At 47.6% G+C, this 57671-nt stretch carries 44 protein-coding genes and 1 tRNA gene (2 of these 45 only partly in view); 31 read left to right on the top strand and 14 right to left on the bottom strand.

The features are described 5' to 3' along the window. The 13 genes from D0C16_RS12305 to D0C16_RS12245 form a co-directional block, all read left to right on the top strand. Positions 1–2885, top strand: the 3' portion of a protein-coding gene (locus D0C16_RS12305) for a class I SAM-dependent DNA methyltransferase (RefSeq protein ID WP_151032649.1). It extends 2275 nt beyond the left edge of the window; 2885 of the gene's 5160 nt are visible here — the last part of the coding sequence; its start codon lies beyond the left edge, outside the window; its stop codon occupies positions 2883–2885. 7 nt (positions 2886–2892) lie between these two features. Next, entirely contained in the window at positions 2893–4113 is a 1221-nt protein-coding gene (locus D0C16_RS12300) for a hypothetical protein (RefSeq protein WP_151032648.1), read from the top strand. After that, positions 4113–4655: a hypothetical protein gene (locus D0C16_RS12295; protein ID WP_151032647.1), complete on the top strand. Its 543-nt coding sequence runs from the start codon at positions 4113–4115 to the stop codon at positions 4653–4655. Before D0C16_RS12300 ends, D0C16_RS12295 begins: the two co-directional genes overlap by 1 nt. A 13-nt stretch (positions 4656–4668) precedes the next feature. After that, complete coding sequence (locus tag D0C16_RS12290) at positions 4669–5109, top strand: hypothetical protein (protein WP_151032646.1); 441 nt, start codon at positions 4669–4671, stop codon at positions 5107–5109. Positions 5110–5151: 42 nt separating this feature from the next. Next, the gene (locus D0C16_RS12285; protein WP_151032645.1) at positions 5152–8592 is read left to right on the top strand and encodes an AAA domain-containing protein; all 3441 of its coding nucleotides are present in this window, start codon (positions 5152–5154) and stop codon (positions 8590–8592) included. 185 nt (positions 8593–8777) lie between these two features. Continuing rightward, the gene (locus tag D0C16_RS12280) at positions 8778–9236 is read left to right on the top strand and encodes a hypothetical protein (protein ID WP_151032644.1); all 459 of its coding nucleotides are present in this window, start codon (positions 8778–8780) and stop codon (positions 9234–9236) included. Positions 9237–9378: 142 nt separating this feature from the next. Continuing rightward, complete coding sequence (locus D0C16_RS12275; protein WP_151032643.1) at positions 9379–10647, top strand: ATP/GTP-binding protein; 1269 nt, start codon at positions 9379–9381, stop codon at positions 10645–10647. Continuing rightward, positions 10647–11321, top strand: coding sequence for an RloB family protein (locus tag D0C16_RS12270; RefSeq protein ID WP_151032642.1), 675 nt, complete (start codon positions 10647–10649; stop codon positions 11319–11321). Before D0C16_RS12275 ends, D0C16_RS12270 begins: the two co-directional genes overlap by 1 nt. A gap of 9 nt (positions 11322–11330) precedes the next feature. Continuing rightward, a complete protein-coding gene (locus tag D0C16_RS12265) occupies positions 11331–17681 on the top strand; it encodes a DEAD/DEAH box helicase (protein ID WP_151032641.1) in 6351 nt (2116 codons plus the stop codon). Between the two features lie 9 nt (positions 17682–17690). Beyond that, complete coding sequence (locus D0C16_RS12260) at positions 17691–19742, top strand: UvrD-helicase domain-containing protein (RefSeq protein ID WP_151032640.1); 2052 nt, start codon at positions 17691–17693, stop codon at positions 19740–19742. 54 nt (positions 19743–19796) lie between these two features. Beyond that, positions 19797–20942, top strand: a complete 1146-nt coding sequence (locus tag D0C16_RS12255) for an adenylate cyclase (RefSeq protein ID WP_151032639.1) — start codon at positions 19797–19799, stop codon at positions 20940–20942. After that, the gene (locus D0C16_RS12250; protein WP_151032638.1) at positions 20926–21390 is read left to right on the top strand and encodes a three component ABC system middle component; all 465 of its coding nucleotides are present in this window, start codon (positions 20926–20928) and stop codon (positions 21388–21390) included. The genes D0C16_RS12255 and D0C16_RS12250 overlap by 17 nt, the downstream gene beginning before the upstream one ends. After that, positions 21387–23417, top strand: a complete 2031-nt coding sequence (locus D0C16_RS12245; protein ID WP_151032637.1) for a DUF3732 domain-containing protein — start codon at positions 21387–21389, stop codon at positions 23415–23417. The genes D0C16_RS12250 and D0C16_RS12245 overlap by 4 nt, the downstream gene beginning before the upstream one ends. 149 nt (positions 23418–23566) lie before the next feature. Here the strand turns inward: D0C16_RS12245 and D0C16_RS12240 are convergent, their stop codons facing one another. The 13 genes from D0C16_RS12240 to D0C16_RS12180 form a co-directional block, all read right to left on the bottom strand. Next, positions 23567–24328 carry a hypothetical protein gene (locus D0C16_RS12240; protein ID WP_151032636.1) on the bottom strand — a complete coding sequence of 254 codons (762 nt, stop codon included), beginning with the start codon at positions 24326–24328 and terminating at the stop codon, positions 23567–23569. After that, positions 24325–25503, bottom strand: a complete 1179-nt coding sequence (locus tag D0C16_RS12235) for a tyrosine-type recombinase/integrase (RefSeq protein WP_151032635.1) — start codon at positions 25501–25503, stop codon at positions 24325–24327. Before D0C16_RS12235 ends, D0C16_RS12240 begins: the two co-directional genes overlap by 4 nt. A gap of 214 nt (positions 25504–25717) precedes the next feature. After that, positions 25718–26809 (bottom strand): redox-regulated ATPase YchF, encoded by a 1092-nt coding sequence (gene ychF / locus D0C16_RS12230; protein ID WP_151032634.1) that lies wholly within the window; start codon positions 26807–26809, stop codon positions 25718–25720. Between the two features lie 129 nt (positions 26810–26938). Further along, entirely contained in the window at positions 26939–28987 is a 2049-nt protein-coding gene (locus tag D0C16_RS12225; protein WP_191968704.1) for an NPCBM/NEW2 domain-containing protein, read from the bottom strand. Next, a complete protein-coding gene (locus D0C16_RS12220; RefSeq protein WP_151032632.1) occupies positions 28980–30254 on the bottom strand; it encodes an acyltransferase in 1275 nt (424 codons plus the stop codon). The genes D0C16_RS12225 and D0C16_RS12220 overlap by 8 nt, the downstream gene beginning before the upstream one ends. Before the next feature lie 175 nt (positions 30255–30429). After that, entirely contained in the window at positions 30430–31020 is a 591-nt protein-coding gene (gene pth / locus D0C16_RS12215; protein ID WP_151032631.1) for an aminoacyl-tRNA hydrolase, read from the bottom strand. A 126-nt stretch (positions 31021–31146) separates the two neighbouring features. Continuing rightward, complete coding sequence (locus D0C16_RS12210) at positions 31147–31755, bottom strand: 50S ribosomal protein L25/general stress protein Ctc (RefSeq protein ID WP_151032630.1); 609 nt, start codon at positions 31753–31755, stop codon at positions 31147–31149. A 129-nt stretch (positions 31756–31884) separates the two neighbouring features. Continuing rightward, complete coding sequence (locus tag D0C16_RS12205; protein WP_151034916.1) at positions 31885–32814, bottom strand: ribose-phosphate pyrophosphokinase; 930 nt, start codon at positions 32812–32814, stop codon at positions 31885–31887. A 163-nt stretch (positions 32815–32977) separates the two neighbouring features. Continuing rightward, positions 32978–33052 (bottom strand) — tRNA-Gln (locus D0C16_RS12200). 13 nt (positions 33053–33065) lie between these two features. Beyond that, entirely contained in the window at positions 33066–33911 is an 846-nt protein-coding gene (ispE, locus tag D0C16_RS12195) for a 4-(cytidine 5'-diphospho)-2-C-methyl-D-erythritol kinase (RefSeq protein ID WP_151032629.1), read from the bottom strand. Positions 33912–33930: 19 nt separating this feature from the next. Further along, complete coding sequence (lolB, locus tag D0C16_RS12190) at positions 33931–34542, bottom strand: lipoprotein insertase outer membrane protein LolB (RefSeq protein WP_151032628.1); 612 nt, start codon at positions 34540–34542, stop codon at positions 33931–33933. Further along, positions 34539–36281, bottom strand: coding sequence for a tetratricopeptide repeat protein (locus D0C16_RS12185; protein ID WP_151032627.1), 1743 nt, complete (start codon positions 36279–36281; stop codon positions 34539–34541). Before D0C16_RS12185 ends, lolB begins: the two co-directional genes overlap by 4 nt. Before the next feature lie 56 nt (positions 36282–36337). Then, complete coding sequence (locus D0C16_RS12180; RefSeq protein WP_151032626.1) at positions 36338–36871, bottom strand: hypothetical protein; 534 nt, start codon at positions 36869–36871, stop codon at positions 36338–36340. 183 nt (positions 36872–37054) lie between these two features. On the opposite strand from D0C16_RS12180, the gene hemA reads away from it, so the two are divergent. The 7 genes from hemA to D0C16_RS12145 all read left to right on the top strand — a co-directional run bounded on the left by hemA (position 37055) and on the right by D0C16_RS12145 (position 44621). After that, the gene (gene hemA, locus D0C16_RS12175; protein ID WP_151032625.1) at positions 37055–38371 is read left to right on the top strand and encodes a glutamyl-tRNA reductase; all 1317 of its coding nucleotides are present in this window, start codon (positions 37055–37057) and stop codon (positions 38369–38371) included. Next, the gene (gene prfA / locus D0C16_RS12170) at positions 38368–39450 is read left to right on the top strand and encodes a peptide chain release factor 1 (protein WP_151032624.1); all 1083 of its coding nucleotides are present in this window, start codon (positions 38368–38370) and stop codon (positions 39448–39450) included. Before hemA ends, prfA begins: the two co-directional genes overlap by 4 nt. A gap of 102 nt (positions 39451–39552) precedes the next feature. Next, positions 39553–40416, top strand: coding sequence for a peptide chain release factor N(5)-glutamine methyltransferase (gene prmC, locus D0C16_RS12165; RefSeq protein WP_151032623.1), 864 nt, complete (start codon positions 39553–39555; stop codon positions 40414–40416). Then, positions 40413–41156, top strand: a complete 744-nt coding sequence (locus D0C16_RS12160; RefSeq protein WP_151032622.1) for a molybdopterin-synthase adenylyltransferase MoeB — start codon at positions 40413–40415, stop codon at positions 41154–41156. Before prmC ends, D0C16_RS12160 begins: the two co-directional genes overlap by 4 nt. Before the next feature lie 90 nt (positions 41157–41246). Beyond that, entirely contained in the window at positions 41247–41810 is a 564-nt protein-coding gene (locus D0C16_RS12155) for a TIGR00645 family protein (RefSeq protein WP_151032621.1), read from the top strand. Positions 41811–41869: 59 nt separating this feature from the next. Then, positions 41870–43384: a winged helix-turn-helix domain-containing protein gene (locus D0C16_RS12150; protein WP_191968702.1), complete on the top strand. Its 1515-nt coding sequence runs from the start codon at positions 41870–41872 to the stop codon at positions 43382–43384. A 109-nt stretch (positions 43385–43493) separates the two neighbouring features. Further along, complete coding sequence (locus D0C16_RS12145) at positions 43494–44621, top strand: hypothetical protein (protein ID WP_151032619.1); 1128 nt, start codon at positions 43494–43496, stop codon at positions 44619–44621. A 56-nt stretch (positions 44622–44677) separates the two neighbouring features. On the opposite strand, the gene D0C16_RS12140 is transcribed toward D0C16_RS12145, so the two are convergent. Continuing rightward, a complete protein-coding gene (locus tag D0C16_RS12140; RefSeq protein ID WP_151032618.1) occupies positions 44678–45676 on the bottom strand; it encodes an adenosine kinase in 999 nt (332 codons plus the stop codon). Between the two features lie 314 nt (positions 45677–45990). Here D0C16_RS12140 and mrcB point away from each other — a divergent pair, with 314 nt between their 5' ends. The 11 genes from mrcB to D0C16_RS12085 all read left to right on the top strand — a co-directional run. Then, the gene (gene mrcB, locus D0C16_RS12135; protein WP_151032617.1) at positions 45991–48336 is read left to right on the top strand and encodes a penicillin-binding protein 1B; all 2346 of its coding nucleotides are present in this window, start codon (positions 45991–45993) and stop codon (positions 48334–48336) included. A 181-nt stretch (positions 48337–48517) separates the two neighbouring features. After that, positions 48518–49372 carry a DUF6249 domain-containing protein gene (locus tag D0C16_RS12130; RefSeq protein ID WP_151032616.1) on the top strand — a complete coding sequence of 285 codons (855 nt, stop codon included), beginning with the start codon at positions 48518–48520 and terminating at the stop codon, positions 49370–49372. A gap of 5 nt (positions 49373–49377) precedes the next feature. Then, positions 49378–49926, top strand: coding sequence for an RNA polymerase sigma factor (locus tag D0C16_RS12125; protein ID WP_151032615.1), 549 nt, complete (start codon positions 49378–49380; stop codon positions 49924–49926). Between the two features lie 37 nt (positions 49927–49963). Then, a complete protein-coding gene (locus tag D0C16_RS12120) occupies positions 49964–50299 on the top strand; it encodes a hypothetical protein (protein ID WP_151032614.1) in 336 nt (111 codons plus the stop codon). Positions 50300–50574: 275 nt separating this feature from the next. After that, the gene (locus tag D0C16_RS12115; RefSeq protein ID WP_151032613.1) at positions 50575–52185 is read left to right on the top strand and encodes a methyl-accepting chemotaxis protein; all 1611 of its coding nucleotides are present in this window, start codon (positions 50575–50577) and stop codon (positions 52183–52185) included. Positions 52186–52280: 95 nt separating this feature from the next. Then, positions 52281–53474 (top strand): porin, encoded by a 1194-nt coding sequence (locus D0C16_RS12110; protein WP_151032612.1) that lies wholly within the window; start codon positions 52281–52283, stop codon positions 53472–53474. Between the two features lie 14 nt (positions 53475–53488). Next, a complete protein-coding gene (locus D0C16_RS12105) occupies positions 53489–53914 on the top strand; it encodes a phosphate ABC transporter substrate-binding protein (RefSeq protein ID WP_225319006.1) in 426 nt (141 codons plus the stop codon). A gap of 319 nt (positions 53915–54233) precedes the next feature. Further along, entirely contained in the window at positions 54234–55181 is a 948-nt protein-coding gene (locus D0C16_RS12100) for a tetratricopeptide repeat protein (protein ID WP_151032611.1), read from the top strand. A 205-nt stretch (positions 55182–55386) separates the two neighbouring features. After that, complete coding sequence (locus tag D0C16_RS12095; protein WP_151032610.1) at positions 55387–56547, top strand: porin; 1161 nt, start codon at positions 55387–55389, stop codon at positions 56545–56547. A 13-nt stretch (positions 56548–56560) separates the two neighbouring features. Further along, positions 56561–56986 (top strand): phosphate ABC transporter substrate-binding protein, encoded by a 426-nt coding sequence (locus tag D0C16_RS12090; protein ID WP_151032609.1) that lies wholly within the window; start codon positions 56561–56563, stop codon positions 56984–56986. A gap of 156 nt (positions 56987–57142) precedes the next feature. Continuing rightward, a protein-coding gene (locus D0C16_RS12085; protein WP_151032608.1) for an ABC-F family ATPase crosses the window boundary here: on the top strand, positions 57143–57671 show its 5' portion. It continues 1061 nt past the right edge of the window; 529 of the gene's 1590 nt are visible here — the first part of the coding sequence; it begins with the start codon at positions 57143–57145; its stop codon lies off the right edge, out of view.

Here is a 57671-nt window from a genome sequence, read left to right as displayed (position 1 = left end):
TCCTACTGCCAGACCCCGGCCAAGCCAACTACACCGACAAAGTCGCCAAAAGCCTCTACCCAGAGGACTTTGCTCGCCTAAAAGACTGGCGCAAAGAATGGACAAAACCGCTGGAGCGCCACGAAATTGCGCGCCTGCAACAGCTGAGCAGCAAAATCGACGAGCTATGGCAGCTGCATGTACAAACGCTACAGCAGGGCAGAGGCGCAACCGAAGACCCACTCAGCGTATGGCCTAATACCAATACCGCCCAACGCAGCACCAGCCGCAGCGACAAAGAACTAACCCGCCAACAAGGTTTGTTAAATGAAGACGGCCAAATCGCTACAGCCTACCGCCGTCTAAAATTGGTCATGGACTACTGGTGTGCCCTCTGGTTTTGGCCTATTCAACAAAGCGCGGACTTACCTAGCCGTGAATTCTGGTGGATGGAAATCGGCGCGATTTTAGAAGGCAACGTGGTAGACATAACCCCGCAGCTCCCCGAAACCGGCGATTTATTTGGCGCTCTCTCTACCTCGACCCCCTCAGTGGCGCAGGGAGCGGGTGCCACCGGGTTTGAAGACATTCAGGGCGATATTTTCGGCGGTGCTCAGCCATCCCTTGCGCCAGTTGCAGAGCAACCCAACCTACACGACAAATACGGCCAACTGCGCATTAGCAAATTGCGCGAAAATTTTCCGCGTATTAAGCAAGTAGAAGCCATCGCCAGCCGCCGCCGTTTTATGCATTGGGAGCTAACCTTTGCTGACCAGTTTGCGCGCAAAGGCGGGTTTGATTTGGTATTGGGTAACCCGCCTTGGTTAAAAGTGGAATGGAACGAAGCGGGCATTTTGGGTGAAGCCAAACCACTTTTTGCCATTCGTAAATTCAGTGCGACGGAATTAACCAAAGAGCGTGAAGCGGCATTCAAAGAGTTTCCGCGTTTGCAGGTGGAATGGACGGAGGAGTTGGAAGAAGCAGAAGCCACTCAAAGTTTTTTAAATGCTTACCAAAATTACCCACTGTTAAAAGGCCAGCAAACCAATTTGTATAAATGTTTTATGCCGGTAGGGTGGATGTTGGCAGGCAGCGAAGGTGTGATTGGCTATTTGCACCCCGAAAGCCCCTACGATGATCCTAAAGGCGGTTTACTGCGTGAAGTTATGTACAGCCGCTTGCGTGCCCATTTTCAATTTCAAAATCAAATGATGTTGTTCCCAATTGGACATCGTGTGAAATACAGCATCAATATTTCTGGTGCAGCACAAAACGAAGTGGCTTTTGACCAAATTGCGAATTTATTTTCCCCATCAACCATAGATGCAAGTTACCTGCATGATGGGATTGGTTTGGCGGGTGGAATTAAAAACGAACAAAACGAGTGGGATATTTCTGGGCACAAAGACCGCATCGTAAAAGTTGCCGATAAACAACTTGGCGTTTATGCCACTCTCTATGACGAACCGGGTACACCCGCAAAACGTGCGCGATTACCTGCATTACATGCAGGTGCGCTAAGCAACGTATTAGAAAAATTGGCAAAGTACCCGCGTCGTTTAGCTCATTTAGGGCAAGACTATTGTTCAACTGAAATGTGGCATGAAACTATGCAGCAGCAGGATGAAACAATTACGCGGCGCGCAGTCACCGACGGCCAATTTATTACCACAGCCGACAACTGGGTGCTCTCCGGCCCGCATTTTTATTTGGCAAATCCATTCAACAAAACGCCGCGCGCTGTTTGCACGGAAAAAGGCCATTACGATCAAATCGATCTTGAATCCATTCCAGATGACTATTTGCCTCGCACCAACTACTACCCCATGGCCGACCGCGCAGAATACCTGCGCCGCACTCCACGGGTAAGCTGGAAAGAAACTGTCGAACTGGAATTGGATTGGGAACAACTCACAGAAACTGAACAAGCCGAAAACGCAGGCGGCAAAAAAGGCGAAACCTATTTTGTACAACGCCAAGTGCAAAGGCCGGTTACGGATTATTTTAGACATGTGCATAGAAAGATGATCAGTACATCTATGGAAAGAACTGCTATCTGTTCAATCATGCCGGTTAATTCGGCTCACATATTCGGTGCATTTTCTATCGCATTCAAAGATATTAAAAATCTCATTGGGTTTTCTGCTTGTGTATCGTCTATCCCTATGGATTTTTTTATTAAAACGACTGGAAAATCAAATTTCATATCCGATCTTGCAAATCTACTTCCTCTTATCGCTCCCGAAGTAAGTCTTTTAGCTCGATACGCATCGTTAAACTGTTTAACAAATCACTACGCGCCTTTATGGGAGCATGCCTTTGATCCAGCCTTCAATCAAGAAAGCTGGAGCCAACCCAACAACCCACGCTTACCCCAAGATTTTTTCACCAATCTAACCCCTGAATGGCAACGCAATTGTGCCCTGCGCACCGACTACGCCCGCCGTATGGCCTTGGTAGAAATCGATGTGCTTGTTGCACAAGCTTTAGGTTTAACGCTGGAAGAATTAATTCTTATCTACCGCGTGCAATTCCCCGTGATGCAAGGCTACGAGCGCGACACTTGGTACGACATCCACGGCCGCATCGTCTTCACCAACAGCAAAGGCCTAGTCGGCGTCGGCCTACCGCGCAAAGCCGGTAAAAAAGAACCCGAGTGCAAAACCACCTTCCCCGACGGCACCACCAAAGAAGGCCGCTTCGGCTGGGAAGACCTCTACAAAGACGGCGAACAACTAGTCCCCGACGGCACCCAAATCCAACAATGGGTAGAAGACGACACCCTCCCCACCGGCAAATACCTGAAAGAACGTAAATGGGTGGCGCCGTTTGCCCGGGCGAATAGGGAAGAGGATTACCGGATTGCTTGGGAGTTTTTTGAAATGAACAAAGTAGATAAGGAATGACGCGAACATGTTTGATCATATTCTTAGTGCTTTTATGAAGTCGCATCCCCTTTATGGTGCAATGCTCAATAAAGCGGAGTTGCGTCAAAACGATGAGGAATTATCTAAAACTCATTCTGAGGATCAGGAAACTGAAGATAATTGTTCAAAAAGTGAGATTACTGGTGCTGTGCTTTTGCATGATCTATCGGTAGCGATACCCTTCCAATGCTATTCAATAACCTTGAAGCACCGATTAATTGACTCATTAGGTGGTGTCTCTCGGTTCGTGTTGGCTGCGCTTACGCAAGAAAATGTCACATTAGAAACAATAAAAAAAATAACTGCGCTTACTGATGAACATTTGGAGCCATTCACTACCCGATTTATTAGATTGGGTTGGCTGACGGAAGATCGCACCACGCTTACTCAAAAAGGACGTGCAATTGCCCAGGCCACATTGTTGGTTGATCAGTCGGCCAGAGTCTGGATCGATTCAATAAATACGGTTGTTGAAAACCCTTTTATTTTATTAACTGACAATAAGCTTAAAGCATCTAGAGCCGATGGAACTGTTTCTCTAGAGCCGAAGAAGCAAGGCAAAGCTAGAAATGCCAAGCATCAAAAAGAACGTATTGAAAAGCTTTTTGCGAAACTTGATAAAGCTCGTATGGCTTTGGCAGAAGAAAAAAGGCAAAGAATAGACACCTCCAGCTTTACAAAATTTTTAATATCGATTTTCGAACAAAAAAGTCAAGTTATTATCGATAACGCTGCTGATTGGTATTTTGACGTAGCTGTAAAAGATGATGAAATATTGTATTTAATGACTGCCCTGCCGAATGGAACACCATTTGATTCGGATTGTAATGAAAGCGATGCGGCGATACAGCTGTCACTGCCATGCCTCACATGTGACATAAGGTTTGATCAGCAGAGCGGAAAACATTTTGATGTGCCTAATGACAGAAATTTATGCCTAAGCCTTTATTCCGGTGCTCTTATTGAAAAGAAAAATGTAATGCTGAAGGAGCCGTCTGAAAATTTCTTGAGCGTTTGTGTTGATGATGAGCATTGTAAAGCTCAACTTGAGAAGGCTTTTCCTTCTTGCTCTCCTTTGGTGAGCCGAACTGTCAATATAGAAACAGGATTTTATACTGAGTCTATTTCTATAGAGTCAATATTAATGCAAGCAGAGAGTGAGTCGTTGCCTTGGGGGAGAGAAATTATAATAGCTGGGGGTGATTAGTGAAAGTCGTTGAACTTTTTGATTTTGGATTTGACAACATTGCATCGGATAGAGTGAAAAGATCAACTCGCCTTGGTAAGGCTGCATATGTTCTATTTAGGCAGGGTGCCAGCAAAGTTAATCCCGTTGCCATCTGGATGGACTCGGTTCTTGCAGTAATGGACGCTGCAAATAGCTATATGGCCTATAAGCAGGAAGAGGAGATAACCAAGCAGCTCAAATACGAATTAAGTTCGCTCAGGCAAGTATTGTCGAATTTGGAAAAGCAATTGAAGATCGAGAAGGAAATTCTCGAAAAGGAGAGTGAATATAGGATTTCCCAGTTTGACGCTCAGTTAAAGAAAATGAGTAGCAATAATGTGCAGTTACTCAGAGAAATCGGCGAAGCGCGAGTTTCTATTGACACTCTAATAAAGGTAGTTAGGAATCTGCGACAAAATCCTCTAAAAAATGCATTAGCTTTGAAAGATTTAGAAAACAGTTTGGATAATTTGTTATTGTCTCAATTGCAATGTTTGGTTCAGTCTCTCGACGAAAATTAATAGGAATATGATTATGAAGTCTACAGGTTCAAAGACACCCGCCAAAAAAGGTGATGGAAAAAATAGTGGCAATAAGGGCATGAGTTCAGGGGATATTACAAAACTTGGACTAGGCGCCGCACAAGGTGTTGTGGAGCTAGGTAGTAACCTTACTTCGCTTCTCAATGAAAAGGAAAAGACAAAGCAGGTTTACATTGAAGCAAATAAAACAGTAAAGATTTCTGAGCATGAGTTAGAGAAGTCAGGTAACGAACTGAAAAAAGCTATAAAAGTTGAAGATACAAAATTGCAAGAGCTGGCCAATGAAATGAAGGTCAATGAAAGTAGTCATGACCAGTGGACGATGGATTTTGAGGAAAGAGCAAAAACTATGGCGGAGATTAGGATAAAAGTTGCCAATGGTACAGTTACACCCGCAGAGCTTGAGTTGCTTAATAATCTGCACATGAAGTGAAAATACAATAATTTGAACTATGGATTGTGATGTGGGTGAAATATGTTGTTGATTGCTATAGGTGTTGGGCTTACTGCTACTGCTATAGGTTTCTTGCTTGATCGTGCAACTGATGAGCAGCGGCTGATAAATGATGGCTATAGGTCAGATATCGATGATCTACGCCAGAAGATAGATATCGAAAGGTCGTCGGCTGAGAAGTTCGCCATAGAACGCTTGCGACTAGACTTTAAAGCACTCCGCAGTAAATTTAAAAAGCAAGTCAAAGAACTCTACAAAAACTCTGAATCTATAAGGGCAGAATATTCAAAAGTTATTGATAATATCAATTATGAAATTAACGCAGATGGAATTTCCCTTTTTCGAAAGCGAGCACTTTTACAAGGGTTTTGTCAGATTCAGGATGGTCTTGGGAAGCTTGATGCATATTCAGACTATCTTGACTGGTACAGAGATTCCTTGGATGTCGATATACAGGAGTTGACCTCAGAACGGTTGCTCCAGCTTGTCGATGAAATGCAGCCTCCTTCACCATTTTTGCCGTTAGAGTGGCTTTACGTCGGAAAAGTTTTGCTCTTAGAGCCGGGAGAGCTAAATAAGAAACTTAAATTCGATAATGTTATTCGTTTGAGTAATTATCAAACGCCTCAAGGGTTTACGGATTCCGCACAGCAAGCGCTTTTCATGGCTTATCCTGATCAAACCGAAATACCTGTACAAATTGTAGGAAAGGACAAGCGTAAGGAAAAGTTACATTTTGCATGTGTCGCTCGCGGCATTTTATATTGGGACTGTATATTGGCAGGGGAGCCTTTTGAGGTTCAGGTAAAAAAATTTGTTGGCCAAGGCTATTTGGTTGAGGCTTTCGAAGGGGTAATCAAAGCATTCCTCCCTATTAGCCTGACAGATAATCCATTTGTTAAATTGATTGAGGGTGAGTGTGTTTCTGTATGGCCGGAGCTCCATAACTTACTGTTGGATGATATTCCTAGTGGGTCAAAGCACAAGCGATTTTCTGTAAGCATGAGACGTCCTATTGGGCTTGGTGAGGCGAGCAACGCCTATATAGCTTTAGTTATTCATAATGAGTCATATTCCACAGAGATTATTCAAGAATTGAGTTCTGGGGCTACATGGCGGTTGCAGAGGTTTTCAGCTGACGATAGCCGTTTGTTTCTCATGAAAGGTAACTACATTTTTGAGTGTCGGATTGATAATGGAAATTTCTGGTTGATTGTTGAGCATGTTTGTGTAAATGAATCAGTAGACTCGATAGTATCTGGTTACGAAATACCTTTTCATCTTCTTCCTGTGGATGATCGAGTGCTGTGCCCTGAGTTGGGTAACGAGGCCTCCTTGAGTGGTTTAATTGCATTTGCAATGCAACTGGAAAACTTTGAGTCAGACTCTAGGGCACGTTTTCAGCAGCTTGAAATGCTTTCTCAGTGGGGTGAAATAATTGATTTTCAAAACCGCCATCAAAATGAGTTAGAGTTTGAACTTAAAGCGGATTTGTTTAGTGTGACAGACGGTTGGGGTGAAATTACGTTATCTGCCAAATCGTTATATTTTGAAGAATATGAAAATGAATCCTTCGAAAAGTATGATTTTTTGGCGAAGAGGCTAAGCCAACAAAAAAATTCATATCCTCCTCGTATTAAAATCCGTTTTTGGGGAGAATTATTAAATCAAGAGATGGCATGGATTTCCCCAGTAGCTAAAAGAAAGGATAGAGAGATTTCGATTGAGCTCTTGAGAGATAGAGGAATTAAAATTCGATTTCCAATTGAAGAAAAATGCGAAATATTCGACGATGGAAATTACACCGATAAGCTGGTTAGACTGGAAATTAGTCTTGGCGATCAGTCTATTATGCGACAGCGTAAAGGTTTGAAGTTATTCAAGCGCGGTGACATTGCTAACATAAGAATCAAAGATATTTTGTTGTCTCCTGGAGCCTATTCAGGAGAGGCCTGCTCTGAATGGCTCGCGCGAATAAAGTATGGTTTGTCTTGGGGCAATCCTGTCCTTACTGAGAACCAAAAAAAGGTTGTCGAAGGTGTTTTGTCTGAAAAATTTGTTGCCTTGGTTCAAGGTCCACCAGGTACTGCGAAGACGACGTGTATAGTCGAAATATTGCATCAAATATTTAGTTTTAATCCGTTAACAAGAGTTCTGGTTGTGTCACAGCAAAATGCTGCTGTTGATAACGCAATGTCTAGGTTTGTGGAAAAGCATACAGAACTCGTTGACAGTGATTGTGTGAGAGTTCTCAGGCTCGGCAAAGAAGACAAAATAGATGCAGAGCTAATTAATTTTTCCCTTCTTTCAAAGCAAGATAAATTTTTATCGCAAAGTAAGGCGGCTGCGTTAGCTACATTGGCCAACGGCACTGAGCCAGGTTGCACATTGGCCTCGCAGTGGATAAGTGGATTTCTGGGCGGATTTTCGAATGATAGTGGATCAAGCAAGCTGGATGGCGAGATTACCTGGGCAATCCTAAAAAATCATAACTTGGTTGGCGCCACCTGTGTTGGTTTGGCTAGTCGTTTCCAGAACATGGATCAATTGGTATTTGATGTTGTAATTATTGATGAAGCTGGTCGATCTACTGTTCCAGAATTAATTTTGCCTATTCTTAAAGCCAAAAAAGTGATATTGATCGGAGATCACTTTCAGCTACCCCCAAGTATCGCCCCCATTCTACTTACTGATGATTCGAAAGAGCGTCTTCCATTCCTGGATAAAAATTTTCTTGAAGAGAGTTTCTTCGAGCGTTTGCATACCCAACTGCCAGCTGCATCAAAGTACTTTCTATCTGAACAATTTAGAATGCCTAAGGATATTGGAAATCTAGTAGGTGAAATGTTTTACACAAATGCTGAGGGTTTGACAAGGTTGACCAATGGTAAAATTAAGGATGAGTCGAATTTTCTGTTTCCCGAAACAATAGCTTGGATCGATGTTCCAGGAGCTCAGGAGCAAGAAGGCACCAGCAAAAGGAATAAGAGCGAAGTGTCTGCAATTATAAATTTTATTAAGACTATGAAAGTTAAAGGGTGCAATCGGAAAGATATCGAGGTAGCTATTATTACGCCCTACAGCGCACAAAAAAGCTCCATTCGAAGAGCTCTGGCAAAAATTTCTGATTCAACGGACGATGGTATTTATAAGGTTGGCAGCTTAAATATTAAAATTGATACTGTTGACAGTTTTCAGGGAAGCGAGGCTGATATTGTCTTGTATTCAGTGGTTCGGACTAAGGGAGACTTGAGTTTTATATTGGACTGGCGTCGCCTTAATGTCGCTTGTTCAAGAGCTAAAGAAAATCTTTTCTTCTTCGGTCATGTTCAGTTTCTGTTGAACAAAAGAATGCCAGATGGTGAACGAAATTTATTCTGTGAGATTTTAAGCCGTATTCCGGAGGAAAACTGCTGGAATTTAGGATATTCAAAAAATAGCTCAATCTCTGCTGCCAATTGAACTTTAACAGGATACACAATTTATGGCCTCTCTGTTTCTAAGCCGTTTAAAAGTGGATGACCGAAAAATCCTTCTAGGAACGCTGCATTAAGCGCAGTCCAGCAATTGTTTTATTTGTGAACAGCCAATTGATTTGGTTTTACATGCCGACACCATCGATATTGATCATGTGATTGACTAAAGCAATGAATGGCAAAGATGATGAAAATAACATTGCTACTACACATTCAGGTTGTAACCGTTCAGAACAAGCCGCCTACCTTGAGGTGGCTAAAATTCTTAATCGTTTTGCTCGGCCAAAAGTGCAATTGCAGGGCGACCGTATGAGTAAAGAGAGTGTCATATACAGTTGGCTGCAATATGTTGCCCAGATAGCGCGTCAACATTTCATTATGCTGGGCAAGCCAGACCCCGGCGCAAGGTTGTTTCAGCATCCCTTTCCTGATCAGGTTTGGGTAAACATAGAGACTTTCCTAAAGAACCTTGCGGATTTGCCTCTGTGGGTGAGTACTGAACTTTCTGATACGGCTTTCGGTGGAAAGCAGAACAGCAGCTTCTGGAAGACAATCTTTGAAACTGGTCGTACTCCACAGGGGATGCAGGTCTTAGCTAAGCCATTGAATTTAATAGACATGATTAAATAATGGCCTCCATAGTGTTGACGAACACAAGGAAAACCAAGCGAATATAGAAGGCAGATATTTGTTTATGTTGTGTCAAATAAATTGAATATTTGCTTTTTGTGTGCAATATTTGCTTTTATTTCAATAATGATAGGCAAATAAAATGCTGGTTGAGTTTCGTGTCAAAAACTTCCGCAGCCTGCGGGACGAACAGGTCCTGAGCCTTGTGGCCGCCAAAGATAAAACCTTGGAAGCCACCCATACCATCGCTACAGGCATAGGCGCAGCGCCGGTGTTGTTGCGCAGCGCCGCTGTGTATGGCGCTAATGCCAGTGGCAAATCCAATCTCATCAAAGCACTGCAATACATGCGGGGTGTGGTGGTTGAATCCGCAACGGCTATCCAACCCGGTCAAACCTTTGCTGTGCAACCTTTCAGGCTGGATGCAAGTTCAGCAAGCCTACCCAGTGAATTTGAAGTCACCTTTTTGTTGAACGGCATCCGTTATCAATACGGCTTTGCCATGACTTCCCAGCGCATCGTCAAAGAATATTTATTGGTTTACAAAGCCTTTAAACCCCAACGTTGGTTTGATCGCCAATTCGACACTAATGCGGGTGTTGACGTGTATGACTTTGGGCCCGGCCTTAAAGGCGCAAAAGCGGTGTGGGAAGGTGCGACCCGACCCAATTCGCTGTTTTTGTCCATGGCAGTGCAATTAAATAGCGAGGCTTTACGCCCTGTGTTTGATTGGTTTTTAAATCACTTGGTGATTTTTAATGAGAATGCCCAGCTCAACCCACAAATTTCCATTCAAATGCTGAAGCAAAACGATGGGCGCAAAGAAATCTGTGATTTTTTATCGGCTGCTGATATCAGTATTGCCAACATTGAGGTAGAAACCCGCAAGGTAGCCGGGCAGCGAGTTCACTTCGATTTGGTCGCTGGGAAAACTGAAGTGCGGGCGGAAGAAGTGGAAGAACACCAATTGCGTTTTCACCATGTCACTGAACAAGGTAAAGCCGTATTTGATTTAATGGATGAATCCAACGGCACGCGCAACTTACTGTTTCTTGCGGGGCCCGTGCTGGATATTCTCAATAAAGGGTTAACCTTGGTCATTGATGAGCTGGACACTAGCTTGCACACTTTGTTAGTGCGTGAGCTGGTTAGGTTGTTTCATCGCCCGGACATTAATCAAAAAGGTGCGCAATTAATTTTTACGACTCACGACACTTCCTTGCTGGATGCACCGGATTTATTTCGCCGTGATCAAATTTGGTTTGTTGAAAAAAATGCTGATCAATCGTCTTCGTTAATAGGCCTATCTGAATTTAGCCCTCGCAAGAATGAAGCATTAGAACGGGGTTATCTTATGGGGCGCTATGGCGGCGTCCCATTTCTTGATACTAACGCGGGATTGAAACACTGATGGCGCGCGATAATTCTCCTAAAGAGCGCCAGAAAAAACAGCTTGAGCGTAAGCAAGGACGACGCGCAAGCTATGATCGCATTCTGATTATTTCAGAGGGCAGTAAAACCGAGCCAAACTACTTTCGTGAGATTCGTGCCGCCTACCGCCTACATACCGCTAATGTAGAAGTTCGCCCGAGCGAATTAGGCACAGCCCCTATTCAAGTCGTGCAGTATGCACACCACTTATTCGTTAATGGTGACAGCCATAAAAATATTCAACCGCGTGCATTTGAAAAAGTGTTTGCCGTGTTTGATCGCGATAGTCATGAGAGTTATCACCAAGCTTTAGCCTTGGCGGAATCATTGAATGGCAAGCTCAAGAATGACGCGAAGCAACTTATCACCTTTCAGGCAATAGCATCGGTGCCCAGTTTTGAGTTGTGGCTATTGCTGCACTTTGAAGATGTACTAGCTCCGTTGCATAGGGATGAGGTTTTCCGTCGGCTGAGGCAATACATTCCAAACTATGAAAAAGGTGCAAATAACACCTTTGCGAATACCAGCCAAGATATTGCTACCGCTACAGAAAGAGCCGAACGACTTGCTGAGCGATTCGGTGCGCGCACAGATCCAGAGCCATTTACTGCGATTGTGGAGTTGGTGCAATTATTAACAAAACTCCGACGTTAAGGATACTTCATGCTGCCCTCATTACTCATCCGTGATATTCAACAAGGGATAAAGCAATTTTTACTCACGGGTTTTGAGCCTTCCGATTCATTTTTTAGCGGTGTGATGCAACGCTTTGTGGATGAAGAATCCGCCTGGATGAAAGGCCCTTATTTACAACTGGGTTTACCGTTTCGATTGGGTGAAAGTGGCAAAACATTTTTTACAGGTTTTACTACCGAAAACCCTGCTTATATTCATCAGGAAGCCGCTTGGAACAGACTAACCAGCAATAAACTTGCAGCTAATACGCTTGTGGCTACGGGTACTGGTAGTGGTAAAACAGAATGCTTTTTGTATCCACTATTAGACCATGTGCTACGTGCGAACAATGCGGGTGAAAAGGGAATAAAAGCGCTAGTGATTTACCCTATGAACGCGTTGGCAAGTGATCAGGCGCGGCGCTTCGCGGAAGTTATCAGCAAGACACCCGCATTTGCGGGTATGCGTGTGGGGCTGTTTGTGGGTGGGCAAAAGTCTGCTACTGGCGATGGCATGATGATGACCCAGCATGAAGTGATTTATGATCAAGATGTATTGCGCAACAACCCGCCGGATATTTTGCTCACAAACTACAAAATGTTGGATTACTTATTAATCCGACCAAAAGATCGCAAACTGTGGATGCACAATAACTCGGAAACATTGCGTTATTTAGTCGTAGATGAATTGCACACGTTTGACGGTGCCCAGGGTACGGATTTGGCGATGTTGATTCGTCGCCTGCGAGCAAGGTTAAAGATACCTAACAATCACTTGATTTGTGCTGGCACATCAGCAACCTTGGGCGGCGCAGAGGGTATGGCTCCGCTCTGTGATTATGCAGGTCAAATCTTTGGTGAAGAATTTACCTTGGAATCGGTCGTCACTGAAAATCGCAAATCAGTGGCAGAATTTTTAGCCGATGCGCCGATAGAATATTTTATTAACTGGCATGAGGGTTTGGTACAACAACTGGATCACACCCAATATGCGAGTCAACAAGAAGCTGTTAAAGCCTGGTTTGAATTGTTTTTCCCCGAGCTGCCTGCACCAGACGACGTAAATGATCCTGAATGGCGTAAGCAATTGGGAAATCTCTTAAAACATCATGTTCTCTTTTCCAATCTACTTAAAAAGGCCAAAGGTGATGTGATTTCACTGGCCGAGCTGCACACAGACCTTAAAGGGCTAAGTGAAGCTGCGCGAAAACATATTGATCGCTTATTGGATGCGCTTTTAGTGTTGGTCGCATGGGCACGCAATCCTGAGGCAGAAAAATTACCCTTACTAAATCTGCGCACGCAAATCTGGATACGTGAATTACGCCGAATGGTTACGAATGTTTCGCCTATCGCGAGTGAAGTGCGTTTGTATTCTGACAAAGACCTACCCGGCAATCGTTCAGCATTATTTTTGCCCCTGATTCAATGCACCAACTGTCACAGTTCTGCTTGGTTGTCGCGGATGCCAGGAACTGCCACAAAGATATCCAACAATTTGGAAGAAATTTATAACGGTTGGTTTGCTGCCAATCCTGACGTCGTGCGCTTATATCCAGAAAAGGGCTATAGCAAACAACTACCTGTCGAAGGTGCCCAGCAGCTGTTGTGTGCTGATTGTGGTCATTTGCAAGGTCAGGGTGCGGAATGCTCAAGCTGTGGATCTGACCGTTTAATTGGTGTGTTTAGAACCTCTGCCGTCCGATCATCTGAGAGTGGTCAGACCAAGGTCAATTATCACGACGATACCTGCCCTGATTGCGGCAGTCGCAATCGCCTCATCTTGTTAGGTGCTCGCAGTGCAACCTTGGGCGCGCAAGTTGTAGAGCAAACCTGGTCCAGCCCGTTTAATGATGATAAGAAACTCATCGCGTTTTCAGATTCTGTGCAAGATGCTGCGCATCGCGCTGGATTTTTTACGGCGCGTACTTATGCCAATACTACACGTACAGCAATCGCTAAAGTCATTGATCACATCGGGCAAGCTGCAATTCCCTGGAACCGTTTTTTGGAGCAGCTAGAAGTTGCATGGAAAACAGAAGGTTCACCCATCCACATGTCAAGAGAGCGTTTCGTGGCGGAATTCATTGGCCCGAATATGCTCTGGCAAAAAGATTGGGCTGAGGAGTTATTAAAAAAAGAGACGCTACCAGCCAATAGCAAATTACCATTTCGTGTTCAAAAACGTCTGGCATGGCAGGCGGTGTCTGAATTCACCTATTTAAGCCAACGAGGCCGAAATTTAGATCGCATCGGTAAAGCAACACTTGCTCCCGATGTAAAACATTTAAAAATTGCAGTCACCAAGCTGATTCCGCAATTGCAAAATAAATTAGGTTTACAGCATCTGAGTGAGACAGTTGTGTTTCATTGGCTATGGGGATTCTTAACACAATTACGCAGGCGCGGTGCGGTTTTCTATTTGGAGATGCAAGCGTACTTAGACGATGCAAAAATAAGCAGCTTTACGTTTGCTAAAAGTCGAAGTGAATGGTTACCACCACTTGGAGACAAAACCCCGCATCCAGTATTCCTTACCCTAGGGAATCACCGCGAATTTGATAAGTTAACTGGCTCGTTAAGAAAAACGTGGTACCAAAATTGGTTCGATGCATGTATTGGTGATGATGTAATATTGGTGCAAATAGGTATAGCCGAAGCGGCTTACATTGAAGCTATCGAAATTTTAATCGCACAAGAAATTTTACACAGGCATACAAGTGAAAGATTTGGGCCTAGCATTGGATTAAGCCCACAATCAATAAATCTCTATTCACAAACCCAGCTACTGTTTACAGAAGATAAAAAGCGCCGCTTAACAGTCCCCGCAGAGGCGGCTGAATTATTAGTAGGCATGCCATGTTTGGATTCTGTATCCATTCGCTATTCATTGATTGGCGAACCTGATTCATGGCTTCGTGACCGTTTCAGTTCAGGTGATTTACGCCGAGTTATAGCCGCAGAACATACCGGGCTGTTAGAGCGTGACGAGCGTGAGCAGTTGGAATCGCGCTTCAAGCATGAGACAGCACAGCCTTGGTATGAAAATCTTTTATCGGCTACGCCCACATTAGAAATGGGTGTAGACATTGGGAGTTTGTCTTCTGTGTTGTTGTGTTCGGTTCCTCCCAATCAAGCCAGCTTTTTGCAGCGCATTGGGCGTGCCGGGCGTCGTGATGGCAATGCCATGACCACAACACTGGCAGATGGTACCAGCCCGCATGATCTTTATTTTTTTGCAGAACCAGAAGAAATGTTGTCTGGTGATGTGACTCCGCCTGGAATTTTCTTGCAGGCACCGGAAGTGTTGCGTCGGCAGTTAATGGCATTTTGTATGGATGATTGGGTTGCCAGTGGAATTGCTGAATCTGCTTTACCAGATAAGACATCACTCGTGCTTTCCGCTATAGAAAAACACGATGAAAAGCGCTTCCCTTACTTATTAAAAAATTACATGGAGTTGCACGAGGCGAAACTGTTGCCAGGATTTATCGCTTTACTGGGCAACAATATTCCAGAAGCCATCACAACACGTATCACCCAATATTACAAAGGCTCAGAGGACGAAAAAAGTATTGTAGTCCGCTTATTTGAAGTATTTGAAAATTTGCAGAAAGAAAAATCCTTGCAAAAGAAAAGAGCCGATGCGATTAAAGAAAAATTAGGTTCTTTAGTTAAACAACCAAAAGATGAAGCAATCACCGCGGAAATTGAGCAGCTTCAGCGTGAACGCGATAGTGCGTTGGCTATTATTCGCGAAATTGACCAGCGTGAGCTACTGAACACCTTGGCCGATGAAGGCTTAATTCCTAATTATGCTTTCCCAGAGGCTGGCGTGGAATTGAAATCCATCCTATGGCGAAAGAAAGCGTCAGATGAAGTCAGTGAGAATAATTATATTGCACTTCCCGCGTTAAAATACGAACGACCTGCTGCGTCGGCCCTATCTGAATTTGCACCGGAAAATAGGTTTTATGCAAATCAACGACGCGTCGAAATCGATCAAATTAATATGAGTCTTTCCAAGCCAGAAACTTGGCGACTTTGTCCATCCTGCCAGCATATGGAACATTTAGACGAAGTCGGAGATAACCAAGAGATGTGTCCAAAATGCGGCGATCTCATGTGGAAAAATATTACTCAAAAACGACAATTGCTTCGCTTCAAACAAGCTATAGCCAATAGCGATGACACCAAAGTTCGAATTGATGACAGTGCGGAAGAGCGCGAGCCTAAATTTTATGAGCGGCAATTGCTTGCAGAGTTTGATATCCAGCACGTAAAACATGCATGGCGACTGAAATCAGATTCTCTGCCATTTGGATTTGAATTTATCAGCAAAGTCCAGTTTCGCGATATTAACTTTGGCGAATCGGGGGGAAGTGGGGATAAATTTAAAATTGCTGATAAAGAATCAGCCCGTCCCGGATTCAAATTATGCAAGCATTGTGGAAAAGTTCAGAAACCAATACGACGTGATGGACAGTCGAAAGCGCAAGACCACGCCTTCGATTGTATTCATCGCGATTCTGATTCACCCGACAATATTGTGGATTGTCTATTTTTGTATCGCGAGTTTACCTCAGAAGCGTTACGTATATTGGTTCCTTTCTCCAGAACTGGCGTTGATGAGCGAGTTATCCAATCTTTCATGGCCGCACTACAACTCGGTCTAAAGAAACGTTTTGGTGGCAAGGTAGATCATCTGCGAATGATTGCGCAGGACGAGCCGGTAGCAGATGGTGTAGCTCGTCGTCATTACATTATGTTGTATGACTCAGTACCCGGCGGCACTGGTTATCTGGATCAACTCTTGAGCGAAAAAGCTCAAACGCTTACTGATGTGTTGAAGCTTGCATTTGACGCTATACAGTCCTGTCGTTGCAATCTTGCCCCCGAAAAAGACGGATGCTATCGATGCTTGTACCAATATCGATTGGGGCGCGCTATGGAAAAGGTATCCCGTTCTTGTGCTGCAGATTTGTTAAGCGAATTATTGGTCTCAACGGATAAATTAGAGAAAGTTAATAATATTTCCGAGATCTTTATTAACCCTCAATTTGACTCAGTTTTGGAGTCCAGATTCATTGAAAGCCTGAAGCGTTTGTCTGGCAAGAATGGACTCGTCAATGCAAAAATCGAACGCGATATTATCAAGGGCAAATCAGGCTATTCGCTATCTATTGGTCACGAAAAGTATTGGATTGAATTACAAGTCAACCTTGGCAAAGACCAAGGTGTTGCTTATGCATGTAAACCTGACTGTGTTATCTGGCCAATTAAAGCAAAGACTTTACGTCGTCCAATCGCCGTCTTTTGTGATGGCTGGCAATACCACCAAGCAATTTTAAGAGAGGATGCGCGTAAACGATCTGCGCTTGTTATGAGCGAAAATTTTTGGGTATGGTCTGTAACGAGCGACGATATTGATGGTGCTTTGCGGGGTGATATTCAGACTGATTTGGATCTGGTGGGGCGATTCTCGAATAACGACGGGTCCAAAACACCGTCTCCGCTCAAAGCAAATGAACTAAAATTTAAACAAAATTCGATTGCACTTCTACTTGAATTTCTGGCTTCTGATGCTGATTCAACTAACGATGCGCATTTAATCTTTATGCAACGACAGGCAGCCGCTCTGGCTTTTCGAATGTTGAATATAGATCCAACTCTGGTTTCATCATTGCGTGCAGATCAAAAAAACTATTGGGATATGCTGCCTGAATTTATGCAGGTCTATTCTAAAACTGCTGCGCCTGTTATTAGCGCTGTAAATATCCAGCCTTGCGTCAGAATTCAGTGGCCTCAGTCTTTTGCAAAAGCTGATTTTTCTCAAGGTGACAGTTCCGGAGTTGTATTGCTGGATGAAAAATTAGCAGACGCTGATACGTTACGCGAGATATGGCGCTATTGGTTAAGTTTGTACAATCACTTGCAAGTATTGCCTGGTACGTTGATGGTTACTAGGGCTGGTTTAGACGCTGATGATTATTCTTGTTTATCTTCAGGGGTGCGTGGTTCCTCATCACTTAACGAGCTGGCCGGAGCTCAAGAACAAGAATGGAATGCCGTTTTTGATTCCATTATCTCTTCACTGTTACCTGACGTAAGAGCACTTCAAGCTTTGCGTGTAGAGCCGCCCGACGAGGTAGGTTATTCGATTGATGTGAATAATGTGGAATATATTGCTGAGCTTGTATGGGTTAGCCAGAAAGTAGCGGTTTTGGTCGGCGATGAGGTAAAGAGTGTGCAAATATGGGAAGCTGATGGTTGGCGCGTTGTGGTCGCCAAGCCTGATTGGCCTACAGAAATACAAAGCCTTTTGGCAGATCAACATTAAGGAGTTGCTATGAGTTTGCAGCCTAAAGTGGCATTGGCACAGGAATTTTTAGCTAATTTAGCCAAACTTCCCAGTGCGATACAAAACAAAATTTTAAAGTGGGCGATAAAATTTCAAGCAGATCCTAGATCACCTGGCATCAATTACGAAAATATTAACGCCGCCCGCGATTCAAACATGAAGTCTGTGCGGATTGATCAAGACTGGAGGGGCATTGTTTTTAAGCCCGCTAACGGCGATGTCTATGTTCTGCTTTACGTCGCCCACCATGATGAAGCTTATCGCTGGGCAGAAAACAAAAAACTGGCGATCAATCCAATAACCGGTGCAATGCAAATCGTCTTCACCGAGCAAATCGTGGTGAAAGAAACAGTATCAAAAAGCTTTTCAGAACCCACAAGGCCATTCAGTAAATTAACAGATAAAGAATTGCTGAGTCTTGGCGTGCCTGAGGATTGGATAACAAATGTTAGCGAGTTGCCTGATGACACGAGCCTTGATGGAATCCAGCCCTATTTACCAATCGAAGCCTACGAGGGCTTATTTTTATATTTGGCTGGTGATTCTGTAACGCAAATTCTCATGGCACGTGAAACGCGTGTTGATCAAGTCATTGATACTCAAGATTTTAGTAAGGCGTTGGATAGCGCTGAGTCTCAGGCGCGATTTGTTGTGGTGGACGATGAGGCGCTCGAAGCCATTATGAACGCTCCGCTGGCTCAATGGCGTGTCTTTTTGCATCCGACTCAGCGTAAGTTGGCTAATAAAAATTTCAATGGGCCCGCGAGAGTATTAGGTGGAGCAGGTACTGGTAAAACAGTGCTTGCAATGCACCGTGCCAAATGGTTAGCGGAAAATAAAATCCTGGACGATGAGCGAGTCCTCTTCACAACCTTCACGAAAAACTTGGCTTTGGATATAGAGCAGAATCTAAAATCACTTTGCTCATCGGACACCTTAAAAAAAATCGAAGTTACGAATTTGGATGCTTGGGTGCATAATTTTTTACGCGGTCGCAGCTATGGGAATACCATTGTGTATAACCGCAGTGGTGATGCCAAGCTGGCATGGGAGATGGCGCTAGCAGCAAAAGATCAAAGTCTGGATCTGCCAGATTCATTTTATGAGTCAGAATTGGAGCAGGTTGTATTACCGCAGGGGATTTCAACTTTGGACGAATATCGCTTAGCTAAGCGCGTTGGCCGTGGCGGAGTATTGAAACGTGCGGTGCGCGATTCTATATGGCCGGTATTTGAAGAATACCGACACCAACTCTCTATTCGAAAATTAAAAGAAGTTGACGATGCCTACCGTGATGCCGCTACGTTACTGCGTGAAAAACCATTCGGAAAATATTCGGCAATTGTGATTGATGAAACGCAAGACTTTGGCCCGCAGGCTATTCGACTTTTGCGTGCGATGATTAACACTGAAGAAAATTCATTGTTTTTTGTCGGTGATGGACATCAGCGAATCTACAGTAGAAATAAAGCTGCGCTGTCTCAATGTGGTGTGGACATCAGGGGTCGCGCAAGAAAATTGTATATTAATTATCGAACCACGGATGAGATAAGAAAATTAGCACTTTCGATGTTAGAAGGCATAGAGATCGACGATCTCGACGAGGGTATCGATGAAGGCGTTAGATACAAATCTCTTTCTCATGGACCCGCACCAAAGGTTGAAGAGGTTGCCTCATTGGAAGTGGCATTTGCCAAAGCTGTTTCAGCTACCCAAGAGTGGCAAAATATCGATGGTATTGAAAAACGTAGCCTGTGTATTGTTGCACCGACAAAAGTGATACGAGACCAAGCAAGTAACTATTTCAAAACCAAAGGTTTCGCTGTAGATACTGTGGAAGCGACCAAAGCAGATACCACTTCAGTTGATAGTGTATTTTTCTCAACCATGCACAGAGCCAAGGGTTTGGAGTTTGATCGCGTTATCGTGATTTCAAATAAGCTCGTTGAGAGTGATGCGAAACAATCAATAGATCAAAGACGACTGATCTATGTCGCGCTAACGAGAGCCAAACGCGAAGCCTGTCTTATAGTCTGTTAGAAGCCAAATTGACGTGGATTAAAATCTCAAGGTACAAGTATAAAAAGAGGAAATATGAGCGGTGGTCACCCAAAAAACGCAGCATTAGCGACAGCACTGGCCTTTCACTACCAAGTTTTAATTGGCATGAATCAATCTTTTTTACTCCAAGATGGCCAATCAATTTGGTTTGAAAAAGATGGCGATATCAGTATAACAGGACAAGACCTATCTCAAGCAAAACAGACAGAAGTAAAAAAGTATGCAGGGACGTTAACTGATAATCATATCAATTTATGGAATACACTTAAAAATTGGCTTGCTTCTGAGTTTCAACATGAAGGCTATGGCGCATTAGTGCTGTACTCAACACAATCTTTTGGCTCAACGACAAAGCTTAAAGATTGGAATGTTCAATCTACGGACCAAAGATTACAAACTCTACAAGAAATTTACGCGGAACGTAAACCTGAAGAGATTAATGCCAAAGAGCCATCGGAAATAGTAAAACTACAAAAGGCCGTAATGGACTCGGATATTAGTCGTCTAAAATGTATTCTTGCAAAAGTCATTCTTCACCTAGAAGCAGATAACGAGGGTGAACTACGAAAAAAATTCTTCCTATCACTTGATGGATCTATTCCTAAATCAAATCAGCAAGCTTATGCGGAGGCTTTAATAGGATTCATTTACGAGAAAGCTACTCCAAATAGTTGGGTAATTACCAAAATGGAGTTTGACCAAAAACGCGAAGCCTTAACCGCTCAGTTTCGTCCACGGCTATTTACCATTCCCTCCTTCGAGCTAAGGGACGCGACCCAAGAAGAACTGGACACGCATAGCGACGCATTATTCGTCCAAAAAATTCATGCCATTCAATATGCAGATGCTTTGCCTGAAGCCGTTGGCAACTGGCTTGAGCTACATAACTCCCTTCGCGAGGAGCTACATGGCTACCCTCAGTTTCGAAATACAGCTGCGCGTTATCAAGATCAATTAACGAGAAATTTCAAAAGAAAGTACGCCACAATTAGCCGTAAAACTGGAGACGTTATTAGCAGATCTAAGGATCTCTATGACGAAGTAATAAATGAGCAGCCTTTTGGCATAGAGGGTTATGAGAATCCTGATTACGTATTTAAAAATGGCTTAATTCATGACGCGATGGATAGTGAAGGTAAAAATTTACAATGGAGAGTGAATAATGACGAGCTTAGTTGATGCCATTTACCAAACGGAATATAACCCCTTCAAATATGGTGAATTTCTAGCATCATTTTATTTAAATTTACAAGGCGTTGAAAGAAACCTACTGCTTTCGCAGCTGGTTATCCCATTGTGTAGCCATCCTGTATATAAAGAAAAAATTGAAAGAGCGGTTTTCAAAAATAATGGAGGTAGTACGATATGGACGATATTTTCAGATAAAATTCCGCTTTATGACTTACAGGAAAGAATAGATAGCTTTAAGCAATTAACCGATCAAAGTTTACAGTATTGCTTAATTAACGATTGGATAATTATCAACTCCGACTCATTAGCCATTTCTGTCGAAAATCCAGATGAAATTAAATTTGTTGAACAGAAAAGCGCGAAAAATTTAGGAAAAATATTTAGTAATTTATCTGTAATTGAAGTATATGCGCTGTTAGGAGTGACGCCGCGATGAAAACATTTATTTATGAGCTAGGTGTAATTGACAAATCAGGGGGCGTCCATCCTGTTAGATTTCAGCAAGGACTGAATGTCGTTACAGGAAAATCGTCGACGGGCAAAAGTGCATTGATAGAAATTTTCGACTATTGCTTCGGTAGTAGTGAATACACTGTGCCTGTTGGTGTAATAACAGAAAGTGCTGCTCTTTATTATGTCTATATTAATGTGGATGGTAAGGATATTGTTATTGGACGATTACCAGACAATGGAAAGGCATTTTTTCGCAGAGAAGAGAGCTATGATCCAGCAAAAATCAACCTTGAATATTTTGTTGCAACGCATTTCAGACCACTTGATGACTTCAAAAAAATAGTCAGAGACTTGTTTTTAGACATAGATGATGTGGATGAGTCGCTGGCTGCAAAAGAGTATCGTAAGAACAATGCAAAATCACCAACTCCATCAATTCGTAGTTTTGCTTCATTCATGCTTCAGCATCAAAATTTGGTAGCAAATAAACATGCGCTTTTTTACCGTTTCGATGAAAAAGCAAAGCGAGACCAAGCAATCGATCACAGCAAAATTTTTCTTGGACTGGTCGATCAGAAGTTCTTTCATTTGTCGCAAGAAAAAGAACAGTTATTAATAGAGCTGGGAAGAGTGAAAAGAGAAAAAGAAGCCAATTCGAAGCTCGCAGAAAGTCAAAAACAAAAAATTGAACCGCTTCTTCTACAGTTGTATTCAGCTATGGGTTTTGAAAACCCTCCCGTGTCATTGTCGGAAATTTTACGCCATCCTCAAGATGCCAAGGATAGATTGAATAATATTATAAAGCCGGAAAATATTGAGCCACTTTCCAGCGCATCCGTACAGCGCCATATTGCCCTACAACAGGAGCTTGCAGCAAAAACACACCAGTTGCGAAAATTACAGCGACAAGGTGCATCTATTCAGCGCAATATTAGTGAAGAAGAACGCTTTGTAGCGAATGGAGTCGGCTTTGAACAGAACAGAACGATCAGTGTAGGCAAGTCTGTTTGCCCTTTCTGTCACACAGAGCATGAAGAGTTACAGGAAAATGCCCGTCAGCTTCAAGATGCAATCATTAAGCTTTCATCTAACTTAAAACAAGCAAAGCCAATAAGAGCTAAGTTTGACTCTGAGCTGGTAAAATTAAAGCATGAAACAACAGAACTATCACAGGATATTTTAAAAATAAAATCTCAAATAGTTGATCTTGAAAAAGCTGAAAAACAATTGGCTGAAAAGAAAAATCTTTATGAATTGATTTTACAAGTAAAAGCAAAACTGGAAGTATTAATTGATTCGATCAACTTTGCTAGTGACACAGAGGTCAATCTTCGGCATGAAAAAATAACTTCCGAATTGAGGAAAATCGAACAACGGCTTATGTCCTACAACTATAAGGATGGTTTGCTTAAGGCGGATGAAATAGTAAATGGCTATATGCAAGAAATTGGGAAAAATTTTGAATTTGAGGCCAGCTACAAGCCCGTCAATTTACATTTTTCTTTTGAAACCTTTGATTTGTACCATTTAAATCCTAAGGGAGAAAAAATATTCCTGAGATCTATGGGGAGTGGCGCTAATTGGTTATATTGCCATGTGACTTTATTTTTGGCATTACACAAATATTTTGCCTCTTTGGGAGAGCGTTGTGCAATTCCTTCGATCTTGTTTCTGGATCAGCCCACACAAGTTTATTTTCCAAGCTTTAAAATGGATACGTCCGATAAATTCGACAAGCGATTGATTAATCAGCTTGAGCATAGAGATAACGACAGCCAGAAAACGGATGACGATATTAATGCTGTAGAAAACCTATTTAGCCAACTCTCGGTCTATTGCGAAGAGTCAATTAGGGAGCATGGCTTTTCTCCCCAAATTATCGTAACAGATCATGCTGACAATCTTAAATTGGCAAATGGAGTTGAGTTTGACTCACTTGTCAATGGTAATAGATGGCGTTCTCGTGGATTGATTGAGCCGGTTCCAGAATTTGGTAAGGATAATTTTTAATTGGTCAAAGCGGATAGTCATCTGCTTAGGCACTAAACTAAAGACTTAGCGCTGATTGTTATGCATGTGGTCAAGTGGTGTGCCCAGAATATGAATTTTAGGTTACGCGAGCGCACAATCTTTGTGCATATAAATGCCTTGCTCCAATCTCAATCATTTTTTTCAATCTTTACGTGCTTCCAAAAAGGGTCTACCAGGAAATATAGTTCTGACGCTTTGGTTTCTAGTGTTGCGGCATTAGCTTCATTTTTTAGAGTTTTCCCGCGTTTTATAATGGTATTAGTCGTTGTCCAGCTGAGCTTTTCTTCGCCTGCATCCAAAAGTGCCAACATTACACATCGCATACTGGTGGATGTGTATTTATGGATTTGTGGTAATAACTCTTTTTTGGTATTTTTTTGATTGACTGATTCTTGAGGGGCTTCTTTTTTGTTGGGATGATCATTTCTGCTTGCGCAGGGTATGCCGAACATTTGAAGAGTGTTGACAATACCGACTGCATTGAGGTCATCTTGGATTTTTCTGATTTCCTCATGTTCCCCTTGTATCGCATTGGCAAGTGCTTCTGATTTTTCTTTGAGCTTGGTTAGTGCGAGCAATAGTTCCGATAGTGGGGCGTCATTATGCTCGTAATCAAGTGCTTTTCGATCCTTTTCTTGTAGTGTTTCAATGGCGTGTTGCAAACGCCTCGCGTCAGTTCCTACTTTTTCAATAGATCGTCTGCGGTCTCTCTCGACTGCTAGATTTTTTGTTCTCCAGCCATTGCTTAGCATGAAAAGAAACTTTTCTTGCAATTCAGTAGGGTGTTTTCTGAGTTCTTTCGATTCAAGAATGCTGTTCACAAGGTGTTGCCTGAACGCGGCTCTTCCTTCTGGGTCGTCAGGATAATAGATCTCCTTATCACGGCTCATTTATCAGTTTCCTTTTTCCACTGTTCGAGTTTATTGGCCCAAGCTTGCATCATTTCTCTGCGCTCATCCAAATAAGTTGCATGATTGTAGCTGCGGCGCACCCCATTGGGATCTGCATGCGCGAGTTGGGCTTCAATCGCATCGGGTCGATAGCCAATTTCGTTGAGGCGTGTGCTACCCGTTGTGCGTGTGGCATGTGGGCTAAAGGTTCCGCCCCATTTAAGTTTATTAAGCGCTTGGCGAAGCGACGCGGCAGACATTGGTGCATTGCGATCATCGCGACCAGGAAATAGATGTTTGCGCTGCCCTGTTAGCCCGTGAAGTACGCGCAGCATTTGTATGGCTTGATCGGGTAGGGGAATGATGTGCTCTCGCCGCGCTTTCATTCTTTCCGCAGGAATTTTCCACAATGCCTTTTCAAAATCTATTTCGCTCCATTCTGCCTCTGCTGCCTCGCTTGGTCTGCATAGGGTCCACCACATTAACTGCATGCAATAGTTCACCTGAAACGTGCAGCGGTGATTATCAAAATCATTAAGCAGCTTGCCTATTTGTTCGTGAGTGAGTGCAGTTTTGTGTTGGGTTTTATTGGCAGGCAGCGATTTTCTAACTGGCCATACCGGGTCCATGTCTGCCCTCAGTGTTGCTACGGCAAGTTCAAAAATGCTGGACATGGTGCGCTTGGCTTCGGCTGCGACGCTAGGAGCTCCGCGCTTATGGGTTTTGGTCAGAATATCTAATACATGAGCAGGAGTTATATCTCTGACAGGTAATTTACCGATGCTTGGAAATACCACTCGCTCAAGCATGTCCAGTCGGCGCGCTTTGGTGATGTCTTCCCAGTCGCGCAGGGTAATCCATTCTCGGGCGATGCTTTCAAAGGTGTTGCTCGCATCTTGCGTGCGCTTGATGCGCTGGATCACTCGATCTTGTACAGGGTTGATTCCTGTTTTAACGAGCTTGCGGGCTTCTTCGGATTTTTCTCTTGCTTCTGCAAGGCTAACGCTGGGGTAGTCTCCGAGCGCAAGCCATGAGGCTTTTTCGTTTACTTTGAAGCGGTGGCGCCAGGCTTTTACACCATTAGGTTTTACTTCGAGGTAGAGCCCCTTGAAGTCATTCAGGCGGTAGAGTTTTTCTCTCGGCTTGGCATTGCGGCAGTGAGCATCGGTGAGCATGGTGCAATCCTGAAAAGTGACTATGTATTGATCATATACACTTTTTTTGGATTGTTCCAACCGCTGTATACACTTGTGTAGTCACAAATTTATTGAATGCACCGGAAATCATCTGAAACCTAATGAAATAAAAAAGCCACTAAAATCAGTGGCTTAAGTTTGTTTTTGGCGATTTTTGAAATCTTGGGGAATCTAGTGAAATGCTATATTTGGACTAGACGTTAAACAAGAAGTGCATTACGTCGCCATCGCGTACGACGTATTCCTTGCCTTCTTTGCGTGATTTTCCGGCATTCTTTGCGCCTTGTTCGCCGTTGTATTGGACGAAGTCTTCGTAGGCGATAGTTTCGGCGCGGATAAAACCTTTTTCGAAATCGGTGTGAATTACGCCGGCCGCTTGCGGAGCGGTTGCACCTACCGGGATGGTCCAGGCGCGGACTTCTTTTACGCCGGCGGTGAAATAGGTTTGCAGTCCGAGTAGTTGATAGCCGGCGCGGATAACGCGGTTCAAACCGGGTTCTTCCATGCCCATTTCATCGAGAAATTCTTTTTTGTCGTCGCCTTCGAGTTCGGCGATGTCAGCTTCTAACTTGTTGCAAATCGGTACCACGATCGACTTTTCTTCTTCGGCAATTTTGCGAACTACATCGAGATGCGGATTATTTTCAAAACCGTCTTCCGAGACGTTGGCGATGTACATGGTCGGCTTGAGGGTGAGCAGGTTGATTTCTTTCAACAGTGCTTTTTCTTCTTTGTCGAGCGGGAAGGAGCGCAATGGTTTGGCTTGATCCAAATGCGGTTGGATTTTTTCCAACAGCGCTTTAATGGCGATAGCGTGTTTGTCGCCGCCTTTTGCGGATTTGGCGTAGCGGTTGATGGCTTTGTCTACCGCTTCCAGATCGGCAAGTGCGAGTTCGGTGTTGATGACTTCGATATCGGCAGCCGGGTTTACACCGTTGGCAACGTGAATGACGTTGTCGTCGTCGAAGCAGCGTACAACGTGGGCGATAGCATCTGTCTCGCGGATGTTGGCGAGGAATTTGTTGCCGAGGCCTTCACCTTTTGATGCACCGGCGACAATACCGGCGATGTCGATAAATTCCATAGTGGTGGCGATGACACGCTCGGGTTTTACGATTTCGGCGAGTTTGTCCTGGCGTGGATCGGGTACGGTTACGATACCGGCATTGGGTTCAATGGTGCAGAACGGGAAGTTTTCGGCGCTGATGCCGGCGTTGGTCAGTGCATTGAACAGTGTTGATTTGCCGACGTTGGGCAGGCCGACGATGCCGCAGTTAAAACCCATGGTGATGTCTCTTTGAGTGATTAGGTTGCCGGGGACAAAAACGTGGGCGGCGCAACGCTGCCCGAAAAAGGGCGGCATTATAGCCGGTTTGGTTGCAGGCGGGGCGATCCTTGCCCCGTGATTCTGTTTTTAGGGGGCGCAGCGCTTGATGGTTGGTGCCAGCCAGAGTCCGTGATCGCAGCGGTTGTGATAGCCGGCTTCGGTGGCGAGAGTGAGCTTGCTGGCGGCGCTGATGGGCACCTTGGTGAACTGGATGTCGCCCGGACGCATGTGGCCTGAATTAAAGACCGGTTTGCCATCCAGCAGAATTTTAAAGGTCATCCCGTCTGAGCAACCGGAGCTGGAGGACAGCCCCATACCGATTTCGAGTATTTCATCCGCAGGGTTGAGTTCCATGCTCCACTGGCTGTCGCCATGAACCCCAAGCCCGGAATAAAAACTTTGGTCAGCAATGGGTAGCCCGCCGTAGTAGGCCCCCACTTCATTATTTACGCTGAGGGTGCCGTGATCCTGTTTGCCGGAGAACCCACTTAAATCCAGCGGGCGATAGCAGACGCGGTCAGCTTGACCTTTACGGGTAATGGCGGCGTAAAAGCCAAAGGTCTTAATATTAAAATCCAGCGGCGAAAATTGATGGAGTTCGGATTTGTGAGCGACCCAGTAATTGCGATTGACGATGCGGTCCGCGTTGATGCCGAAGGTGACTCGGCCAAAACCTTCGACATTGGCAAATGGCGAGGTTGGGTCGGGGATAATCGCCGTAGCCACATATTCCTTCGGGCTGGGGCGTAAGAAGTAGAGACTGTTGGTATAGACGCTGTGCTGGGTCACCGTTATCGGGGCATCTGCCGGCGCTTCTGCCGCAATTGCCGTGAGCGATTCCCCAAGGCCCGGGAAAAAGTTCTCGGTAATCCGCTCTTGCCAGGAGTTGAAGTAGTAGAGAGTGAAAAACGTCCCCACCGCGAAGAGGCTGAACTGGGCAATTTTATTCCAGAGCGTAAATCCGCTAACTAACCAGAACCCACGGGCGGATAGCCATAGTGACGGTAGCCAAATGAAATTGATGCGATTGATGTTGGCTGAGGTGCAGCAGGCGGTTAGCAGCGCGCAAACCAGCCACGCGAGCATGAGTTCGTCAGTCAGGTTGCGTGCGCGCAATGCATAGCCAGCACCCAGCATCAAGAAGGGGGTTAAAACCCAAAGCTGGGGCCCCCAATGAGGCGCGGCATTCCATGGCAGGCCGTCGTCACGTGCTCCGAGCAACATTCGGAAAACCTCGATGGCATTTTTTGGGATTTGGCTCCATCCGTTTTCAGCCAGCGGTAAAAACATCCCGCTGTAGCGAGCCTCGCTTGGGTACTTTGGAATGGTGATTGGGCCCCACGCTAAATGCCCTGACCCAAAACTGTTGTTTAGGATAAACGCCATTATGGGTAGGGCGACAAAAAAGGCGGCAAGAGCGCTGATCAGCAGCCACGTAAACGGAATTGAGCGTTGACGAGCTACAATTATCCAGGCGCAGAGTAAAAACAGCGGTGCGAAAAAGTAAGCAGTACCGTAGGCATAGACGGCGCTTGCCAGAACTGCTGAGCCCCCAACCAGCCAGCGCAGGTCTGCTTTGGCTTTGGTCAGGCAATAGACCGCAAGCAGTGCGACGGGCGGGGCAGCATTGGACTCCAGCGCCCAGCGCGATGCCATTAGGTGCCAGGGACTGGTCGCTATCACCAGTAGTGCCCAAAATGCCAGTTGCTGATCCTGCCGACGACCCAGTCGCCAAAAAATCCATAATCCCATGATGCCCAGGCAGGCAGCGGCGAGCCTGAGGTTCCCAACACTGGGTCCACCCAAGGCGATAAACGGCATGGACAGGTAGGCATAAAGCGCGTTTTGGCCGCTGCCCCAGGCAATAAAGTGGACCGGCCAACTGAGTCCGTGGCGGTCAATACCTTCACTTAAGAGTGCCCAGGCATCATAGCCAGAGGAGGCTTCATCTTGATTAAGGCCCCCCGGGTACTCGCCCAGCCACAGTATGCGCGCTGCGGCGGCGAGAACGAACAGGGCGATGGTGGCCCAATAGAGTGAGTAGCTAAAGCGCGCTGGTGAATGTCTACCAATGGGCGCCATAGGTAATACCAGGTTCGATCCTAGCTCAAAATGTTTTGGTAACTGATTAGTCATGGCGCTGCTCCACCAGTTCATTTGTCCTTTGGCTGGGTTGGTTGTTGCTCATCGAATGCGAGGGGTCAACCGAGGTTGGGGCGACTACGGGTGCTGGAGGGTTAAGGCTGCGCAGCCAGCGTGCGAGTTTTGTCGTGTTTTGCATCGCAGGCCATTCAACCCAATGCCAGCTGAGCGCAGAAATAGCGACTATTACCGGCGTGATTGCGATCATCAACAGAACATGTTGTTGCTCTGTCATGGCGATGCTGGTTTCCGGGCTGAGGACCCAGTTAAATGTCAGATAGAGTACAAGTCCGTGAAGCAAGTAAATGCCGTAGCTGATATTACTCAGTGCCCGACAACTGCGACTTGTCAGTACGCCAAACAGATTGGTGCCCGCAGCGATGCTGGTGAATGCCACCGTCAGGATCAGCAGACGAGTGTAGTATTCGTTGGTGGTAAAACAGGTGTAGCCAATGATCAGGCACGCTAGAGCTACCCAGTTCATGCCGCGAAGTAGCCGGCGTAATTCCGTGTGGCGAATTGCCAAAGCGGCAACGAAACCTCCGACGAATCCCCACAGCAGAGTGGAATCTAAACCCCAGTAGCTGAAGGTTAGCACGCAGGCCGCGCTGATCAGCAGCCAGGGCAAAGGATTGGTTTGGCTGCGACTGCCGAGCAGCAGGCTGACGGCAGGTAAACACAGGTAAAAATACCACTCGTAAGGAAGTGTCCAAACAACGCCGGCGGTTAGGACATGAGTATTTGGAAAACCATTGATGTCAGCGTGGCTTGGGATAGTAAAGAGTAGCCAGTGGCGCAAACTGGTCCAGAACTCATGCCAATCCTGATGCATGGTAAAACTGGACTTAACGGTAATCAGGGCGAGGATAAATAGCAGGACTGTGAAATACAGAGGCCCCAAGCGCAGCAGTCTCGAGCAGTACAGCCTGAGCCAATCCAACGGTTTTTGGCGTGCCTCCAATAGCTTATGACCAAACAAAAAACCGCTGACCATAAAAAACAGGCAGATGCTGGTTTGTCCAAAATTTTCATAGAGCACTGAGTCGCCGCCGTGCCAGCCTTGTCCTCTGGAGTAATAAAACCAGTAGACGCTATGGTGTATAAACACCGTTAACGCCAATAGGCCGCGCAAGCCATCCAGCGCAGCAAATTCGTGAGTATCGCTTGCGGCTGTGTCGCGCACAAAAAAGCGAGCGCAAACGAGCGCCAATAAAGTAATTAACACTGGCTGTAATAAGCCATTGATAGAGAGATATGCCATGGTGGAGCCGTCCTGAGCGAGGCAACCTGGTCAGAGGTTGATTTTATTGTTTTGTTGGGGATTGCCTGGCGATTCGTTATTGTTGGTTTGTAGTAGTGACTTGCGGTTGCGCATCCTAGCAAATTGATGGGCAGCTTTTCGACTGTTGGTTGCGTTATAAATGATTTTTATGGTGTTATTTTTTGGGATCTGTATGTAGCTTTTTCATTGCTGAATTCCAGTCCCCTTTAATTGCATCAGGCGTGCATTGGATTGCGCGCGCGATTGCATTATCAATCAATTCCTGCTCGGAGGATGGGGCGCGTTTCAGTACAAAATTCGCAACGAGTGGCGCGGCTCCGGGATGGCCAATCCCCAAACGCAAACGAGGAAAATTTTGGTTATTGCCGAGTGCCGCGATAATATCGCGCAGACCGTTGTGGCCACCGTGGCCACCGCCCAGTTTAAAGCGCGCAACGCCGGGTGCTAAATCCAGCTCATCATGCGCTACCAAAATGGCAGTGGGGGGAATTTTGAAAAAGTTCGCCAGGGCGCCCACGGATTGCCCGCTGCGATTCATGTAAGTAGTGGGGATTAGGAGACGTAAATCCTGCCCCTGAAAATTGGCGCGTGCGCTATAACCGAAATATTTGTTGTCGGGCTGCAACGTAACGCCCAGCGTACGCGCAAGTTCTTCGACAAAATCTTGCCCGGCATTGTGGCGAGTGCGTTCGTATTCATTGCCAGGGTTGCCAAGGCCGACGATTAATTGAATTGCATTGCTCATGAGAATATTCCGGATCCCGATTTTCGACGGTATCTTTTTGCAAAATACCTTTCATTAAAAGGTGCGCAGTATCAATAAAAAAGGGCGGGGTCCGAAGACGCCGCCCTTTGGCATAAGCAAGAAGAATTACGCTTCTTCGCCTTCTGCACCGCCTTTCGGCTTAACGATGGTGGCAACCGCCAAATCGTGGTCCGCACCTTTTTGCAGATCAGCAGAAACAACGCCGGTTGGCAGTTTCAGATCGCTGATGTGCAGGATGGTACCTACTTCTGCATCAGCCAGGTCAACTTCGATAAACTCAGGCAGTTGATGTGGCAGGCAGATGATGTCCAGTTGGGTCAGGTTGTGAACTACTTTGCCGCCCTGGATTTTCACGCCTTTAGAAGTAGCTTCGTTGATGAAGTGCAGGGGTACGTGAGTGTGTACCTTGGTTGCTTTATCAACGCGTAGGAAGTCCAAGTGCAGTACTTGTGGCTTGGATGGGTGACGTTGAACGTCTTTCAAAATCACGTCTTCTGCAGCACCATCTACGCTCAGGCTGATGATGTGAGAGTAGAAAGCTTCGTGTTCCAAGTGCTTGATCAGCTCTTTGTGAGAAACGCTTACGCTTGCCGGGTTTTTGTTGCCGCCGTAAATAACTGCAGGAACTTGATCAGCCAAACGACGCAGGCGGCGGCTCGCACCTTTCCCCAAATCGTTACGGGCAGTTGCATCTAATTTAAAGTCTTCAGACATTTTTCCGTCCTCAATTTTCCGTACAGATCCGCGACCAGAACCTGACGGGTTTCAGTAACCACAGTACGAAATGTAATGTGGCGGTTTACCAGAGCTATTCTTCCGCTTAGCGGAACCTTTAAGGAGGTCCTAGCGGAACATTGCACTCAGGGATTCTTCATTGCTCAGGCGACGCATAGCTTCGGCGAGCATTTTGGATAGGGTCAAGCTGCGAATGCGCGCGCAATTCTGCGCCGCTTCGCTCAGCGGGATGGAGTCGGCAACAACCAGTTCATCCAGCTCGGAGTTGTTAATGTTATCGATCGCCTTGCCGGACAATACCGGGTGGGTACAGTAGGCAACTACACGTTTGGCACCGTGTTGTTTCAGCGCTTTCGCGGCGCTGCACAGAGTGCCGGCGGTATCGATAATGTCGTCAACCAGCAAACAGGTGCGGCCTTCAATTTCACCGATAATGTGCATCACTTCTGCAACGTTAGCGCGCGGGCGACGTTTATCGATGATCGCAAGATCGATTCCCAATTGTTTGGCGACAGCACGTGCACGCACTACACCGCCGATGTCGGGTGATACTACGATCAGGTCTTCAAATTTTTGTTGCTCAATGTCTTCCAGCAGTACCGGTGAGCCGTAGACGTTGTCTACTGGCACGTCAAAAAAGCCCTGGATTTGTTCCGCGTGCAGGTCAACGGTGAGTACGCGGTCAACGCCAACGCCAACCATCATATCGGCCACCACTTTGGCGGTGATGGGCACGCGGGCGGAACGTACACGGCGATCCTGACGTGCGTAACCGAAGTAGGGGACTACGGCGGTAATGCGGCCGGCAGAGGCGCGACGCAGCGCATCTACCATTACGATCAATTCCATCAGGTTGTCATTTGTTGGTGCGCAGGTGGATTGCACGACAAACACATCGCGACCGCGAACGTTTTCATTCAGCTCGACAGCGATTTCGCCATCGGAGAATTGCGATACTGAAACATCACCCAGCGGGCGGCCCAGATGCTCCACAATTTTTTTGGCGAGTTCGGGGTTTGCGTTGCCGGTAAAGACCATTAAGTCAGTCACGTCAGATACCTTTTGCTGATTGCCGGAAGATAAAAACCAGAGCCGAGTGTCTGTCTGCGCGAAGCAGGTTTTTTTACCCTTGGGATTTTAGCGGAATACACGGAAATCGCTAAACACCGGGAATTTTTTAACGAGGAATCTGAGAGAAAAATGGCAGGGGCGGAAGGACTCGAACCTACGAATGGCGGGATCAAAACCCGCTGCCTTACCACTTGGCGACGCCCCTGTTATGACTTGATTTAGACGTCTGGAAGCAGTTTGTAGAGTGGTGATTGGTTAACACCTTGCGCTACAAAACCGGGTAGATGTTTAGGCAATTGCGCCTGCACTTGTTGTGCTTGTTCTACCGACTCAAAGCTTGCAAAAACACAGGCTCCGGTTCCAGTCATCTTTGCGTTGCGATCAAATTTCTGTAGCCAGGTAACTGCTTCATTCACGGGTGGATAAAGCGATTTTACCAAGGCTTCGCAGTCATTTTTACCGCCCCGCTCAAGGAAGGCCGCCACTTTAATGGCCGAAGTATCTCTTGTCAAATCTTTGTTAGAAAAAATTTCAGCAGTGGATACGTGGCAATCAGGTTGCACAACCAGAAACCATTTTGCTGGAGTTTTGACAGGCAAAAGTTGCTCGCCCACGCCTTCGGCCCAAGCGGTTTGCGCATTGATGAAGACGGGAACATCCGCACCCAGGGTTAAACCTATTGACTGCAATTGTGCTTTGCTCAAATTGCAGTTCCATAAATGGTTGAGCGCAACCAGTGTGGTTGCGGCATTGCTGCTGCCGCCACCAATACCACCGCCCATTGGCAGGCGTTTTTCCAGTTGGATATCCACACCTGCGTTAACGGGTTTGAAGGGGGCAAGTGCGCGCACGGCTTTGATAATCAGGTTTTGCTCAAAGGCGACGCCGGGAAGTTCCGGTTGCAGGCTGATGCGGCTGTCGGTATTGGGCGTGAAACTAAGGGTGTCCCCGTAGTTGAGCAACTGAAAGAGTGTTTGCAGATTGTGGTAACCATCAGCGCGACGCCCGGTGATATGCAGGAATAAATTTAGTTTGGCAGGGGAGAGCAGGGTCAAGGTTGGCATAGTTATTTTGATGTGGTCTTTACTGTTGAGGGCCAAGTTGCCATTGTCGAATCGCGAGTATCAGGCGTACATCGCCGTACTCAGCGGTAACCTTGCCCGGCAGGGCGAGGGTTTTGCCGGAAACGGTTTGATCGCTGTAGTTGCTGTAGGTGATTAGCCAATCGCCCTGTTGCAGTAGGGCGATAAGCCCGTCGCTGTTTTGCTGCAGCCGGGTGATGCGACCCTTGGGGGCGGGAACGCCGCGCACCCAGTAGGCCAATTGGGTAACAGGCAATGTCCAGCCTAACTGTTGTTTGATTAAGGCCTCCGGGGTTTTGGCTTCTTGAATCGGCTCGCCAGTTTGCTCCAGACGTACCTTGCCGGGTTTCCCGGTAATGATCAGGCGCTTCTGGCCGAGTGGTCCAGCGAGGTTGAGTTGGTAGCCGGACGTGTGCTGTGCCCATTTTAAGCTGGCGCTGCCACTGTCGTCGGGGGTGCGAATACCCAATTTGCCACTCAACTGCCAATCGTCAATCGCTTGGACTTGTTGTTGGTGTTCGCGCAGGTTTTCCGGCGGTGTTAAGCCCGGACGATGGACGCATGCGGTCGCCGCGAACGCCAGCAGGAGTACCATCAAGCGGGAGAAATTCATAGATCAGCCTTTAGGCGTTGTAGGGTTTCCTGGATGACCGGGTCACCCGGTGCGAGCTTTATGCCCTCTTCCCAGATGCGGCGGGCCTCGTCTTGTTCGCCAATCATCCACAGGATTTCGCCCAAATGCGCGGCGATTTCGGGATTGGGGCCAGTATTAAAAGCGCTGCGCAGCTGGCTGAGTGCCTCGGGATATTTGCCAAGGCGATAGAGCAGCCAGCCCATGGAATCCATGATGGCTGAATCATCGGGTTTGAGGCGCAGCGCTTTATCCAAGAGCTGTCGGGCCTCGTCGTAGCGTTGGGTGCGGTCGGCCAGAATATAACCCAGGGAGTTAAGGGCGGACACATTATTGGCATCCAGTTTTAATATTTGGCGCAGATCCTGTTCGGTTGCAGTGAGTCGGTTGCGCTGGTTGTTCAACATGGCGCGTGCAAACAGCAGGCGGGTGCTGTTGGGATAGTTAACCAGCCCTTCGCTAAGTACCTTGTCCGCTTCAGTCAAATAATTGTGTTTGACCAGGGTTTGGCCGTGCAAGGTGTAAAGTGCTTCGCTCTGGTCAGGAAAGCGCAGGCGCACCCGGTTCATATGTTGTTGGGCGCTGAGGAAATCCTGCTGGCGCACAAAAATATCCAGCAGGCTCAATGTAGCGGAGAGAAAGTCGTTGCCACTATCGACTTGCAAAAAATGAATAATTGCTTCCGCTGAATCCTGGCGTGCTTCCGCCATGCGACCCAGATAATAGTGGGCTGTTGATAGGTGCTGATCCTTGTCGAGTAGCGCTTCAAAGGTTTTGCGCGCAGTTTCGGTGTCCTTTCGCTCCATGGCAATTATGCCGAGCGAGAGCAGCAATTCCCCATCCCCTGGGCGCTGTTTCACCAGTATCTGAAATTGTTGCTGGGCCAGATCCAAGTCATGATGAGTGAGTATGCGTGCGTACTGCTGGCGCAGGCTGATGTTGTCCGGATAGAACTCCAGCAGGGTGGCCATTTTGGCAATGGCTTCTTCGTCGCGCTTAAGTTGATGCAGCAGATTGGCTTCCAGAATGGCTGCCGGAATACTGCGAGGGTGTAGCTTCAGCGCTTGATGAGTGAGGTTCATTGCCTCCTCATACTTGCCTTGTTGTTGCAGCAGTATGCCGGTGCCAACAATGAGCTGTTCATCTTGGGGGTGTTGTTGAAGCTGACTGGCAAAATCGCTCAGTAGCTTGGCTCGTTCTTCATCCTGCAGGCGGGCTGCGTTGGCGGCGATGTTCTGAAACAGTGGTTCGCCCCCTTGATCCAGCAAGCGCACAGAATAATTAAAGGCCTCACGTAATTGTCCTGTTTGTAAATACGCCATGGAGGTATTGGCCAAGGCATCTTTGTTTTCCGGGCTGGCATCAACCCAGATTCGCGCCATCTCCAGCGCCAGGTCATTGTTATTCAAATAGCGGGCAATCAGCGTGGCGCGCTCGGCAATTTGCGGATCATGGGTTTCGCGCGCTTGCTGGGAATAGTTACTTAACGCCAAATCATATTGTGCGCGGCTGCCGGCAATTTCGGCGGTTAACAATGAATACAGAGTTTCGGTGGGAAAGGGGCGCGCTGGCTGCTCTATGCGTACTTCCATAGGAGGCTTGATTGGCGCTACTTCCTCCGGTTCCGGGGCGGCCACACTGCGGGCGGATTGCAAGCTGCATCCGCTCAGGACCCAAAAGAGTGTGACACTGGAAAGGATTAGCGGGCGATGTTTGACCATGCTCAACCGAATGAAAATTAACGGCGTGCTGAACGGCAGCACGGCCAGTCATCATATTAAAGTCCGGTGCGCCGTGCCAGTGCAGGATGGGTTTCCATCAGGTTGCGGGTGTAAAGATAGGTCTGTTGGATTAAATAAGCGTCTCCACTCGCCCTGTGACGTTTGATGTCCAATTGTTTCGCCAAGCGCTTCTTGGCCGCGTCCCACGCTAGCAGTTGGGCTTCGGTGGAGATCATTTCAATGGGGCTAAGGTGAAAGACGGGGTTGATTCGCGCGGCGAAAAAAAGACGGTTTAGCCAGGGACTGTCATGGGTCCAGGCGTCGCTGTAGGCGGTGATGGCACCGATGAACTGGTTGAGTTCTGTGCAAATCTCCTTCGGGCTGCGCCCCCGGCGTTCGACCAGTTGGCGCGATATGCCGTGCATAGCTTGGGCACTGCTGCACCAATGTTGCCAGTCGGGTTCGGGGCGTATCAAAGCGCAATAGCGCTCGCCGCTACCTTTGACTACACCAATTTCAATGGGATAACTGCGCGAGCCAAATCCCGAAGCCTCTATATCTATAATGGTTGGGTAGCCGTGTTTGCGCATAAAGCATCTGTTCTCCGATGTTGCGTTTGAGTATAGGCGGATAAGAGAAAAGCCGCGCCAACTTAATGAGATAATAAAATGTGCTCTAATAAATCGCGTTTATGACAGGAATATAAGCTTGCCTCTTGTCACACCGCGTCCATGACCGGACAATACCGGCCTCTAAAACGATACGCGCCATTCATGACCCTGTTAGCTTTTGGTATCAATCACACCACCGCCCCTCTTGCCCTGCGCGAGCGAGTTGCCTTTGCGCCGGAAAACCTCCATTCCGCCATGCAAGAGGCCTGTGCCCATGCCGGTTTGGCGGAAGTGGCGATACTGTCCACCTGCAATCGCACTGAGATCTACGCCAGTAGCGAGAGTGACGCACGTGCGATCCAGCAATGGCTGGTAAGTCACACGGCGATCGAGGCTGATGATCTGGTCAAAAGTTACTACTGCTACCAGGATCAGGACGCCGTGCGCCATATGATGAAAGTCGCCGGTGGTCTGGACTCGCTGGTGCTAGGTGAACCGCAAATTCTGGGCCAAATGAAATCGGCCTTTGCCTCGGCGAAAGAAGCAGGCACCTTGGGAGCGGAATTACACGCTACTTTTCAGCAAGTTTTTAACATTGCCAAGCGGGTGCGCACCGAAACGGCGATCGGCGAGAACCCGGTCTCCGTTGCCTATGCGGCGGTAAGTTTGGCGCAACAGATTTTTTCCAATCTCAAGCAAGACACAGCGCTGCTTATTGGTGCGGGTGAGACCATCGAACTGGTAGCTCGCCATCTTGCCGAGCAGGGCATTAAACATATTATTGTTGCCAATCGCACCCTGGATCGCGCCCAGCGGTTAGCGTCTGAATTTAGTGGCGAAGCCATTTTGCTGGCCGATATTCCCGAGCAATTGCATCGCGCGGACATAGTGATTTCCTCCACCGCGAGCCAATTGCCTTTATTAGGAAAGGGTGCGGTGGAATCTGCACTGAAAAAACGCAAACACAAGCCCATGTTTATGCTCGACATCGCCGTGCCGCGCGACATTGAAGAGCAAGTGGGAGAGTTGGATGACGTTTATCTTTATACCGTGGATGATTTGCACGCGGTAATTGATGAAAACAAAAAATCCCGTGTGGCGGCAGCAGATCAGGCTGAAGAAATTATCAATGAAGGTGTCGAGCAATTTTTACGACATCAGCGTGCCCTTAATGCGGTAGAAACAGTAAAAGCCTATCGCCAGAAAGCGGAACAAATGCGCGATGCAGAATTGCAAAAAGCGCTGCGTAGTTTGCAAACCGGTGCGAACCCTGAGCAAGTTTTACAAACGCTGGCACGCAACCTGACTAATAAATTAATTCACTCGCCGACAGCCGTATTAAAAGAGGCGAGTGCAGGGTCCCGCCACCATGTTTTACAAGTTGCGCAGGAACTGTTTGACCTGTCGCTACCTGTTGCCTCCATAGAATCTGTTAACTCCGCTGCTAATAACAGCAGCGATGCAAGTGAGCCACAATGAAAGCATCGATTTTAGAAAAGCTGGATCGCCTGAAAGAGCGCTACGAAGAAGTTAGCGCGCTCTTGTCAGAGTCCGAGGTCATCAACAACCAAAACAAATTCCGCGATCTCTCCAAAGAGTACGCTGAGCTTGAACCTGTGGTGCAGGGCTACAAGGCTTACTTGCAATTGCTGGCGGATATCGAAGAAGCCAAACACCTGCTGGTGGATGGCGATGACGATATGAAGGAGATGGCGGAGGAAGAGTTAAAAGACTGCGAAGCACGCGTTGAGCCTATGCAGTTGGAGTTGCAAAAATTATTGCTGCCAAAAGATCCCAACGACGAGAAAAACTGTTACTTGGAAATTCGCGCCGGCACCGGCGGCGATGAAGCAGCGATTTTCTCTGGCGATCTTTTCCGCATGTATTCCCGTTTTGCTGAAACCCAGGGCTGGCGTGTGGAAGTGTTGAGCGAAAACCAGGGTGAACACGGCGGCTACAAAGAAATTATTACCCTGGTGAGTGGTCAGGGCGTGTATTCAAAATTGAAATTTGAATCGGGTGCGCATCGCGTGCAACGCGTCCCTGAGACTGAATCGCAAGGGCGCATCCACACGTCTGCGTGTACCGTCGCGGTAATGCCGGAGGCCGACGAAATGGAAGAGATCAATATCAACAAAGCTGATTTGCGTATTGATACCTTCCGCGCCTCCGGTGCCGGCGGTCAGCACGTTAACAAAACCGATTCGGCGATTCGTATCGTGCACTTGCCCACTGGTTTGGTGGTGGAGTGTCAGGATGAGCGCTCGCAACACAAAAACCGCGCGCGCGCCATGAGTTTGCTGGCAACCAAATTAAAAACCATGCAGGAAGATGCCGCGCACAAATCCATGGCCGATGAGCGTCGCAACCTGGTGGGTTCGGGCGATAGATCCGAGCGCATTCGCACTTACAATTACCCGCAAGGGCGGGTGACAGATCATCGTATCAACCTTACGTTGTATTCCCTCGACGCCATTATGCAAGGCGATTTAAATCCGGTGGTTGAGCCGCTTGCGCATGAATATCAAGCCGATCAGCTTGCGGCGATTGCGGATTAATTTTTAGATATTTATATCAAAGTAGGTTGGGCAGCAATGCCCAACATCGCTCCCCGAATGAAATTTTGTTGGGCATTGCTGCCCAACCTACAGTGAATCTCTATGAGCAACATCACCGTTGCACAATGTCTGCAGTTAGCGCCAGAGCTGGAAAGCATTAGCGATTCCGCTCGACTTGATATTGAAATTATTCTCTGTCATATCCTGCAAAAAAATCGCACTTGGTTGTTTACCTGGCCAGATAAAACACTCACCGTCGAACAGTCCGAAGTTTTCAACGCTTTTTTTCTGCGCCGCAAAAACGGTGAACCTGTTGCCCATATTGTTGGTCAGCGCGAGTTCTGGTCGTTGCCATTAGCCGTCAATAATTCCACCCTGATTCCGCGTCCGGATACCGAGTTATTGGTGGAAACCTCGCTCGAATTATTTGCGCAGGATACAGCCGAACAATGCCGCGACTGTCTGGATTTGGGCACTGGCACAGGTGCGATTGTGTTGGCGCTTGCCAGCGAAAAACCCCGGTGGCAATTGCTGGGGGTGGATAAATCGGCTGACGCGGTTGCGCTGGCGGAACAAAATCGCGCGCAGTTAAATTTCAATCAGGTGCAAATTCGCCAAAGCGATTGGTTTGCACAAATAAAATCGCAACACTTTGATGTGATTGTTAGCAATCCTCCCTACATTGATCCGCAAGATCCGCATCTCGAACAAGGTGACGTGCGCTTTGAGCCTCGCTCAGCGTTAATTGCCAATAACCATGGCCTGGCCGATATTGAATTGATTATTCGCGAAGGGTGGAATTATTTGCGCAATGATGGCTGGCTGTTGCTAGAGCACGGTTACGATCAAGGTGCGGCGGTGCGCGATTTGTTATCTGCACGCGGATTTGTGGCAGTAGAAACCCGCCGCGATTTGGGTGGAAATGAGCGAGTCTCATTGGGCAAAAAGCCACAGGAGCCAACGTGAACGACGAACAACTGCTGCGTTACTCGCGTCAGATAATGCTGCCGGATGTGGATATCGACGGGCAGGAAAAATTATTGGCAGCGCGCGTGCTAATTATCGGCTTGGGTGGTTTGGGCTCGCCAGTGGCCATGTATCTCGCCGCTGCTGGTGTCGGACATTTGGTGTTAGCGGATTTTGATGCGGTGGATTTAACCAATTTGCAACGTCAAATTGCGCATACTAGTGCGCGAATCGGTGTCAATAAAGCTGTGTCAGCGGCGCAAAGTTTGCGCGAATTAAATCCGGAAATAGCAATCGAGTGCATTGAAAAAATCCTGGATGCAGACAATCTTGCCGAACAGGTTCAACAGGCGGATGTAGTGGTGGATTGCACCGATAATTTCGCTACGCGTTTCGCCATTAACGCTGCCTGCGTTGCGGCAAAAGTTCCGCTGGTATCGGGCGCGGCAATTCGTCTGGAAGGGCAGGTGGCGGTATTTGATATGCGCAATGAAGCCTGCCCCTGCTATCGCTGCTTATATGAAGAGGACAGCGACGATGCGACCTGCGCGGCCAATGGCGTACTTGCACCGTTGGTGGGAATTATCGGCTCCATGCAGGCACTGGAAACGATCAAACTGATTTGCGGATTCGGCACCAGTCTAGCCGGCCGTTTGTTGCTTTTGGATGCGCGCCATATGCAATGGCGGGAAATGAAATTACCCAAAGACCATCAGTGCCCCGTATGCGGGGCTCCTTAACCAATCTTGCTTGCTAGCCTCTTGTGTTTTGGCGGCGTGGCTAATTAGTATTGACGCAATTTATTTTAATTTAACCTCACAGGTGTAGTGATGAACGATAAATCTACTGGTTTTGCAAATAACTTTTTCCCCAGGCTGATTTTCAGCTCGCGCTGGCTGCAATTGCCTTTGTATTTGGGGTTGATTGTTGCTCAATGCGCATACGTATATTTGTTTCTACATGAGCTGTGGATATTGGTTACTGGCGTCTCCAAGTTGGGCGAGCAGCAAATTATGTTGATCGTGTTGGGCTTGATTGACGTGGTGATGATTTCCAACCTGCTGGTGATGGTAATTGTCGGCGGCTATGAAACGTTTGTATCGCGTTTGCGACTAGACGGACATCCTGATCAACCCGAATGGCTCAGTCATGTGAATGCCACTGTGTTGAAAGTAAAACTGGCGATGGCAATTATCGGGATTTCGTCAATCCATTTGTTAAAAACATTTATCGAAGCGGGCAATATTGGAATGGAAGGCGCCAAATTTACGAAGGAAGGTGTGATGTGGCAAACCATTATCCATATGGCTTTTATCGCCTCCGCTATTGGTATTGCTTACACCGATCTGTTAATGCAAAAAGTCAGCGCCAGCGCTAAAGCAGCGCATCATTAATACACTAAAGAGCGGCAGAAGCCGCTCTTTTTTTGTCTGTTAATTTCAGGGTAAAGGATGTGACTATCGAGCCAAATGTTATTTATCGCATTGACGGTTTTACTATTAATGCACATTTTCGCCAGGTTGTTAGTTCACAGCAGACCCTCAGTGTTCGTCCTAAAACCTTTTCACTGTTGCTCGCTTTTCTGGAAAATCCCCAACAAGTTTTAACCAAAGAGTTTCTGTTGCAAAAAATTTGGGATGATGTTGCTGTCGAAGAGCAAGTGTTGGTTCAATCTATCCGCGAGTTGCGTCAACTGTTTGCCCCCTTGGATGTAATTCAAACTCATCCGCGTAAGGGGTATGCCTGGGTGGCGCCAGTGGAAAAATTGCCGCCCCCGATTGAGCCCACTGTTCAATTTCAATCCCAAACCCAAGCCCGATCGGTACATTGGTTAGCACGAATGCCTGGGGTAGCAATCCTGGGCGGTGTCGTTTTGCTCTGTGTATTGGGTGTTTTTGCGTTTAAGTATTTGGTCTCAACTCAACCCGACACGAAAAATATTATCACGGTCTTGCCCATCGAAAATCGCACAGAGGGCGCCAACTTATCCTGGGTTCGCCTGGGGTTGATGGATCAGCTTATTCAGTCGTTACAGTTATCGCCTGGGGTACAGGTATTTGATGTGCCCTATGTTCTGCATTTGCTGGATGTATCCCGGGTTGATGTAAATAATCGCGTGCAGCTCGCGAATAGAATCTTTGAGGTTTCTGGATCGAGTTTGGTAGTAGATTTGGAATTGTCGGGTTCAGTCAATGACTACCGACTTAGATACCGCTTGTTTACACGAACAGATCAAACCTCGGGTGTGCTGATCGATAGTCAGCTGGATAAAGTGGTCGAGAGTCTCGCGGCGATTGTTGCGACTAAAGCCGGTGCGCAATTGGATCTTTCTCGTGTAAATGCGGAGTTTAATTCCAGTTTGGTGGGAGAGGCTTGGGAAAAGTGGAGCCTCGGGCAAACGGATGCTGCCATGGCATTACTGAACACTGCCGTCACGATTGAACCGGAAAATTATTTAGCGGCGCAGTTACTGATTGAATCGACGCAGCTTCAGCAATCCTGGCAGCAAGCGAAAGACCATACCAGGAAGATCATCGCTGTTGGTGAGCCGCGCCGTTATAGCAGGATCTACGTATTTTATTACTTGTTGGCGCGGGCTGAGTTTGCTCTGGGGGAGGTCGAGCAAGCCAGGCATTCATTATTTACCGCACAACAATTTGCCGAACAAGCCTATGACAGTTTGTACCAAGCCTATATTGCTACCTTGGAGGGAGAGATTGCCCAACAGGTCGAGGATCTGGAAACGGCGGAAAAATTTTATCAGGCGGCTATGGGGCACCATAAAACAATTGCGTGCCCGATTGGTGTGAGTCTGGTGGGGCTGAAGCTAATGGAAGTTTACAAGCAGCAGGGACGAGATGATTTATTCACCGAGCAGCAACAGCAACTGACCGAGCTAGTGGAAAAACATAAACTTCCAATTGATGTATTGCTCGAAGCGCCGGATAAAAAGTTGGTTGAGAATTAGTCTGTCCGGTTGGGAAGCGGCCATTTTCATAAAGTTTTATAAAATTTAATTGGATTTAAGCAGCGCTGCCCGAGGAAAGTTGCCCGATTACAGTTAACGGGCAATCCTTATGAAATCGAATCCAATCCGCTGGCGCAGTTTTATTAGTCTCTCCATTTTTCTTGGGCTGACCATTCTTTTTATCTCTTCACTGCTGATGTTTTTGCAGCCGCATCAGGAACTCGTAGCCTTGCTGCATACCATCTTTGGTTTCTGGTTGTTGCTATTATTGCTTTGGCACATTAAAAATAATCTCAAACCGCTGAAGACATACCTTCGCAATCAGGGGCCAACCAGAATCAATTGGGTTCCGCTGGGCAGTCTTGGGTTGTTTGTTCTACTGCTGTTTCTGGTGTATCTCCAATTTGGCCCCTTTTTACAGTTTTATCGCTGGGGACAAACACTGCGTGCCGCGTCTGAATCGGAAATGGACCAACAGCAAACCTATCACCTTCGCAAGGTTCAGCCTGCGATAGCAACAGGGGAGCAGTTGACGATTGAGTTTCGCAAGGGCCCATTTTTTATGTGGCCCCAGTACGCTATATGGCTTGAGACCCTGGACGGTAAATTTATCCAGCCATTGTATGTAACGGGAAAATTGGCCAATAACAATTTTTCCAATAAAGTAACGCGCAAAGACCCACAGCGGGTTTTTACCGAAAATCCGTTTACGACCGGCGAGGATGAAAACGAGATATTTGAGTACCAATGGGACACGGCCAGCAAAAACCAACGCATGCGCCCTGAATCATTACCGGTGTTTTTGCATAAGTTAGGGCTAACCTCTTCTGGCGGAGCCATGGTGCCTGAGTCGTCTACACCGGAGTTGGATGCCTATGCCGGTGCGACATTCCTCGAGAACTTTTTGCTTTCAACCCGCGCCTTGGCGGCTTTGCCAGAGCAATTTCGAATTCGCATGGAGATTAATCAATCATTCGACTTTAATCAGTATTACTCCAGCGACCGTTTTCCAGACGATAAAATTTATTCCGGCAATGGTTTCTCGGCGCAACCCTCGGTAATTTACGAAGCGATTGTGGATCGCAGAGACAGAGATCCAATTTATATTCTGAAACTGATTGGACAGGGGCATCACTCAGGTCGGGATGGCGAGGTGAATCCAGATACCAGCAAATTAACAACTGCAAAACAGCTGATTGACCGGGTTATTGTTGAGTTCCATGATGGAGTCGAGTGACTCCATTCAATATTTGAGAGCGGGCATGAGCAGCCAGTCTGCCCAAGCCTTCAATGTTAAAAAAATCCTTCTTTCAACTCCGCATGTTGTTCCGCTTTCAAGCGCGGGCCAAATTGCGAAACCACTTTTGCTGCGGCTCTGTTGGCAAATTCGGCGGCGGTTTTAAAATTTTTACCGTGATTGATGGCATGCAGGAAAGCACCGGCAAACATATCGCCTGCACCGTTGGTATCAATAGCTTTTACGGGTGTCGCGGCAACGGTAATTAATTCCTTTCCATCAAATACCAAGGCGCCGTCACCGCCGCAGGTGATGGCGAATTGCTTGCAGTATTGCTTGAGCGCTTCAGCGGCTTCCTCAATGTTCTGGGTTTGGGTAAAGCCAATCGCTTCGTCTTTGTTACAGAAAATTAAATCTACGCCTGCACCGATCATTTCCACTAAACCGTCACGGAAAAATTGCACCATCGCCGGGTCAGAGAGGCTCAACGCGGTTTTGGTGTTGTTGGCTTCGGCTTGCTGGCGCAATTCAATGGCTGCCGCTCGACCGGTGGGTGAGGTCACCAAATAACCTTCGATATACACGAAATGGGACGCGGCGATGGCGGCCGGGTCGAGTTCATTGACCGAGAGAGTTTCGCTGATACCCAAAAAGGTATTCATGGTGCGTTCAGCGTCCGGGGTGATCATGACCAGGCATTTGCCGGTAATGCCCGCTGGCGGGGTAATGTGTGAGGGTGTGGTTACCCCCGCTGCTTTCATATCCGCTATATAAAAATGGCCATTGTCATCGTTGGCGACTTTGCAGGAATAGAAATTGTTGGAGCCGAAATAGCTGGCGGCGATGATGCTGTTAGCCGCTGAGCCGCCACTGGCTTTGTGGGATGCCACCAGATGGTTTTGCAGGTAATCGATCAATTGCTGTTGGCGCGCTTCATCCACCAGGGTCATTACGCCCTTGGCCACCGCCATGGTGGTGAGGTCGGCATCGGTGAGGGTAATTTCGGTATCGACCAGTGCCGCGCCTATGCCGTAGATGTGATATTGCTTGCTCATGGTGTTTACCTGTGAGTGTGACGCAGCGAATCTGCGCGGGTGACTGTGATTTGCGCGGCATTATGCAAAATTCGTCGATGGGGCGAAAGCATTAGCACCGATTGTTGCTCGCAATCACTCCCCCCGGTCAGTAAACTGGCGCGCTAATTTTTAACAGTAAATTCTGTGAGTCTGTTTGTCTGCGGATGAACTCCATTCAAGACACGCCGTGAATCCATCCATGGAGGCTTGTCGTCGACGTCCCTGTCTCCGACAGTCTTGAATGGAGTTCATCCGCAGACAAGAGATTTGCTTTTTACCGGATTGATGTACCCATGACCAAACGCCGTACCACCAGCCGCCGTGCAAAATCTTCTTCTCCCTCCAGTCGTCGCAGTGGCTGGGGGATGGTTCGTATCTGGCTGCTTTACGGCTTACTGCTGATTATTGCGCTGCTGGGGGTGTGGACGTTCTATCTCGATTCCGTGGTGCGCGAAAAATTTGAAGGCAAAAAATGGGCGTTGCCGGCGCGGGTTTATGCGCGGCCGTTGGAGTTGTATCAGGGGTTGTCGTTAACGCCGGCCTTGTTTGAACAAGAATTACGCGCGCTGGGTTATCGTTTTGATGGCGATATTAATGCGCCCGGTCAGGTGGTCAAAAAAGTCAGTTCTGTATCGTCCGAAGTGACCTATCACATTCACAGTCGCGGTTTTGCGTTTTGGGATAAAACCGAGGCGCCGCGCAAATTTATGCTGCGTGTGGCTGACGGTTCAGTGCAGGGGTTAATTGATTTGGCCGGTGCCGATTTACCACTGGTGCGCTTGGAGCCGGAAGAGATCGGGGGTTTTTATCCGGCCGATAAAGAAGATCGCTTGCTAGTGCGCCTTGCTGATTTACCACCGCTGCTTGGTGAAACTCTGCTTGCTGTGGAAGACAAGCATTTTCTGGAGCATCATGGTGTATCACCGCTAGCGATTGTTCGCGCGGCTTGGGTTAACGTCACCCACGGTAACGTAGTGCAGGGCGGCAGTACCATCACCCAACAGTTGGTGAAAAACTTTTATCTCACCAATGAGCAGAGTTTGCTGAAGCGCAAAATTCCGGAAGCCATTATGGCAGTGCTGTTGGAGGTGCATTACAGCAAGTCCGAAATTCTGGAAACCTACATCAACGAAATCTTCCTCGGCCAAAGTGGTCCGCGCGGCATCCACGGTTTTGCGCTGGCGGCGCAGCATTATTTCCGTCAGCCTTTAAAGGAATTGAAGCCGAAGGATCTTGCGCTGTTAATTGGTTTGGTAAAAGGTGCTTCCTATTACAACCCCTGGAAACACCCCGAGCGCGCGAAAGAGCGGCGCAATGTCGTCTTGGCGGTGATGCATCAGGAAGGGTTGATTGATGATCAACAATTAAAACTGAGTCAGGCATCACCCTTGGGGGTGGTGGCGCCGAGTGAGGCTAGCTCAACGACTTATCCGGCATTTATGGATTTGGTGAAGCGCCAATTAAAACAGGATTACGACGAGGACGATTTGCGCAGTGAAGGTCTGCGCATTTTCACAACGCTCTCACCTATGGTGCAGCGTCAGGCAGAAAAGTCGCTCAAGTTGCGCACCGAACAGTTGGAAAAGCAATACAAAACCAAAGAAGTGCAGGGCGCGATGGTCGTGACTTCTGTGGGTGGTGGTGAAATCCTCGCAGTCGTGGGCGACACCAATCCGCGTTTCGCCGGATTGAATCGCGCACTGGATGCCAAACGTCAAATCGGTTCACTGGCGAAACCCTTTGTGTATTTAACCGCGCTGGAAATTCCGCAGAAATTTAATTTGGGTACTGTGATTAGCGATGCGCCGGTGAGTTATAAATCTGGCGGTAAATGGTGGGCGCCGCTGAATTACGATAAAAAAGATCACGGCGATATTCCGCTCTATAAAGGGCTTGCCTATTCCTACAACCAGTCCACTGCACGGTTGGGGATGACGATCGGCTTGGGGGCCGTGACCAAGACGATCAAGCGTGCGGGTTATCCGGGCGATGTGCCAGAGCTGCCGGCGATTTTGTTGGGTGCAATAGAAATGTCGCCGCTGGAAGTCGCGGGTATTTATCACACCCTGGCCGCTGAAGGTGTATATACCCCGTTACACGCGATCCGCGACGTACTCACGGCGGATGGCAAACCTCTCAAGCGCTATCCACTAGAGCTGGAGCAGCGCTTCTCTACTGAAGCCACATTTGAACTGCGTTACGCCATGCAACGCACCCTGCGTGAAGGGTCAGGCCGGAGTGCCTATAACCAGATTCCTTCGTCCATTGATCTGGCCGGTAAAACGGGCACTACCAATGACCAGCGCGATAGCTGGTTTGCCGGTTTCAGCGGCGAGCATCTGGCCGTGGTCTGGTTGGGGCGCGACGATAACAGTCAAACTCCCTTGAGTGGTGCCGGTGGTGCGCTGCAAGTTTGGTCTGACTTTATGAAGCAATTGCCGACGCGCAGCTTGGAACAGGAGCCGCCCCCAGGTGTTAGTTTTGATTGGGTGGATCTGGCCACGGGTAAACTCAGTGCCGAGACCTGCGAAGGCTCGGCGTGGCTGCCACTGCGCGACGACTTCCGTCCGCTGCAAACGGTCGATTGCAAAATGGCGGGCAACCCCATCAAAAACTTCTGGCAGAAGCTGGTCAATTGACCGGCTTCTTGCTTTTCACCTCGCGCAGATCTCCCGTATTCCCCTGCTAAAAATTTTCCTGCCGCCTGAATCCAGCGCTCGCTAGACTGTGTCTTAATTTATGAGTTGGGGCAATTCAGATTGGATTCTGGTTACCAGAATCTTTAGTAATCCGCCCGGATATTTCCAAGAGGCTTTTCCCATGACCTTATTGAATAACTGCTCGCGCCGACTGGGGGTGCTTGCCCTGGCCAGTGCGATGCATCTGCCCGCCTTGGCCGCAGAGTTGGAAGGAACCCCGGTTCCTGTTGGCAGCTCAGCGCCGTTAGAGGTGCAAACGCCGCTTGCTGACCCGGTGCCAATCGCCGCGCCGGTTCCGGTTAGCGAACCGGTTCCTGGCAATCAGGCGCAGTCACCAGATCAAGCGCCGGTAGCAGATACGCCCCCAACGGCGCCCCCATCCGATGAGCACACCGGCGGGTGGAAACAGGAACACGAGCAGCACATGCGCGAAATGGAACAACAGATGCGAGATCAGGAGCAAGCGGCGCGCGATCACGAGCAACATAGGCGCGACGGCGATAACTGGCAGCTTGAATTGGATAAAGGCTTGCAAGAAGCCTTTGGTGAAGCAGAATTTGATGCAGGAGACTTGAGCGTGGCAATCCTAATCCCGATTTTGGCGATAACGTTTATTTTTGGCGGTCCCATTTTTTTAGTGTGCTTTCTGATGTTGCACCACTATCGCAATAAGGCGCGTCGTCAGCAGGATATCAATACCAATATCGACAAATTGCTCGCTGCCGGGCGCGATATTCCGGTGGAGTTATTGCGCGGCGATGAACCTAGAGCGGCGAGCGATAACGGTGATTTAAGTCGAGGGATTCGCAGCCTTTTCCTGGGGATCGGCCTACTGATTTTCCTCACCGCCCTGATGGGCTTTGATATAGGTGCCGTAGGGTTTATTTTGATTGGGCTTGGGTTATCGCACATTCTGATCTGGTACCTGAATAAACCCAAAGCGGGCGCCGAACCACAGGCTGGGCAACAGGACTAAACCGCATGTCAGTTCCCGATCAGGAATTGATTGCGCGGGTGGTCAGCCGCAAGGATCAGCATGCCTTTGCGCAGCTGGTCCTGCGTTACCAGTCGCAGCTGCGCACCTGGGCGCGGCGACTGTGTAATGGCGACACCCACCTCGCGGACGATCTGGCGCAAGAGACCTTTATGAAGGCCTATGCAGCGCTGGGTGCGTTTCGCGCGGAAGCCAAGTTTTCTACCTGGTTATATCGCATCGCCTTCAACATTGCTGCCAATCGCTGGCGCGCTAAAAAAATTGAATGGTGTGAGCTGGATGAGAACGAGGAGGTGGAAGCAGATCAGTGCAGCCTGCAACAATTCCATGCCCAAAAAGATGTAGAGGCAGCCATGCAAACGTTGAGTGCAGGGCAGCAGCTGGCCATTCGGCTATGCTTTGAAGATGGCTTTTCGCACGAAGAGGCAGCGACTATTATGGGAATTCCGCTCGGTACGGTAAAAACCCATATCAATCGCGGCAAACAGAAACTCCAAACCCTGTTGGCATCCTGGCAGGATGCGTTACCCGATTAACCGGTCTTGCCACCCATGCAAAGAAACGAGGTAGGTTATGAGTGACCAGTCTTTTGATGATTTCCTCAAGCGAACGCTGCAACAAAGCAGCGACTATATAGAGGATGGCGATTTTAGTGCGCGAGTGATGGCGAGCTTGCCGGCGCACCATCGCCTTAACCCCTGGCTGGAGCGATTGATTGTCGCTGTGCCAGTCACCTTGATCGCGCTGTTGGTGGTGAGTCAATTGCCTTGGCGCGATCTTGTCCGCCCTGTGTATGGGTGGTTACTGACGTTCGATAGTACCAGTCTGGTGACTCTGGCAGCTGGAGTAATCCTGTTGGTTGCTTCGGTACCTGTGCTGTGGATGTTGCGTAAGTCGGCGCTGATCTAATCGTAAATTGCCAGTGAAAAAAATCGTTTGATCGCGAAAGGGCTAAGTACCTTAAGTGATTAAACGATTTTTTTTTATCCTGAACAATCAACCTCTCTCAAACTCTACGCCTTGTTTTAGCGTGATATCTCTTATGGTATTTGCGCATTTTATAGGCGGCTGCTATACCCAAATGAATCTTAACCCGCTCCCGTTGGATTACATTTTTCGTCGGAGCGATCTTTGTTGCACTAATAAGACTATTGCATAACTGTTTGTTACTTGAGGCTTGAACGATGCTCCGTTTGACCATTGCAAAAAAATTGATGTTGCTGGTAACCATCGCCTTGCTCGGGTTTGCAATTAGTCAGGGATACTCCCAGTGGGTTGAGCGAGCGAATGGTAAGCGGTTGGCTGAAGTCGAGCGGCGTTTGTATCCCACGTTGGAGTTGACGACGGTCAATTTGGGTTCGCTGTTGCTAATGGAACAACAAATTAACAGCTCGGTAACAACGGGTGACGAAGCTGCGCTGGAACACGCAGATAAGCACTATCAGGAAATTCGTGAAAATCTGCAAAAACTGGCGCAATTAAATAAAAATATGGCGCCGCAGGTGCAAGAAATTGATGTGTTATTGCAAGATTGGTACGGCACCGCGACTCGTATTGCCAAAAGTTTTATCGGTGGCAGTGTAGATTTTGAAAAAGTGGGCGTAGAGGCAGCAACGAATGCGGAGAAACTGAAGTCGCTGCGCAAATTACTGTCGACCATGAAAGAAAAAACCACCGAAGAGTTTACCCGTTCAATTAGCGAAACGGTGGATTCATCCAGAAACGCCGGGCGCATCGCCTTGATCATTGCAGCCTGTGTTGTTATCGCGTTGATTGGCGTTAGTTCAGTCATTGGCCGATCGATCACTTCCAGTATTAACGAGGTTACAGCGTCGTTAAAAGAAATGTCTTCGGGCGAAGGTGATCTGACAAAACGAATTCACTACAAGGGCCATGATGAAATTCTTTACCTTGTAAAGTATTTCAATGCCTTTGTAGAAAAACTTCACAGTTCATTTGCGACTGTCAGTGGAGATGTTGGCGGGTTGGCTACAGTCGCGTCACGCCTGACCAATTCCAGTAGCCAAAATCTCGGGCGAATCAATGAACAGGCGCGCGCAATATCAGCGATGCGAACCTCTATCGAAGAGCTAATGAAAAGCGTGCATGAGATCGCAGAATTTGCTGGCAATGCATCGTCGCAAGCACAGGATGCAAGTTCTGCTGCGGCGCGCGGCAAAGAAACCTTGTCTGCAAACGTCGCAACTATTAGCACGCTCGCAGAAGAGGTGCGCAGTGCCGCGAATGTAGTAAATCGTTTCGAAGAGTTTTCCAGCGACGTTGGACAATTGCTGAATACTATTCAGACGGTGGCGGAGCAAACCAACTTGCTTGCGCTGAATGCGGCGATTGAAGCAGCGCGTGCCGGTGAACATGGCCGCGGTTTCGCGGTGGTCGCTGATGAAGTGCGCGGCCTTGCTGTGCGTACGCGTCAGGCGACTGAAGAAATTCACAAGGTGATCAGTGAATTGCGTTCGGTATCCGCCAGCGCAGTTACGGCCATGCAAGGCAGTGTGGAGCGTGCGAATCGCGGAGTAGAAGCTACCGCAGCATCTGGTGAAGTACTCAATTCCATTCTTAATAATGTAGAAACTATCAGCAGCATTAATGAGCAGATTGCAGCGGCCACGCAAGAACAATCGGCAACATTTGCCCATGTGTCCGAGCACGTAAATGGAATCTATCACAACACCCAGTTGGTCACTGCCAGCACGAATGAGTTGGATGAAGTGAGCCGCGACATAGGCGATATCAGCGAAGCACTGCGCAAAATCGCCCGGCAGTTCCGCGTCTAGTCAGTTTTTATCTTGCCCACGGCGGCTGGTGGACAAGAAGGATTTTTCAGGGAGTTAATGCACAGGTGAGTGCGCAACAAGAGGAGTGTCACGCAATGAAAAAAATCAGCTTGAATCGTAAAAAAAATCACCTTGCCTGGGCAATTGCACTGTTAATGTCGGCGCATTTTGCTAATGCCAGTGATGTCACCATCTCCGGTTTTTTATCGGTGGGTGGTGGCATGGTCGACGATGAAGACAGCATCCCCTATGGCGGTTATGACGAGGAAGATCTGACCTTTGATCGCAACTTGCTGGGCTTACAAGTGAGCGGGCAAGTAAGCGAAAAAGTTACCGCCACTGCGCAATTAATTGCACGCAGCGGCGACGATTACCAGGTTAATTCTGAATGGGCCTATTTAACCTGGCAGGCATCGGATGCCATAAAGGTTCGCGCGGGCCGGTTGCGCACCCCGTTTTATATGTATTCGGATTTTCTCGATGTAGGTTATTCCTACGCCTGGATTACTCCTCCGCAAGAAGTGTATTACCTGCCGTTCAATAACGTCGATGGCGTGGACGTCTATTTCACGGGCACTCTCGGTATTTTCGATACCAGCTTGCAGGCTTATTTCGGTAGCTTTACTGATGACCTTGTTTTAAATGGAGCTCGAGCTGATGCGCAAACGCGCAACCAAATGGGAGTATCCGGAACTGTTGGTAAAGATTGGTGGACTTTGCGTGCCGCTTATCATCAGGCGGATCTAACCGTAGATGTGACTGGCACACCGATTAGTCCGACAACCACTTTGGGCGGCTTTGCTAACACTTTATCCGCGTTGGGCTTCGGGGCTAACGCGGATCGTTTGCTTGTTGAAGAAGATGATGCCTCCTTTGCCGAGGTCGGAATTAATATCGATACAGGGCGTTTTGTTGCAGCGGCCGAACATGTGGAGTTTGATCCTGGCGATGCGGTACTTTCTAAAAACATTCGTGAATATGTAATGGTTGGGGTGCGTGCAGGTGATTGGCTATTCCATGTTACTGCCGCTAAAGCCAAAGATGAGGCAACCCATCCGGAATCGGGTATTCCCGCTAATCAACCCTTGCCGGTGGTGGGCAGCACGAATGTGCTGATTGGTACCTTGAAAGCCATTGCAGAGTCACAAGTGAATGAGCGCGATGTCCTGTCGTTTGGTACTCGCTGGGATGTCACAACGGGGACTGCCATTAAATTCCAGTTTGATGACGTGGATGATCTTGATGGCGATCAAAAAGTCTACTCAGTTGCCTTGCAAACTGTTTTCTAAGCGGAGGTGACATTATGAAAACATTATTCAGTATGTTTGCACCGCTCGTCCTTGCTTTGGTGGTAAACGCTGCGACGGCAGAAGTGGCGGTTATCGTACATCCGTCGTTAAGTGTAGATTCCCTAACCGAGGACGATGTTGCGCGTTTGTTCCTCGGTAAAGCCAAAAGCTTCCCCGGCGGTGCGCAGGCGGTTCCTATTAATCAAAATGAAGGTTCAACGGCACGCGACAAGTTCAATGAAACTGTGTGTAAGAAAAATGCCAGTCAGTACAAAGCCTATTGGTCACAGCTGGTGTTCACCGGCAAGGGAACACCACCAAAAGATGGTGGTAATGATGCCGAGGTAAAAGCGTTGATAGCCTCCAATCCCAACATGATTGGTTATGTCGATAGCGGCACGGTAGATGCGTCGGTAAAAGTCGTTTACAAAATCCCCTAATGGGTACCGGAGCCTGCCATGGCAGGCTCCATGTATCCGCAAATCGATTAATCAGCCCTCTCCGGAAAAATGGCTAAAATTGTGCAGTGCTTCATGTTTTTGGCATCGAAATTAGCAAAAAATGGGCTGCAATGGCATTATTTATGAATAAGTATGACAAAACTATGCACCAATTTTTCATGGTCCCAGGTGCTGGTTCCCTCCCTAATAATAATTATTCCCTGTTGGTCCCTACGCTTGATGCTCTGTGCGTGTTCGCCGCTGGGGCTCAATGGTTTTGCCACGCTAAATCTAACACTGGTTTTATGGAAGTATCGCAATGAAATGGTTTTTCGCGTTTGGCTGTTACCTATTCAGTCTGTCTGCTTTTGCCACCTTGAATGATGGTATCGAAGCGTTAGAGAAACAAAATTACAGTCAGGCTTTGGCCGAGTTTAAAACACTCGCATCAGTCGGTAATGCTGAGGCACGTTTTTATCTCGGTATTATGCAAAAAAATGGTTATGGAATGCCCGCCGACGCCGGTCGCGCGTTGGGCTGGTTTAAAAAAGCTGCCAGTCAGGGCTATGCGCCTGCCAACCGTGAAATGGGCAAAATGTATTTGATCGGCGAGGGTGTGGACGCCGATTTGGAAGAAGCCGTTGAATTATTGGAAGCTGCAGCTGAGCAGGGTGATGAAGCAGCGCAGATGGAAGTGGGGCAATTGTATATTGCCGGTGGAAAAGTCGAAAAAGATTCTGCACGTGCGGCGCAATGGTTGGAAAAAGCAGCGGCGCAAGGCAACTCGCAGGCCCAATACCAGCTCGCCAATTTGTTGTATCAGGGGGATGGTGTCGAAAAAAATATCGAGCAGGCGCTCAAGTGGTATCAGCAAGCCGCGGCTGCCAGTCAGGTTGATGCGCAGTACACACTGGCTTATTTGTATATGGATGGTCAGGCAATAACGCAAGATTATCCGCGCGCCTTCTCGCTTTTCCAGCAAGCCGCTCAGGCGGGCAATAGAAATGCCCAGTATATGCTGGGCTATATGCTCGACCAGGGGATGGGAGTGGCTAAAAATCCAAAGTCTGCCTTTGATTGGTATTTAAAAGCCGCTCAACAAGGCTACGACGAAGCGCAATTAATTGTGGGCTATATGTATTTCACTGGAAAAGGCGCCACCAAAAACCAGGCACTGGCAGAAGATTGGGTGTCCAAGGCAGTTGCTCAGGGCAACGCCAAAGCCAAAAAATTATTGGAAGAAATGCACCGCGCGGCGGGCCAGTAGGAAGTATTTTCAATCGGCAATTGCTGTTGTAAAAAAACAGCGAAACAAATTCTGCGTGGCGATTAATGTTTCAAATAGAAAACACATCGCCCGCTGGATAGCAACCAACACCAGATTTTCTTCAAGAGGGAGAGCATCTAATTTTTCGTTGGTTGCGCAGGGTGTTTAATCCAAAAGCATAGCGAACTTCAGGAGAAGCTATTCGATGATGTTAATTAAAAACACACACAAAAAGCGCAGCCTTGCTCTGGCTGTTGCAAGCATGATGCTCGCGCCTTGGGCGTTGGCATCTGACGTCAACGTATCCGGATTTTTATCGGTTGGCGGCGGTATGGTCGATGATGAAACCAGTGTCCCCTATGACGGGTACAGTGAAGAAGACCTGACGTTTGATCGCAACTTGCTTGGTTTGCAAGTGACCGGCCAGGTAAGCGAAAGAGTCAGTGCGACAGCGCAGCTAATTGCACGCAGTGAAAATGATTACGAAGTCGATGCCGAGTGGGCGTATTTGTCCTGGCAGGCATCGGACAACGGTAAAGTACGCGCGGGTCGTTTGCGTACTCCCTTGTACATGTATTCCGATTATCTCGACGTAGGATATTCCTACCCCTGGATCAGTGCGCCGAATGAAGTATATTACTTGCCATTTAACAACGTGGATGGTGTGGACTATTACCTGACGGCGGCACTGGGTAGTTTTGATACCAGTATTCAAGCGTATTTCGGTAGTTTTGAATCCGACTTCTCTTTCGAGGATGGCACTCAGGGGTTTGCCAGCTTGCGCAACCAAATGGGTGTTGCTGCAACTTTTGGTAAAGACTGGTGGAACTTCCGCGCAGCCTATCATCAGGCTGATTTAACGGTTGATGTATTTAATCCGACCCTCAATGGATTTGTAGCGAGCTTGCAAACCACTCCGTTCGCCAATTTAATCCCACGCATCGCCATTGATGATGACAAAGGCACCTTCGCACAAGTTGGTCTTAACATCGATACCGGTATGTTTGTCGCTGCCGCCGAGCATGTGGAATTTGAAGTGAAAGAAACTATGCTGGCAAAAAACATTCGCGATTATGTGATGGTGGGTTTGCGCTTTGGTGACTTCCTGTTCCATGTTACCGGCTCGCAAGCGGATGATGAAATTGCCGAACTCTCTGCCGGAATTCCTGCCAGCGCACAAACTGCGGTACTGATTGGCACGTTGGATGCGATTGCTGCTGCGCGTGATGTAGATCGCGAAGTGATCAGCTTTGGTACTCGCTGGGATGTTACGTCAGGTACAGCGCTTAAATTCCAATATGACGACGTAGATGATGTGAAAGGCGAGCAGAAAGTCTATTCCGTTGCCTTACAAGCTGTATTCTAAAGGAGCTGCACAAATGAAAATTATCATGAAATCATTGGCTGCAGCGGTAGCTTTGGGCTTGTCTTGTCTTTCTATGGCTGAAGTAGCGGTAATTGTTCATCCATCAGCGGGTTTTAGTTCGCTTACGGAAGACGATATTTCACGTATTTTCCTCGGCAAAAGCAAAAGCTTCCCCGGTGGTAGCCAAGCGGTGCCTGTGAATCAAAACGAAGGTTCAGCCGCGCGTGAAAAGTTTAACGACGCTGTGTGCAAGAAAAATGCAAGCCAATACAAAGCCTATTGGTCACAGTTGGTATTTACCGGTAAAGGTACACCACCGAAGGATGTTGGTGACGATGCGGCGGTAAAAGCCCAGGTCGCTGCCAACCCCAACGCCATCGGCTACGTGGATGCCAGTGCGGTGGACGCCAGCGTGAAAGTGGTATTCAAGTTGCCCTGATCCGGCCTTGCATTTACCTGGAAAGCCCGCTTTTTGCGGGCTTTTTTATGACCAATAAAAATCCCTGTTGTGCGCCCAACTAGGCTAAAATGCGCGCCGTTCAGTGATCCAACCCTATATTTTCCTTCTTAGTCGTACAGTCCAGAGAATTTACCCGTGATCTCCACCGCTAATATCACTATGCAGTTTGGTGCAAAACCCCTGTTTGAAAATGTCTCCGTCAAATTTAACAACGGCAATCGCTACGGCCTGATCGGAGCAAATGGCTGTGGTAAATCCACCTTCATGAAGATCCTTGGCAGCGATCTGGAACCGTCCGCCGGGCAGGTCATGCTTGAACCCAACACGCGCTTGGGTAAGTTAAAACAGGATCAATTTGCCTACGAAGAATTTTCGGTGGTAGACACGGTCATCATGGGACACACCGAATTGTGGGCAGTGAAATCCGAGCGTGATCGCATTTATTCCCTGCCGGAAATGAGCGAAGAAGATGGTATGCGCGTGGCTGAGTTGGAAGTAGCCTTCGCAGAAATGGATGGTTACACCGCTGAATCCCGTGCGGGTGAATTATTGCTGGGGCTGGATATTCCTATCGAGCAACATTTTGGCCCTATGAGCGCCGTTGCACCGGGTTGGAAATTGCGTGTGTTGCTCGCGCAGGCATTGTTTTCTGATCCGGATGTGT

The organism is Cellvibrio sp. KY-GH-1 (assembly GCF_008806975.1).
Classification (GTDB): domain Bacteria; phylum Pseudomonadota; class Gammaproteobacteria; order Pseudomonadales; family Cellvibrionaceae; genus Cellvibrio.
Note: the sequence above shows the minus strand (reverse complement) of the source record. Positions and strands in the feature narration are given on the sequence as shown.

Bases quoted from the DNA above. Each gene is read 5' to 3' on its own strand.
- D0C16_RS12300 (WP_151032648.1), top strand. From the start codon at position 2,893: ATGTTTGATCATATTCTTAGTGCTTTTATGAAGTCGCATCCCCTTTAT.
- D0C16_RS12290 (WP_151032646.1), top strand. From the start codon at position 4,669: ATGAAGTCTACAGGTTCAAAGACACCCGCCAAAAAAGGTGATGGAAAA.
- D0C16_RS12285 (WP_151032645.1), top strand. From the start codon at position 5,152: ATGTTGTTGATTGCTATAGGTGTTGGGCTTACTGCTACTGCTATAGGT.
- D0C16_RS12280 (WP_151032644.1), top strand. From the start codon at position 8,778: ATGAATGGCAAAGATGATGAAAATAACATTGCTACTACACATTCAGGT.
- D0C16_RS12275 (WP_151032643.1), top strand. From the start codon at position 9,379: ATGCTGGTTGAGTTTCGTGTCAAAAACTTCCGCAGCCTGCGGGACGAA.
- D0C16_RS12270 (WP_151032642.1), top strand. From the start codon at position 10,647: ATGGCGCGCGATAATTCTCCTAAAGAGCGCCAGAAAAAACAGCTTGAG.
- D0C16_RS12265 (WP_151032641.1), top strand. From the start codon at position 11,331: ATGCTGCCCTCATTACTCATCCGTGATATTCAACAAGGGATAAAGCAA.
- D0C16_RS12260 (WP_151032640.1), top strand. From the start codon at position 17,691: ATGAGTTTGCAGCCTAAAGTGGCATTGGCACAGGAATTTTTAGCTAAT.
- D0C16_RS12255 (WP_151032639.1), top strand. From the start codon at position 19,797: ATGAGCGGTGGTCACCCAAAAAACGCAGCATTAGCGACAGCACTGGCC.
- D0C16_RS12250 (WP_151032638.1), top strand. From the start codon at position 20,926: ATGACGAGCTTAGTTGATGCCATTTACCAAACGGAATATAACCCCTTC.
- D0C16_RS12245 (WP_151032637.1), top strand. From the start codon at position 21,387: ATGAAAACATTTATTTATGAGCTAGGTGTAATTGACAAATCAGGGGGC.
- D0C16_RS12240 (WP_151032636.1), bottom strand. From the start codon at position 24,328: ATGAGCCGTGATAAGGAGATCTATTATCCTGACGACCCAGAAGGAAGA.
- D0C16_RS12235 (WP_151032635.1), bottom strand. From the start codon at position 25,503: ATGCTCACCGATGCTCACTGCCGCAATGCCAAGCCGAGAGAAAAACTC.
- ychF (WP_151032634.1), bottom strand. From the start codon at position 26,809: ATGGGTTTTAACTGCGGCATCGTCGGCCTGCCCAACGTCGGCAAATCA.
- D0C16_RS12225 (WP_191968704.1), bottom strand. From the start codon at position 28,987: ATGACTAATCAGTTACCAAAACATTTTGAGCTAGGATCGAACCTGGTA.
- D0C16_RS12220 (WP_151032632.1), bottom strand. From the start codon at position 30,254: ATGGCATATCTCTCTATCAATGGCTTATTACAGCCAGTGTTAATTACT.
- pth (WP_151032631.1), bottom strand. From the start codon at position 31,020: ATGAGCAATGCAATTCAATTAATCGTCGGCCTTGGCAACCCTGGCAAT.
- D0C16_RS12210 (WP_151032630.1), bottom strand. From the start codon at position 31,755: ATGTCTGAAGACTTTAAATTAGATGCAACTGCCCGTAACGATTTGGGG.
- D0C16_RS12205 (WP_151034916.1), bottom strand. From the start codon at position 32,814: ATGGTCTTTACCGGCAACGCAAACCCCGAACTCGCCAAAAAAATTGTG.
- ispE (WP_151032629.1), bottom strand. From the start codon at position 33,911: ATGCCAACCTTGACCCTGCTCTCCCCTGCCAAACTAAATTTATTCCTG.
- lolB (WP_151032628.1), bottom strand. From the start codon at position 34,542: ATGAATTTCTCCCGCTTGATGGTACTCCTGCTGGCGTTCGCGGCGACC.
- D0C16_RS12185 (WP_151032627.1), bottom strand. From the start codon at position 36,281: ATGGTCAAACATCGCCCGCTAATCCTTTCCAGTGTCACACTCTTTTGG.
- D0C16_RS12180 (WP_151032626.1), bottom strand. From the start codon at position 36,871: ATGCGCAAACACGGCTACCCAACCATTATAGATATAGAGGCTTCGGGA.
- hemA (WP_151032625.1), top strand. From the start codon at position 37,055: ATGACCCTGTTAGCTTTTGGTATCAATCACACCACCGCCCCTCTTGCC.
- prfA (WP_151032624.1), top strand. From the start codon at position 38,368: ATGAAAGCATCGATTTTAGAAAAGCTGGATCGCCTGAAAGAGCGCTAC.
- prmC (WP_151032623.1), top strand. From the start codon at position 39,553: ATGAGCAACATCACCGTTGCACAATGTCTGCAGTTAGCGCCAGAGCTG.
- D0C16_RS12155 (WP_151032621.1), top strand. From the start codon at position 41,247: ATGAACGATAAATCTACTGGTTTTGCAAATAACTTTTTCCCCAGGCTG.
- D0C16_RS12145 (WP_151032619.1), top strand. From the start codon at position 43,494: ATGAAATCGAATCCAATCCGCTGGCGCAGTTTTATTAGTCTCTCCATT.
- D0C16_RS12140 (WP_151032618.1), bottom strand. From the start codon at position 45,676: ATGAGCAAGCAATATCACATCTACGGCATAGGCGCGGCACTGGTCGAT.
- mrcB (WP_151032617.1), top strand. From the start codon at position 45,991: ATGACCAAACGCCGTACCACCAGCCGCCGTGCAAAATCTTCTTCTCCC.
- D0C16_RS12130 (WP_151032616.1), top strand. From the start codon at position 48,518: ATGACCTTATTGAATAACTGCTCGCGCCGACTGGGGGTGCTTGCCCTG.
- D0C16_RS12125 (WP_151032615.1), top strand. From the start codon at position 49,378: ATGTCAGTTCCCGATCAGGAATTGATTGCGCGGGTGGTCAGCCGCAAG.
- D0C16_RS12120 (WP_151032614.1), top strand. From the start codon at position 49,964: ATGAGTGACCAGTCTTTTGATGATTTCCTCAAGCGAACGCTGCAACAA.
- D0C16_RS12115 (WP_151032613.1), top strand. From the start codon at position 50,575: ATGCTCCGTTTGACCATTGCAAAAAAATTGATGTTGCTGGTAACCATC.
- D0C16_RS12110 (WP_151032612.1), top strand. From the start codon at position 52,281: ATGAAAAAAATCAGCTTGAATCGTAAAAAAAATCACCTTGCCTGGGCA.
- D0C16_RS12105 (WP_225319006.1), top strand. From the start codon at position 53,489: ATGAAAACATTATTCAGTATGTTTGCACCGCTCGTCCTTGCTTTGGTG.
- D0C16_RS12100 (WP_151032611.1), top strand. From the start codon at position 54,234: ATGAAATGGTTTTTCGCGTTTGGCTGTTACCTATTCAGTCTGTCTGCT.
- D0C16_RS12095 (WP_151032610.1), top strand. From the start codon at position 55,387: ATGATGTTAATTAAAAACACACACAAAAAGCGCAGCCTTGCTCTGGCT.
- D0C16_RS12090 (WP_151032609.1), top strand. From the start codon at position 56,561: ATGAAAATTATCATGAAATCATTGGCTGCAGCGGTAGCTTTGGGCTTG.